This is a genomic window from Sphingorhabdus sp. EL138 (assembly GCF_945882965.1).
Taxonomy (GTDB): Bacteria; Pseudomonadota; Alphaproteobacteria; order Sphingomonadales; family Sphingomonadaceae; genus Sphingorhabdus_B.
The window spans coordinates 1-47,840 of record NZ_CAMCWY010000020.1; the positions used below are offsets into that span (position 1 = coordinate 1).

50 protein-coding genes, 1 tRNA gene and 1 pseudogene are annotated in these 47,840 nt (G+C 55.0%); 29 read left to right on the forward strand and 23 right to left on the reverse strand.

Annotated features, from left to right (window positions below):
- The 9 genes and pseudogenes from Q0N43_RS09270 to Q0N43_RS09310 all read right to left on the reverse strand — a co-directional run.
- Positions 1 to 135 (reverse strand): annotated as a pseudogene (locus Q0N43_RS09270) (S-(hydroxymethyl)glutathione dehydrogenase); the annotation flags it as partial.
- Between the two features lie 58 nt (positions 136 to 193).
- Positions 194 to 967, reverse strand: coding sequence for a molybdopterin-dependent oxidoreductase (locus Q0N43_RS09275; RefSeq protein ID WP_295445672.1), 774 nt, complete (start codon positions 965 to 967; stop codon positions 194 to 196).
- A complete protein-coding gene (locus Q0N43_RS09280; protein ID WP_295445674.1) occupies positions 964 to 1,785 on the reverse strand; it encodes a cytochrome b/b6 domain-containing protein in 822 nt (273 codons plus the stop codon). The genes Q0N43_RS09275 and Q0N43_RS09280 overlap by 4 nt, the downstream gene beginning before the upstream one ends.
- A gap of 57 nt (positions 1,786 to 1,842) precedes the next feature.
- The gene (locus tag Q0N43_RS09285; protein ID WP_295445676.1) at positions 1,843 to 2,775 is read right to left on the reverse strand and encodes a ParB/RepB/Spo0J family partition protein; all 933 of its coding nucleotides are present in this window, start codon (positions 2,773 to 2,775) and stop codon (positions 1,843 to 1,845) included.
- Complete coding sequence (locus Q0N43_RS09290; RefSeq protein ID WP_295445678.1) at positions 2,772 to 3,551, reverse strand: AAA family ATPase; 780 nt, start codon at positions 3,549 to 3,551, stop codon at positions 2,772 to 2,774. The genes Q0N43_RS09285 and Q0N43_RS09290 overlap by 4 nt, the downstream gene beginning before the upstream one ends.
- Positions 3,548 to 4,216, reverse strand: a complete 669-nt coding sequence (gene rsmG, locus Q0N43_RS09295) for a 16S rRNA (guanine(527)-N(7))-methyltransferase RsmG (RefSeq protein ID WP_295445680.1) — start codon at positions 4,214 to 4,216, stop codon at positions 3,548 to 3,550. The genes Q0N43_RS09290 and rsmG overlap by 4 nt, the downstream gene beginning before the upstream one ends.
- Positions 4,213 to 6,084 carry a tRNA uridine-5-carboxymethylaminomethyl(34) synthesis enzyme MnmG gene (mnmG, locus tag Q0N43_RS09300; protein WP_295445682.1) on the reverse strand — a complete coding sequence of 624 codons (1,872 nt, stop codon included), beginning with the start codon at positions 6,082 to 6,084 and terminating at the stop codon, positions 4,213 to 4,215. The genes rsmG and mnmG overlap by 4 nt, the downstream gene beginning before the upstream one ends.
- A 67-nt stretch (positions 6,085 to 6,151) precedes the next feature.
- A complete protein-coding gene (gene mnmE, locus Q0N43_RS09305; RefSeq protein WP_295445684.1) occupies positions 6,152 to 7,447 on the reverse strand; it encodes a tRNA uridine-5-carboxymethylaminomethyl(34) synthesis GTPase MnmE in 1,296 nt (431 codons plus the stop codon).
- Between the two features lie 7 nt (positions 7,448 to 7,454).
- Positions 7,455 to 7,715 carry a DUF6489 family protein gene (locus Q0N43_RS09310; RefSeq protein WP_295445686.1) on the reverse strand — a complete coding sequence of 87 codons (261 nt, stop codon included), beginning with the start codon at positions 7,713 to 7,715 and terminating at the stop codon, positions 7,455 to 7,457.
- A gap of 89 nt (positions 7,716 to 7,804) precedes the next feature.
- Between Q0N43_RS09310 and Q0N43_RS09315 the strand changes: the two genes are divergently transcribed.
- On the forward strand, positions 7,805 to 8,515 hold the full coding sequence (locus tag Q0N43_RS09315) for a dienelactone hydrolase family protein (protein WP_295445688.1): 711 nt from the start codon (positions 7,805 to 7,807) through the stop codon (positions 8,513 to 8,515).
- A 37-nt stretch (positions 8,516 to 8,552) separates the two neighbouring features.
- Here Q0N43_RS09315 and Q0N43_RS09320 read toward each other — a convergent pair whose 3' ends face one another.
- The 4 genes from Q0N43_RS09320 to hemE form a co-directional block, all read right to left on the reverse strand.
- Positions 8,553 to 9,278 (reverse strand): YjbE family putative metal transport protein, encoded by a 726-nt coding sequence (locus Q0N43_RS09320; protein ID WP_295445689.1) that lies wholly within the window; start codon positions 9,276 to 9,278, stop codon positions 8,553 to 8,555.
- 23 nt (positions 9,279 to 9,301) lie between these two features.
- Entirely contained in the window at positions 9,302 to 10,558 is a 1,257-nt protein-coding gene (rho, locus tag Q0N43_RS09325; RefSeq protein ID WP_125231264.1) for a transcription termination factor Rho, read from the reverse strand.
- A 217-nt stretch (positions 10,559 to 10,775) separates the two neighbouring features.
- Positions 10,776 to 11,219 (reverse strand): CopD family protein, encoded by a 444-nt coding sequence (locus tag Q0N43_RS09330; protein ID WP_295445693.1) that lies wholly within the window; start codon positions 11,217 to 11,219, stop codon positions 10,776 to 10,778.
- A gap of 31 nt (positions 11,220 to 11,250) precedes the next feature.
- On the reverse strand, positions 11,251 to 12,282 hold the full coding sequence (gene hemE / locus Q0N43_RS09335; RefSeq protein WP_295445695.1) for a uroporphyrinogen decarboxylase: 1,032 nt from the start codon (positions 12,280 to 12,282) through the stop codon (positions 11,251 to 11,253).
- 302 nt (positions 12,283 to 12,584) lie between these two features.
- On the opposite strand from hemE, the gene Q0N43_RS09340 reads away from it, so the two are divergent.
- The 10 genes from Q0N43_RS09340 (at position 12,585) to Q0N43_RS09385 (ending at position 19,086) form a co-directional block, all read left to right on the forward strand.
- A complete protein-coding gene (locus Q0N43_RS09340) occupies positions 12,585 to 13,418 on the forward strand; it encodes a pyruvate, water dikinase regulatory protein (protein ID WP_295445697.1) in 834 nt (277 codons plus the stop codon).
- Positions 13,419 to 13,456: 38 nt separating this feature from the next.
- Positions 13,457 to 14,011, forward strand: a complete 555-nt coding sequence (locus Q0N43_RS09345) for a Maf family protein (protein ID WP_295445769.1) — start codon at positions 13,457 to 13,459, stop codon at positions 14,009 to 14,011.
- Positions 14,008 to 14,817, forward strand: a complete 810-nt coding sequence (gene aroE / locus Q0N43_RS09350) for a shikimate dehydrogenase (protein ID WP_295445699.1) — start codon at positions 14,008 to 14,010, stop codon at positions 14,815 to 14,817. The genes Q0N43_RS09345 and aroE overlap by 4 nt, the downstream gene beginning before the upstream one ends.
- The gene (coaE, locus tag Q0N43_RS09355; RefSeq protein ID WP_295445701.1) at positions 14,814 to 15,413 is read left to right on the forward strand and encodes a dephospho-CoA kinase; all 600 of its coding nucleotides are present in this window, start codon (positions 14,814 to 14,816) and stop codon (positions 15,411 to 15,413) included. Before aroE ends, coaE begins: the two co-directional genes overlap by 4 nt.
- 31 nt (positions 15,414 to 15,444) lie before the next feature.
- Positions 15,445 to 16,152, forward strand: coding sequence for a DNA polymerase III subunit epsilon (gene dnaQ / locus Q0N43_RS09360; RefSeq protein ID WP_295445703.1), 708 nt, complete (start codon positions 15,445 to 15,447; stop codon positions 16,150 to 16,152).
- 17 nt (positions 16,153 to 16,169) lie between these two features.
- Complete coding sequence (gene raiA / locus Q0N43_RS09365; protein WP_295445705.1) at positions 16,170 to 16,745, forward strand: ribosome-associated translation inhibitor RaiA; 576 nt, start codon at positions 16,170 to 16,172, stop codon at positions 16,743 to 16,745.
- A gap of 88 nt (positions 16,746 to 16,833) precedes the next feature.
- Positions 16,834 to 17,301: a PTS sugar transporter subunit IIA gene (locus Q0N43_RS09370; protein ID WP_295445707.1), complete on the forward strand. Its 468-nt coding sequence runs from the start codon at positions 16,834 to 16,836 to the stop codon at positions 17,299 to 17,301.
- The gene (locus tag Q0N43_RS09375) at positions 17,298 to 17,639 is read left to right on the forward strand and encodes a DUF1491 family protein (protein WP_295445709.1); all 342 of its coding nucleotides are present in this window, start codon (positions 17,298 to 17,300) and stop codon (positions 17,637 to 17,639) included. Before Q0N43_RS09370 ends, Q0N43_RS09375 begins: the two co-directional genes overlap by 4 nt.
- A gap of 167 nt (positions 17,640 to 17,806) precedes the next feature.
- Positions 17,807 to 18,520 (forward strand): cell wall hydrolase, encoded by a 714-nt coding sequence (locus Q0N43_RS09380; protein ID WP_295445711.1) that lies wholly within the window; start codon positions 17,807 to 17,809, stop codon positions 18,518 to 18,520.
- Between the two features lie 77 nt (positions 18,521 to 18,597).
- Positions 18,598 to 19,086, forward strand: coding sequence for an MmcB family DNA repair protein (locus Q0N43_RS09385; RefSeq protein WP_295445713.1), 489 nt, complete (start codon positions 18,598 to 18,600; stop codon positions 19,084 to 19,086).
- A gap of 3 nt (positions 19,087 to 19,089) precedes the next feature.
- Here Q0N43_RS09385 and Q0N43_RS09390 read toward each other — a convergent pair whose 3' ends face one another.
- From Q0N43_RS09390 to Q0N43_RS09400, 3 genes are all read right to left on the reverse strand, one after another.
- Complete coding sequence (locus Q0N43_RS09390; RefSeq protein ID WP_295445715.1) at positions 19,090 to 21,027, reverse strand: DUF3604 domain-containing protein; 1,938 nt, start codon at positions 21,025 to 21,027, stop codon at positions 19,090 to 19,092.
- A gap of 65 nt (positions 21,028 to 21,092) precedes the next feature.
- A complete protein-coding gene (locus tag Q0N43_RS09395; protein WP_295445717.1) occupies positions 21,093 to 21,884 on the reverse strand; it encodes a sterol desaturase family protein in 792 nt (263 codons plus the stop codon).
- A gap of 5 nt (positions 21,885 to 21,889) precedes the next feature.
- Positions 21,890 to 22,984 (reverse strand): alkene reductase, encoded by a 1,095-nt coding sequence (locus Q0N43_RS09400; RefSeq protein WP_295445719.1) that lies wholly within the window; start codon positions 22,982 to 22,984, stop codon positions 21,890 to 21,892.
- 73 nt (positions 22,985 to 23,057) lie between these two features.
- Between Q0N43_RS09400 and Q0N43_RS09405 the strand changes: the two genes are divergently transcribed.
- The 7 genes from Q0N43_RS09405 to Q0N43_RS09435 are packed head-to-tail and all read left to right on the forward strand — an operon-like array spanning position 23,058 to position 29,499.
- Positions 23,058 to 23,930, forward strand: a complete 873-nt coding sequence (locus Q0N43_RS09405; protein ID WP_295445721.1) for a DMT family transporter — start codon at positions 23,058 to 23,060, stop codon at positions 23,928 to 23,930.
- 38 nt (positions 23,931 to 23,968) lie between these two features.
- Complete coding sequence (locus tag Q0N43_RS09410) at positions 23,969 to 24,637, forward strand: COQ9 family protein (protein WP_295445723.1); 669 nt, start codon at positions 23,969 to 23,971, stop codon at positions 24,635 to 24,637.
- Positions 24,638 to 24,685: 48 nt separating this feature from the next.
- Positions 24,686 to 24,928, forward strand: a complete 243-nt coding sequence (locus Q0N43_RS09415) for a FeoA family protein (protein ID WP_295445725.1) — start codon at positions 24,686 to 24,688, stop codon at positions 24,926 to 24,928.
- A complete protein-coding gene (locus tag Q0N43_RS09420; protein WP_295445727.1) occupies positions 24,925 to 26,778 on the forward strand; it encodes a ferrous iron transporter B in 1,854 nt (617 codons plus the stop codon). Before Q0N43_RS09415 ends, Q0N43_RS09420 begins: the two co-directional genes overlap by 4 nt.
- A gap of 35 nt (positions 26,779 to 26,813) precedes the next feature.
- Positions 26,814 to 27,338 carry a single-stranded DNA-binding protein gene (ssb, locus tag Q0N43_RS09425; protein ID WP_295445729.1) on the forward strand — a complete coding sequence of 175 codons (525 nt, stop codon included), beginning with the start codon at positions 26,814 to 26,816 and terminating at the stop codon, positions 27,336 to 27,338.
- A gap of 30 nt (positions 27,339 to 27,368) precedes the next feature.
- Entirely contained in the window at positions 27,369 to 28,046 is a 678-nt protein-coding gene (locus Q0N43_RS09430) for a TVP38/TMEM64 family protein (RefSeq protein ID WP_295445731.1), read from the forward strand.
- The gene (locus Q0N43_RS09435; RefSeq protein WP_295445733.1) at positions 28,039 to 29,499 is read left to right on the forward strand and encodes an FAD-dependent oxidoreductase; all 1,461 of its coding nucleotides are present in this window, start codon (positions 28,039 to 28,041) and stop codon (positions 29,497 to 29,499) included. The genes Q0N43_RS09430 and Q0N43_RS09435 overlap by 8 nt, the downstream gene beginning before the upstream one ends.
- On the opposite strand, the gene Q0N43_RS09440 is transcribed toward Q0N43_RS09435, so the two are convergent.
- From Q0N43_RS09440 to Q0N43_RS09450, 3 genes are read right to left on the reverse strand one after another with little or no spacing between them, the layout of a single operon-like run.
- Positions 29,496 to 30,098 (reverse strand): CDP-alcohol phosphatidyltransferase family protein, encoded by a 603-nt coding sequence (locus tag Q0N43_RS09440; protein WP_295445735.1) that lies wholly within the window; start codon positions 30,096 to 30,098, stop codon positions 29,496 to 29,498. The two genes, Q0N43_RS09435 and Q0N43_RS09440, sit on opposite strands and share 4 nt — an antisense overlap.
- A 12-nt stretch (positions 30,099 to 30,110) precedes the next feature.
- Positions 30,111 to 30,641, reverse strand: a complete 531-nt coding sequence (locus Q0N43_RS09445) for a DUF177 domain-containing protein (protein WP_295445737.1) — start codon at positions 30,639 to 30,641, stop codon at positions 30,111 to 30,113.
- Positions 30,635 to 31,183, reverse strand: coding sequence for a ubiquinol-cytochrome C chaperone family protein (locus tag Q0N43_RS09450; protein ID WP_295445739.1), 549 nt, complete (start codon positions 31,181 to 31,183; stop codon positions 30,635 to 30,637). The genes Q0N43_RS09445 and Q0N43_RS09450 overlap by 7 nt, the downstream gene beginning before the upstream one ends.
- Before the next feature lie 88 nt (positions 31,184 to 31,271).
- On the opposite strand from Q0N43_RS09450, the gene bamE reads away from it, so the two are divergent.
- Positions 31,272 to 31,745, forward strand: coding sequence for an outer membrane protein assembly factor BamE (gene bamE, locus Q0N43_RS09455; protein ID WP_295445741.1), 474 nt, complete (start codon positions 31,272 to 31,274; stop codon positions 31,743 to 31,745).
- Between the two features lie 263 nt (positions 31,746 to 32,008).
- Here bamE and Q0N43_RS09460 read toward each other — a convergent pair whose 3' ends face one another.
- Positions 32,009 to 34,270, reverse strand: coding sequence for an NADP-dependent malic enzyme (locus Q0N43_RS09460; protein WP_295445743.1), 2,262 nt, complete (start codon positions 34,268 to 34,270; stop codon positions 32,009 to 32,011).
- Between the two features lie 101 nt (positions 34,271 to 34,371).
- Here Q0N43_RS09460 and mutS point away from each other — a divergent pair, with 101 nt between their 5' ends.
- Complete coding sequence (mutS, locus tag Q0N43_RS09465) at positions 34,372 to 36,975, forward strand: DNA mismatch repair protein MutS (protein ID WP_295445745.1); 2,604 nt, start codon at positions 34,372 to 34,374, stop codon at positions 36,973 to 36,975.
- A gap of 10 nt (positions 36,976 to 36,985) precedes the next feature.
- On the opposite strand, the gene Q0N43_RS09470 is transcribed toward mutS, so the two are convergent.
- Complete coding sequence (locus Q0N43_RS09470; RefSeq protein ID WP_295445747.1) at positions 36,986 to 38,251, reverse strand: NupC/NupG family nucleoside CNT transporter; 1,266 nt, start codon at positions 38,249 to 38,251, stop codon at positions 36,986 to 36,988.
- A 172-nt stretch (positions 38,252 to 38,423) separates the two neighbouring features.
- Here Q0N43_RS09470 and Q0N43_RS09475 point away from each other — a divergent pair, with 172 nt between their 5' ends.
- The 6 genes from Q0N43_RS09475 (at position 38,424) to Q0N43_RS09500 (ending at position 42,572) form a co-directional block, all read left to right on the forward strand.
- On the forward strand, positions 38,424 to 39,107 hold the full coding sequence (locus Q0N43_RS09475) for a queuosine precursor transporter (protein ID WP_295445749.1): 684 nt from the start codon (positions 38,424 to 38,426) through the stop codon (positions 39,105 to 39,107).
- Positions 39,097 to 39,987 carry an acetylglutamate kinase gene (gene argB / locus Q0N43_RS09480; protein ID WP_295445751.1) on the forward strand — a complete coding sequence of 297 codons (891 nt, stop codon included), beginning with the start codon at positions 39,097 to 39,099 and terminating at the stop codon, positions 39,985 to 39,987. Before Q0N43_RS09475 ends, argB begins: the two co-directional genes overlap by 11 nt.
- Before the next feature lie 114 nt (positions 39,988 to 40,101).
- Positions 40,102 to 40,368 carry a YggT family protein gene (locus Q0N43_RS09485; RefSeq protein ID WP_295445753.1) on the forward strand — a complete coding sequence of 89 codons (267 nt, stop codon included), beginning with the start codon at positions 40,102 to 40,104 and terminating at the stop codon, positions 40,366 to 40,368.
- Positions 40,365 to 41,261, forward strand: a complete 897-nt coding sequence (gene folD / locus Q0N43_RS09490; protein ID WP_295445755.1) for a bifunctional methylenetetrahydrofolate dehydrogenase/methenyltetrahydrofolate cyclohydrolase FolD — start codon at positions 40,365 to 40,367, stop codon at positions 41,259 to 41,261. The genes Q0N43_RS09485 and folD overlap by 4 nt, the downstream gene beginning before the upstream one ends.
- Before the next feature lie 4 nt (positions 41,262 to 41,265).
- The gene (locus Q0N43_RS09495; protein WP_295445757.1) at positions 41,266 to 41,949 is read left to right on the forward strand and encodes a hypothetical protein; all 684 of its coding nucleotides are present in this window, start codon (positions 41,266 to 41,268) and stop codon (positions 41,947 to 41,949) included.
- On the forward strand, positions 41,949 to 42,572 hold the full coding sequence (locus Q0N43_RS09500) for a MarC family protein (protein ID WP_295445759.1): 624 nt from the start codon (positions 41,949 to 41,951) through the stop codon (positions 42,570 to 42,572). The genes Q0N43_RS09495 and Q0N43_RS09500 overlap by 1 nt, the downstream gene beginning before the upstream one ends.
- Here the strand turns inward: Q0N43_RS09500 and Q0N43_RS09505 are convergent, their stop codons facing one another.
- On the reverse strand, positions 42,573 to 43,190 hold the full coding sequence (locus Q0N43_RS09505; RefSeq protein WP_295445771.1) for an LON peptidase substrate-binding domain-containing protein: 618 nt from the start codon (positions 43,188 to 43,190) through the stop codon (positions 42,573 to 42,575). It lies immediately after the preceding gene.
- Positions 43,187 to 44,110 (reverse strand): tetratricopeptide repeat protein, encoded by a 924-nt coding sequence (locus Q0N43_RS09510; RefSeq protein ID WP_295445762.1) that lies wholly within the window; start codon positions 44,108 to 44,110, stop codon positions 43,187 to 43,189. Before Q0N43_RS09510 ends, Q0N43_RS09505 begins: the two co-directional genes overlap by 4 nt.
- A 170-nt stretch (positions 44,111 to 44,280) precedes the next feature.
- Between Q0N43_RS09510 and Q0N43_RS09515 the strand changes: the two genes are divergently transcribed.
- From Q0N43_RS09515 to Q0N43_RS09525, 3 genes are all read left to right on the forward strand, one after another.
- Positions 44,281 to 44,355: transfer RNA gene (locus tag Q0N43_RS09515), tRNA-Gly, on the forward strand.
- Positions 44,356 to 44,461: 106 nt separating this feature from the next.
- The gene (locus Q0N43_RS09520) at positions 44,462 to 45,799 is read left to right on the forward strand and encodes a tyrosine-type recombinase/integrase (protein WP_295445764.1); all 1,338 of its coding nucleotides are present in this window, start codon (positions 44,462 to 44,464) and stop codon (positions 45,797 to 45,799) included.
- 460 nt (positions 45,800 to 46,259) lie between these two features.
- Positions 46,260 to 47,678: a hypothetical protein gene (locus tag Q0N43_RS09525; RefSeq protein ID WP_295445767.1), complete on the forward strand. Its 1,419-nt coding sequence runs from the start codon at positions 46,260 to 46,262 to the stop codon at positions 47,676 to 47,678.
- The last annotated feature ends 162 nt before the right edge of the window (positions 47,679 to 47,840 follow it).

Below are 47,840 nucleotides of genomic sequence, written 5' to 3' on the forward strand. Positions count from 1 at the left end.
ATAGGCATCAGTATGGCAAATGCCAGTCGCCATGATCTCGACCAACACTTCGCCAGCCTTTGGACCTTCCAAATCAAGCTCGACAATCTCCAATGGCTTCTTCGCTTCAAATGCAACGGCTGCGCGGGTCTTCATGGCAGGGATCCTTATTATCTGCGAAAGGCTTTTCCATTAACAGCGCCGCCGCGCAAGCCTAGATTCCGGCATAATATTCATAGTCGCCGACATCCTCCCAATATCCGCCCTTCCCCCCATGGAATTTCGACAGATCATCGGTCGCCTCAATACGCATGACATATTTGGCATGCTTATACCCCAGTTGTCGTTCGACGCGAAGCCGGACAGGTGCGCCATATTTTACCGGCAATGTTTCGCCATTCATACCCCATGCCAATATCGTTTGCGGATGGAAGGCATCAATCACGTCAATTGATTCATAATATGGGCGAGCGCCGTAATTGTCCGCACAATGAAAGACGATAAATTTAGCGCGCGGCGATAATTGGGCCTGCTGCAGCAAACGGCGCAGCGGCGTGCCTTGCCATTGCGCAATCGCGCTCCACCCCTCAACACAATCATGCCGCGTGATTTGCGTGCGCGCGGGCATCGCCCGTAGCGCTTTCAAGCCAATGTCCATGGGATTGGCTACCATGCCATCAATGCGCAACCGCCAGTCTGCGAAGTTGTTTTGAAGATGCGCGAGATAGTCCGTCGACGTCCCCGTCAGCGAACCATTGGTTTTGAACACAGGCGAAATGTCCGATATCGCAAATTCCGGTGCCAGGGTTGCGCGGTCGGTTAAGGTGCGATGCGTCGCCTGATTAAGCTTTTCCGCCACACGCAATGCTGACCGGAAAGTCGCATTTTCATTCATGGCGTCGCAACCACTCAGAATCAGCGCGCTACTGCCTAAGGTCACGCCGCGCAACAGATCACGGCGGCGGAATGATGTGTAGTCATCTGTCATGGCAATTCCCCTCCATGATCAGGTTTTGACATGGTCACATGCCGCCGGGTAATCATCGAACGGATGCCGTTAATCGGGCCAGAGAGCAGGACCATGATCAGGTGCGCCACCACAAACAGCACCAGCAAAAAGGCCGCGATGAAATGCAGCGACCGTGCCGACTGCCGCCCACCGAATAGATCAAGCAACCACGGCCAAGCTGCGTTCATGGCGGGGGACATGGTGATACCTGTCAGGATTAACAGCGGCAGCAATAGGAATATCACGCCGATATAACTAAATTTTTGTATGATATTATAATTACTTAATCTATACCCTGGACTTAAACTCAACCGCGCATGATTTTTGATATCCGTCCAAATAGCAGCAGCGCTCCATTCCGCGCGGCGAACGTGCAAGTCCTTACGGATATGTCCGTTGAACAGCGCAGCAAGCATGAACACCGTCAAGCCCAGCGCGAAAACCCAAGCAAAGGCAAAATGCCAGCGCCGCGCGGCAGCCAGATCGTAACCTGTGGGTATGGTCGCCCAGCGGGGAAAGGCCACCCGCCGGACATTGTCATTGGAGCCTAAGGAAAGCCCGAACACCCCTGTTGTTTCGACCCGCGCGCTTCCGATTCGGACAAAGCCCGTGGTGCGCGTATCGTCAATTTGCAGCCATGCATAATCTTCGCGTGAACCAAAATCGCCCCAATATAGCTGCGGATGAGCGTTGAAAATCATAAGGCCGCTCATCAGCAAAATCGTCGCGACAAACGCATTCAACCAATGCCAAATTCGCGTGGATAGACGGTGTCGCTTCGCCACATCTTGAGTCATGTTCTGCGCTGCATCCATTAATCGCTCCCACGCAAAGCCCAGACGACGATCGGCGAGCTAAAATTTCTCGCCCGTGAGCCGCTGACACAGCATGTCCAACTGGTCCAAGCTGCCATATTCAAACGTCACTTCGCCTGCGCCCATGTCATTCTTTTGAGCGATCCGCACCTTTAGCCCCAGAAGATCACCAAGATGCGACTCCACGGCCCGTATATCTGCATTTTCCGGCGGGCTCGTGCCCGTTTGCTTGCGATGTTTCGCCTTTGGCGCGCGCTCTTGCTGCACCAGTGCTTCAGTGGCGCGCACCGAAAGGCCATTTTTAATAACCAGCATTGCCAACTGCACCGCATTGTCACTGCCGAGCAACGCGCGCGCATGCCCCATGCTTAGTCTTTCTTCTATGACCAGATCACGAAGCGTTTGCGGCAAATCTAGCAAGCGCATCATATTTGCGACATGGCTGCGCGACTTGTGCACCAGCTCCGCCAATTCGGCAGCACTGTGGCCAAAAAGTTCAGTCAGCTTTTTATAAGCTTCCGCCTCTTCCATAGGGTTCAGGTCTTGGCGCTGGATATTTTCAAGCAGCGCAATCTCAACGGTTTCCGTGTCGTCAAAATTCCGAACAATCGCGGGCAGATTGTGCAACTGCGCGCGCTGGGCTGCGCGCCAACGGCGCTCGCCTGCTACAATTTGATATCCGCCTTGAAAAGGCCGTACGACGATGGGTTGGATAACCCCGTGCCGGGCAATACTTGCCGCCAATTCATCCAGCTTTTCTTCGGAAAAATGCCGCCGTGGCTGATCGGGATTGGGACGAATGTCGATGACCGACAAGGTTGTCACGCCCTGGTTTTCGGCGTCTCGATCTGCGGAGAAATTCCCAGAATAACTGTCGCCCCGCAACGCTTCGCCTAACAAGGCGTCCAAGCCCCGGCCAAGGCCCATTTTCTTCTTCAAAGGTGACTTTTCGGACGGATTATCATTACTCACGCTGCTAACTCCCGGACCGGCAAGCGGCCAATTAATTCTCGTGCAAGTTTCATATAGGCTTCGGACCCTGAGCAGCGTTGGTCATAAATCAACGCAGGAAGCCCATGGCTGGGCGCTTCTGACAAGCGGACATTGCGCGGAATCACAGCATCAAACACAAGGTCGCCCAAGCAACTGCGCACATCATCCGCCACTTGTTCAGTCAACCGGTTGCGCTTGTCATACATGGTGAGCGCCACGCCCAAGATCGACAGCGCCGGATTAAATCGACCTTGGATACGCTCCACCGTCTGTAACAGCTGGCTCAAGCCCTCAAGCGCGAAAAATTCGCACTGTAGCGGGACGAGAAGCGATTCGACCGCGACCAGCGCATTGACGGTGACCAGCCCAAGCGAGGGTGGGCAATCGATGAGGCAAATGTCCCAATGCGCATCAGATTTGTCAAACGCCGCCTTCAGTCGCCCGGTGCGATCTTCACATTCGACAAGCTCGATTTCGGCACCGGACAGATCGACGGTTGCGGGGACTATATCGAGGTTCGGGATAATCGTGGGTATTGCGGCATCTTTTAACGATGCATCGCCGAGCAACAAGTCATAGCTGCTATGGACCCGCTGCGCTTGCTTCAGGCCAAGCCCCGTGGACGCATTTCCCTGCGGATCAAGATCAACCAAGACACAGCGCCAACCACTGGCCGCGAGTGCGGTCGCAAGGTTGATGGCGGTGGTTGTTTTTCCGACACCGCCTTTCTGATTGGCTATCGCTATTCGGATCATTCCTCTTGCCCCTGTGTTTCCAAGATGGCGCGCGCTTTGCGTTTCCCCGACAATGTGCCGACGAGAATGCCAGCCTCTTGGTCTGTTACACTGTCCATGATGCGGAAATTTCCGCCCCACTGCGCCTGCGCGCCCTCCCACTCGGCTTTGGCTTTACGCCCCTTTGGCAATAGCCACAAAGTGTTATTTGTGGCGAAGCGCGCGGCAAGATCAAATAATTTAGGCAAGGGCGCAAAGGCACGGGCGCTGATGACCGCATATGGCGCGGTTTCAAGGCGCCCCAACGTCACCCCCGCCACGCGCACGCGACCTGTTAGATCAAGCATTTCGACCGCTCTTTGCAGATACTCAATTCGGCGGGCACGCGATTCGACTAATGTCACATGATAATGGGTCAACAATGCAATGACCAATCCCGGGAAGCCGGCACCGGACCCGAGATCCAGCCAATTATTCTGTTGCGCAGATGTATCGGTAAACAGCAACAATTGCGCACTATCGACGATATGGCGGGACCATATATGGTCTAATGTCGAGGCCGATATCAGATTCTGGCTTTCGGCTTCCCGCTTTAGAAATTCCACAAATGTTTCGAGAGCGTCGAATGTTTCACGTGAAACATGTAGGTGGGCCTTAAGCCAAGCAATGGCTTCGGTCTCTGTCATGCGGCTTGCGCGATAGCAATTTTGGCGCGCTTGGCGTGGACGAGAATGGCTGCAAGCGCAGCGGGCGTAATGCCCCTGATCCGTGACGCGGCGGCCAGGTTTTCAGGCATCGACGCCTCAAGCCGCTCAACCATCTCATGCGACAGTCCAGATATGGCCCTATAGTCCATCAACGCCGACAGCCGAATTTGTTCGTTGGCAGCCATGTCGTTTATCTCTGCCTCTTGCCTTGCCAGATAGGGTGCATATCGACCGTCTTGTTCCAACTCCATGATCAGGTCCTGCGGCCAGGCAGCTGCATCCAATTCCAACAACTGGGCAATCGATAGCTGGGGAAAGCGCAACCAGTCAAACAACGACATTTTGCCCGCGTCTTGCTTTACCTGGATACCTTGTTTGATCAGGACATCAGCGCTCACTGTTTCCTGAAGCCTGCTTTGAAGTTCGCTCTGCCGCAAAAGCCGCTCCGCAAACGCATCCGCGCGTTCGTTGCCCACAGCGCCCACCGATATGGCCAGCGGTGTGAGCCTTGACGCCGCATTGTCGGAGCGCAGGCGCAGGCGATACTCCGCGCGCGCCGTTAACATGCGATAAGGCTCCGTCACACCTTGCAGCGTCAGGTCATCTATCATCACCGCGATGTAGCTATTGGTCCGGTCGATAGGCGGCATAGGCTGCGCTAATATCTTCGATGCCGCGCCCATGCCAGCGACCAAGCCTTGCGCTGCTGCTTCCTCATAACCCGTGGTGCCGTTAATCTGTCCAGCGCAATATAGACCTTCAAATCCACGCACCGCGAGACTGGAATCCAGACAACGTGGGTCGATATAGTCATACTCAACGGCATAGCCGGGGACGACAATCTCGCATTGTTCAAGACCCACCATAGACCGGACCATCGCCGCTTGAATATCCGTTGGCAGCGACGTTGAAATGCCGTTGGGATAAATCACATGGCTGTCGATGCCTTCTGGCTCCAGAAATACCTGATGCCCTTCACGATCTCCAAACCGGAAAATCTTGTCTTCAATCGACGGACAATAACGCGGTCCCCTCCCCTCAATATCGCCGCCAGATAGAGGCGAGCGATGGAGGCCTGCCCGGATGATATCGTGCGTTTGGGCATTGGTGCGTGACATCGCACAGAATAACTGCGGCACAGATCGGCGCGACCGCATCGGTGACATTGTCCAATCATCATCATCGGAGGGCTGCATGTCCAAACGCGCCCAATCAATCGTGCGTCCATCAAGCCGTGGCGGCGTTCCCGTTTTCAACCGTGCGATTGGCAAGTCTGCACCGCGCAGTTGCTGCGCCAACAGCATGGCGGATGCTTCGCCCACGCGGCCGCCATCAAGCCTTTCTTCGCCACGGAACAGCTTGCCACCTAAAAACGTTCCCGTGGCCAAGGCCACTGCAGCCGAAGTTATGACGGAACCATCACCCAAAACCAAGCCTGCAACACGTGTGGGTGCATTGGCAAGAAAATGCAGCGCCGAGGCTTCCGCTTCAATTATGCATATGTTGTCCAAACCCGCAAGCTGCGTTTGGATAGACGCCTTGAACAATTTACGATCTGCTTGAATCCGGGGCCCCTGCACTGCTGCGCCTTTTGAGGCGTTGAGCATGCGATAATGCACAGCAGCGTCGTCGGCAGCGCGGCCAATCAAGCCATCAAATGCGTCAACCTCACGCACCAAATGCCCCTTGCCCAAACCGCCTATAGCCGGGTTACACGACATCGCGCCGATCATGCCCTTGTCAAAACTAACCAAGGCCACCCGCAAACCCATGCGTGCAGCAACAGCGGCTGCCTCTGTACCAGCGTGCCCGCCACCCACAACAATGATGTCGAAATCGGTTTTCATGCGTCGCGCATATACGAACTATGCCTGCTGGTCAAAAAAGAGTGGCGACTGTTTCACGTGAAACAGACTATTTTCCCACGCAGAATTTTCCGAAAATGTTATCGAGCAAATCTTCGGTATGCGCGCGGCCCGTTAAGGCGTCGAGTGCAAGTCTTGCCTGCCGCAGATTTTCCGCGATGATCAACCAATCTGTAGAATCACTGCACGCCGAAAGCGCTATGGCGGCGTCTTCCAAATATGTCCTTTGCCGCGCGTTGATCGCAAACTGATCAGGCGGCGGCAGCAGCGTCTTGGCCCTTGCCGCCACAATATGGAGAAGCTCAGCTGTGCCCGCGCCCGTCTGAGCCGACACCTTCATGGCATCCGCAGACTTTTCGTCATTGACCATGATGTCGCATTTGGCCGCTATCTCAATCAGATTCGCGTGGCTCGGTCCTTCACCCTCCGGACCAAGCCATAACACTATGTCCGCCTGCGCCATCGCGGCGTGACTGCGATCAATGCCGATGCGTTCGATGACGTCGGCGCTATCGTCGCGAAGGCCGGCTGTGTCCGTAAACACCAGCGCAACGCCTTCGACCGCCACAGGCACTTCAATCATATCGCGCGTCGTTCCGGCGATATCAGAAACAATGGCCGCGTCGCGCCCGACCAGCGCATTTAACAAAGTGGATTTTCCGCTATTGGGCGGACCTGCCAAGACGACGCGTAACCCGTCCTTTAATTTTTCGGCAGGTGGGCTGGCCAATAACAGCGATATTTTCTGCCGTAGTTCTGCACTACCATTTATAACATCACTGTTGTTCTGGGCATCAACATCACCTTCATCCGAAAAATCTAACTCTGCCTCGGTGAACGCAGACAATCGGAGCACCTCTTGCCGATATTCATCAATCGCGGTGCTAAATGCCCCACCAAACATCTTGGCTGCAGCGCGACGCTGCCATTCGGTCTCGGCCGCCAATAGATCCGCCAAGCCTTCGGCTTCATTCAAATCCATTCGGGCACTGGCAAAGGCACGGCGGGTAAATTCTCCAGCCTCCGCGCGTCGCGCGCCGGGGAAACTGGCGATGGCATTTTCAACGGCGCGCACCACGGCGCGGCCGCCATGGAGATGGAGCTCAACAAGATCTTCGCCGGTAGCCGTATCCGGGCCGGGAAAGACGAGCACAAGCGCTTCGTCTAATATTTCCTGAGTCTCTGGCGAACGCAAGCTGCACACCGAAGCCCTTCGCGGTGTCGGGACTCGTCCGGATAGACCGAGCAATATATCAAAAGCCGCAGGCCCGCTGATACGCATGATGGCAATAGCAGCCGGCGGCGCGCCGCTGGACAGCGCGAAAATCGTGTCGTCCGATATCATTCCAAAGCTATTTTTTATCGTTCTTGTTCAGGCCAGACATTGCCGCCTTTGCACCTGTTTCCATCAGTTGCTGAAACAATTGCAGCCCCATTTGACCCATGGGCGCGATTTGCTTTCCCAATTCCTGCAGCTGGTCAACGCCACCAGCTTTGTTCATAAGGTTCGTGACCTTCTCGACATAGGCTTCATTGGCCTTAGTGACATCAGGCAGCCCAAGCAGCGCCCGAGCCTCTTCAGGGGAACAATCGATTTCAATGTTCATCTTCATGGGCTGCGCCCTCCTATTTGCCAATAACATCACTATAAAGGTTCAATCGAATCACGCAATTGCGGAGAATATCCGCCTAGGAGCATAAAATGGGTGAATATGTGAAGATTGATGCACTGGCTGAGGATGCGTTGTTTCCCGCCTATGTCGCCCTGCCATCGGACAGTGCGCGCGCCGCGATTATCGTTATTCCCGAAATATTCGGTGTGAATGCAGGCATTCGGCAGAAATGCGACCACTTCGCAAATGCTGGTTATCTCGCGGTCGCACCCGATATTTTCTGGCGGTTTGCACCGGGGGTGGAATTGAACCCTGATATTGAGGCCGAGCTTCAAGAGGCATTTGGCTATTTCGGTCAATATGATGCCGATGATGGCGTGCGGGATATTGAGGCGGTGATTCACGCCGTGCGTCGCGGCCTATCCGGCAAAGCTCCTGTCGAAAAAGTCGGCGCTGTCGGCTACTGCTTGGGCGGACGACTTGCCTATATGGCGGCAGCGCGGACGGATATCAGCGCATCGGTTGGCTATTATGGCGTGATGATCGACCAGATGTTGGACGAAAGCCATGCCATCGCCCATCCGCTGATGCTGCATATTCCGACCGCAGACCATTTGGTCGGGCCAGGAGCACAGGCCGCGATTCACGCTGGCCTTGGCAATCACCCAAAGGTGACGCTCTATGACTATGAAGGTCTTGACCATGGCTTTGCCGCAGAAATGGGCAATCGCCGGAACGTGGAGGGCGCAGAGCTGGCCGACGCACGAACCGCCGCGTTTTTTGCCGCGCATCTAAGCTAAAGAAACTAGGGCTCCCGCATTTGGGAGCCCTAATTCATTACATGCCAGCAAAAGTCATGGCGTAAGGTTGTACTTCGCTCCAGCCTTCGACGATCATCTTACCCGCAACATATACGATCACAACCAAGCCAACCCACGCAATCCAGCGATAACGCTCAATATATTGCGCAATGATATTAGCCGCGATCCCCATGAGGGCGACCGCGAAAATCAGGCCGACGATAAGGATACCTGGATGTTCGCGCGCCGCGCCTGCGACCGCCAGAACATTGTCGAGGCTCATCGATACGTCAGCAACTGCAACGCCCCATGCCGCACCCGCAAAAGTCTTGGTCGACTTCAGACCCGAATGTTCGTCACCCACGATTTCAGGTGAGCCCGCTGATTCACCAGCATGGCCCTTAATGTCGCGGTACATGCGCCAGGCGACCCACAGCAGCAACAAGCCACCTGCGAGCACCAGACCAACGATACCCAGCAACCATGTCACCATAAGCGCAAAGATGATGCGCAGTACTAAGGCCGCGAGCACACCGATGAGGATGACTTTCTTGCGCTGTTCAGCCGGCAATCCTGCCGCCAAAGCGCCCACAACAATCGCATTGTCGCCGGCAAGCACGAGATCGATCAACAATACCTGCATGAAGGCCGCAAAGGCCGCAGGCTCGGTAATGTTCGAGAAATCCTTAACGATAGCTGCCCAAATATCACCGGGCCCGCCCAGATTATTAACGGTCGACGCGACCAAGAGAAAATCAATCACAACATGCCCCCCAAATATTTGGCTTACTGATTCATCGAGTCAAAAAAGTCTTCGTTGGTCTTCGAATCCTTCATTTTGTCGAGCAGGAACTCCATCGCGTCGATGGTGCCCATTTGCATGAGGATACGGCGAAGCACCCACATTTTCTTGAGCTTGCTTTCCTCGACCAGCAATTCTTCCTTACGCGTTCCGGATTTTCCGACATCAAGTGCAGGGAAGATGCGCTTATCCGCAACCTTGCGATCCAACACGATTTCGGAGTTGCCAGTGCCCTTAAACTCTTCAAAAATAACTTCGTCCATGCGGCTACCTGTGTCGATCAAAGCCGTCGCGATGATGGACAATGATCCACCTTCTTCGATGTTCCGTGCCGCGCCGAAGAAGCGCTTTGGACGTTGCAGAGCGTTGGCGTCGACACCGCCGGTAAGCACCTTGCCCGATGACGGAACGACGGTGTTATACGCGCGGCCAAGACGGGTGATGGAATCAAGCAAGATAACAACATCATGCTTATGTTCCACCAAACGTTTTGCTTTTTCGATAACCATTTCAGCGACTTGAACGTGACGAGTCGCGGGTTCATCAAAGGTAGAGGATACAACCTCACCCTTTACCGACCGCTGCATATCGGTCACTTCCTCGGGCCGTTCGTCGATCAAAAGAACGATCAAGAACACCTCAGGATGGTTTTCGGTAATTGCGCGCGCGATATTTTGCAGCAGCACCGTTTTACCCGTGCGCGGCGGCGCAACGATCAATGCGCGCTGTCCCTTGCCCTGCGGGCTGACGATGTCGATGACGCGCGCAGACTTGTCCTTAACCGTCGGGTCAAGCGAATCCAGGGTCAGCTTTGAATCCGGATATAAAGGCGTGAGGTTATCGAAATTGACGCGGTGACGGACAGCATCGGGATCATCAAAATTGATCTTCAATACTTTAGTCAGGGCAAAATACCGCTCGCCGTCCTTTGGCGCACGAATTTCGCCTTCGACGGTATCACCTGTGCGCAACCCAAATTGCCGCACCATGTTCGGCGACACATAAATATCATCTGGACCGGCCAAATAATTGGCCTCTGGCGAACGCAGGAAACCGAAACTGTCCGGCAAAACCTCAATCGTGCCAAGACCCATGATCTGCTCGCCATCTTCGGCCAGCTCTTTCAGGATCGCGAACATCAAATCCTGCTTACGCAAGGTCGATGCGCCTTCAACCCCCAGCTCTTCAGCCATTGATACAAGGTCAGCGGGGTTTTTGCTTTTCAGCTCTTTCAAATGCATAGATAATTCCGTTGGATGGACCATAAGTCCGCATTGTGGATGAGCAGAACGCCCGATGGTATGACCGGTTTGTAAATGGCCAACCGGTTGAATTAAGAAAAGTTGATGGCGCGGTTATTGTGAAGGTCGCGCCGCATGCCCAGGACGGGCTAACGAGATAAATACGCGTCCACGGGCGCAACGTCAACTCTTCTCAAAAAAAGCCCATAAAAAGCCGTTAAAACGGCTTGGCAACGACCAATATCACGATGATCGCCGACGCAATGCCTGGCACTTCGTTAAACAGCCGCAATTGCTTGCCGGTAAGCCGCCGTTCGCCGCGCGCCAGTTTTTTCGCGTAGCCGACGGCCCAGCCATGATATGCGGACAAGCCCAACACAAACAGCAATTTGGCATGGAACCAACCTTGCGCCATTGCACCAATGTTCCACGCCAAAACGAGCCCCAACACCCAGACCACGATGATAGAGGGATTGAGGATGATTTTGATCAGCTTGGCTTCACGGTCCACCCACTTTGAGGCCTCTTCTGATCCTTCAGCGCTTTCCTGATGATAGACAAAGAAGCGCGGGATCATGAATAATCCCGCCATCCAGAAAATAACAAAAATAATGTGCGCGGATTTGAGCCAGATATACAACACAGATAGAGTTTCCGTCATAAAAACGGCCTTTATGGACTAGGTCCTGACCCTAAGCCTTGCGGACCAGATTAAGAAGCAGTTCAACATTATCGATTGGGGTATCCGGTAGGATACCATGCCCAAGATTGAAGATATGTGGTCGGTCTTCAAAGGCGCTGAGGATATTCTTCACGGCGTCTTTTAACACATTGCCACCTGCAATCAACGCCAGCGGGTCAAGATTGCCTTGTACAGGAAGGCCCTTGCGCAATTCACGGTTGGCCCAATGCGGATCAACGGTTTCATCCAGTCCTAAGGCGTCGACGCCAGTGCCTTCGGCATAAGCCGCAAGCTTACCGCCCGCACCCTTGGGAAAGCCGATAATGACGGCATTGCGATTGCGTGCCTTTAATCGGCGGACGATTTCGGCATTTGGGGCAATAACCCACTTTTCGAATTGCGCGGGCGACAATGACCCTGCCCAACTGTCGAATAATTGCACCGCATCAACGCCGGCATCAATCTGATCACTCAAATAATCCACAGTTGCGGTAATGATTGCCTCGATTAACGCGCCAAAGCGTTCAGGCTCCGCATGCGCCATTCTACGGGTCTCAGCTTGGTCTTTGCTACCCTGACCATGGACCATGTAGGTAGCGACCGTCCACGGGCTTCCAGCGAAGCCCAAGAAGGTTGTTTCAGGTGGCAGCGCTGCCGACACCTTGCGCACCGTATCAATGACTGGGGCAAGCCGTTCAGGTGCTGGCACAAAATCTTCAAGTCGCGATTCCGCTAAGCGCGGTGCGAGCCTGGGACCTTCGCCCGTTTCAAACCAAAGGTCTTGGCCCATGGCATGCGGGATAACTAGAATGTCGGAAAACAGGATCGCGCCATCAAAACCAAAACGCCGGATCGGCTGCAAAGTGATTTCGCAGGCCGCATTGCTGTCATAAGCCAGCGCCAGAAACCCACCCTTTTCGGCACGTAACGCGCGGTATTCAGGTAGATAGCGACCTGCTTGACGCATGAGCCACATAGGCGAGATAGCTTCTTGGTTGCCCTGTAGGACGTTAAGCAATTTTTTTGGGCTTTGCGCAGACATAGAAACAAGAGAACCAATCAAAATATATATTTATATAAAGGATGATGAAAGATGATGCGCTGTTGATAGCTCAGGCCTTAAAAGCTTTTGCGGATATTGCCAACATCTTGACGCGTGCGAACGCACGAGATGATCGGGATTCGCAAATTTGGTCCCCATTATCCACAGCCTGTGCATATTAGATTTCCGTTGTGGACAGCCTGTGTCCGAATCGAGCGGTAAAATCGCGGTAATGGGCAAGAATTCGTCATGCAAAACTTGACCCTTGATTTATCCCCAGCCTGCCAACAAGACTGTGCATTATGAGCCAGCGCTTTCATTTACATCTGTTATCGGACTCCACGGGCGAAACCTTGGAAAACATCGCTAAAGCTGCATTGGCGCAGTTTGACGGCGCAGAAAATGTGTTCAAGCATTTCTGGCCGATGGTGCGATCGGAAAGCCATTTGGACCGGATATTGTCCGATATAGCCGCTAATCCCGGACTTGTGCTGTTCACTTTGGTCAATCGGGACACACGGCGCAAACTGGAAACGCGATGCAGGGTTTTGGGCTTGCCTGCGGTTGCTGCGCTCGATGCGGTGAGTGATGCCATGTCGAATATGTTGGGCCAAGAGGCCAAGGCACGCCCGGGTCGGCAACATGTAATGGACGCTGCCTATTTCGCGCGTGTTGAGGCCATTCAGTTCACCATTGCCCATGACGACGGCATTAATGCGCAAAATTGGGAAGAGGCGGACATTGTGTTGGCTGGGGTATCGCGAACCTCAAAAACGCCCACAAGCATTTATCTCGCAAACCGAGGATATAAGACCGCGAATATCCCCATCGTGCCCGAATCGCCGCCACCAATGATATTGTTTCAACTCAAGCATCCGATGGTCATTGGCCTAGTCACGAGCGCAGAGCGTTTGATTCAGGTGCGGCGCAACCGTTTGCTGTCCCTCAACCAGTCGCCAGACACCGATTATGTAGACGAAGAAAAAGTGCGTGCTGAAGTCACCCATGCGCGGCGTATGTTTGCGGACAATGGCTGGCCAGTATTGGACGTGACGCGCCGGTCGATCGAGGAAAGTGCCGCGGCGATTATCAATTTGTTCAATGAGCGCGAATTGGCGCAGGTGACCGATTCGTGACTCTTACCCTTGCCTCACAAAGCGCTGCGCGAATCGCGATGTTGAACGCCGCAGGGGTATCGATAGAAGCGGTCCCTGCCTTGGTTGATGAACAGAGCATCAAAGCATCATTGGTTCAGGCTGGCGCAAAGCCGCGCGATATTGCCGATGCCTTGGCAGAGGCAAAGGCACGCAAACTGTCGCGCAAAATGCCAACGGCTATGGTGTTGGGGTGCGACCAGATTTGCGTTGGTCCAGACGAATATATCTTTGACAAACCCGAAACGCCTGATGGCGCGCGCGCGCAATTGGCGCAGCTTTCGGGCAAGGTACATCGCCTGATCAGCGCGGCAGTTATCTGCGAGCAGGGCGAACCTGTCTGGCGCATTGTCGACACCGCGCAGTTGACGATGCGCAGCCTAAGTCCCCAGTTTATCGATAATTATGTGGATACATATTGGGATGAAATCCGCCACTGCGTTGGCTGCTACCGCATTGAAGCCGAAGGCGCGCAATTGTTCGCCAGCGTCAGCGGTAACCAGTTTACAGTTATCGGAATGCCCTTGCTTCCACTGCTTGATTATCTGCGCTTAAGAGGCCTTTTAACAACATGACACATTATGCTGAAGTGATCGGACACCCGATATCCCATTCCAAATCACCCTTGATTCACAATTTTTGGCTTCAACAATTGGGGTTGGTCGGTGATTATCGCGCGCATGCCGTGCTGCCAGATGATCTGGAGTATTATTTTACCGAGCGTGCCGCCGATGCAGCGTGGCGCGGGTGCAACATCACGATACCGCACAAGATTGCGGCGCTGGATTTTGTGGCCGACCCCGGCGATGTGCGCCACTCGATTGGCGCGATTAATACGGTGTTTCGCAGTGAGGCCGGCGCGCTTGTCGCGACCAATACGGACGTTGGCGGCTTTTATGGCCCAATCGCGGATATCCCCATTGCGCGTGAGGTCGCTGTCGTCATTGGTGCAGGCGGCGCGGCGCGGGCAGTGCTTTTCGCCTTGGCACAAGCCGATATCGGCGAAGTCGTTTTGGTTGCCCGCAACGGTTTGAAGGCGGCAGGCTTGCTCGCGCATTTCGGATTGAAGGGCACAGTGATTGGTTTTGACGCGCACTTGCCGGATGCAGCGTTGCTGGTGAACGCGAGCCCGTTGGGCATGGTCGGGCAGGAATCGCTTGAGATTGACCTTTCCCCTTTGCCCGAACATGCCATAGTCTATGACCTCGTTTACGCGCCGATAGAAACGCCATTGTTAAAAGCGGCGCGCGACCGCGATCTGGAAACGGTCGATGGCCTTGAAATGCTGGTGGGGCAGGCGGCAATCGCGTTTGAATTATTCTTCGGCGTTGCCCCGCCCGAAGATAATGAGGATGCGTTGCGGGCATTGCTGTTGAAATGAAAAAGCCGATGATCATTGGCCTGACAGGCTCAATTGGCATGGGCAAATCGGCGGTTGCGGCGATGTTTGCCGACGAAGGCGTCCCAGTTTTTGACGCCGATGCTGCGGTGCATGACCTGCAAAAAGCCGGTGGTGCGCTTGTGCCCGCAATTGAATCGGCCTTTCCCGGAACAACCGGGCCGCAGGGCGTCGACCGTCAAGCGCTCGGCGCTGCTGTATTTGGCGACCGCGACCGTTTGGCACTGCTGGAATCGATTATCCATCCCGCCGTAGCCGAGCGCCGCAGGGCGTTTCTGGAATCGCATCAGGGCGCGGATATGATATTGTTTGACATCCCCTTGTTATTTGAAAAGGGCGGGCAAGCTGGCGTTGATATAGTCGTTGTTGTCAGCGCACCTGCACAGGTTCAACGCGAACGTGTGCTCGCCCGTGTTAATATGACGCCAGACAAATTCGAACATATTTTGGGCCTGCAAATGGCCGACGCCGAAAAGCGTGCACGGGCCGACCATGTGATCGATACGGGCAAGGATCTAGCGGAAACGTGCGCTGATGTGCATGCTCTTGTGAAAAAGCTGCGGGCGGGACTTGCATAAGCGTTTAAACAGGCTCACATCTAATAACAGAATGCGTGAAATTATATTCGATACGGAAACGACTGGCTTTGATCCTGCAACCGGGGATCGGATGGTCGAAATTGGCTGCATTGAAATGGTCAGCCGGGTAATGACGGGTAAACATTACCATGCCTATTTCAACCCGCAGCGCCCGATGCCAGCCGCCGCTGAACAAGTGCACGGCCTTTCGGACCGTTTCCTGTCTGACAAACCGGCCTTTGGCGAAAAGGCGGATGAGTTGCTGGCATTTTTGGGTGACAGCCCGCTCGTTGCGCATAATGCCAGCTTTGACTTCGGCTTTCTCAATCACGAATTGCAGCACTGCGGTCGTCCGCCAGTGTCAATGGACCGTATGGTTGACACAGTGGCGCTGGCGCGAGTCAAAAACCCCGGAGCAAAGCTGTCTTTAGATGCTTTGTGCACCCGCTATGGCATCGACCGTAGCCACCGGGTCAAGCATGGCGCGTTGTTGGATGCTGAACTGCTTGCGCAGTTATATATTGAACTAACTGGCGGCCGCCAAATCGGCCTTGGCCTCGCGGACGACAAAAGCTCTAATAAAAACATGAGCCAAATGGACGGCAACAGCGTTCAGACAACGAAAACATTTCGACCCGCGCGCGCGCATTCTGCTTCAACGGAGGAATTGGCGCGCCATGCCGAATTTGTTGCAAAGATCAAGGATGCGCTTTGGCTCCAGCCGGGGTCAGCGCTTTAACACAAAGGAGACAGGCATTGGACATCAGGGTTTCAGGACATCAAGTCGACACCGGTGCAGCGCTCCAGGCCCATGTGGAAAAACGGCTCAGATCTATTTCCGAAAAACATTTCACCAAGGCCTTGTCATCGCATGCAACCTTTGGCCGTGCGCCACATGACGGGTTTACCAGCGATATTGTCATGCATGTGATGCAGGGCCTGGTACTTAAAGGCCGCGGCGAAGCGCAGGATGCGCATGTTGCCTTTGACCGTGCCGCCGAACGTATTGAGAAACAATTGCGCCGTTACATGCGCCGACTGCAGGATCGCCATATACAAACCGCTTATGCAATAGCGCAAGAAGAAGCGGCCTATACCGTGTTTGATGCAGGTTATGGTGCGGATGAAACGCCATTACCCGATGCACCAGTAATTGTTGCCGAAATGCGCGTAGATATTCCTGAATCGACGGTTTCCGATGCAGTTATGTTAATGGATTTACGCAATACGCCTGCCTTGTTATTCAAAAACACTGGAACTGGGCGACATAATATGGTTTACCGCCGCGAAGATGGCACGATTGGGTGGGTTGAACCAAAATCTGCACCTTAGACCTCGGCTGACGTGAATTAATATTCTATATCATTCCAAATATTTAAGGGTTGCGTCGCCGGTGGCACCGGGCGCTTTTGAACAAAATATGATTCGACTTTCTACTAGGCTCGTTGAAGGGGCCGTTGCTGCTGACATGCTCTGTTCGGGGAAATCGGACCTGCTGGCGCAGCTATCGGTTATCGCTGCTGAAAATTATTTTGTAGACGCTGACGCCGTGCTGGACGGCATGATTGAGCGCGAGCGACTTGGTCCAACGGGTTTTGGCGGTGGAACAGCTATTCCGCATTGCAAGGTCTCGGGTATCGACATGCCCGTGGCCGTATTTGTTCGGCTTTTGAAGCCAGTGCCTTATGATGCAGTTGACGACGAGCCAGTAGATCTGGTCTGCGGGCTTGTTTCCCCGGCGCAGGACGGGGCATCGCATTTGCGGGCCTTGGCAGAGGTCTCACGCCTGTTTCGCGATGAGAAATTCCGCGCGCAATTGCGCGGTGCCGCAGATTCTTCGGCGATGTTTGCGGTGTTAACCTTCTCTGAAGAGCGTGACGCCGCTTGATTGAACCACGGCTAGCCAGCGGTGTTCTTATCTCCGCAATCAAGCGCATATTGGAATCCGAAGGTGACTTTGCTACCGTTCTGAAAAAAGGCGATGCGGTATCGGGTGCCATATTGCTTATCGGCCAGGTTCGCGGCGCAGACCCCAAATTATACGAACGCTATCCGGCATTAGACGGCCAGCCCGTCTGGCAAAGGATGGATTTGAAAGAGTCTGGGGAGGCCGCGGTGCAAGATTATTGGAAAAAACGATGCGCTGGTGATCCGGATTTGTGGGTTTTTGAACTGGATGTCGCGTCCAGTGCACGGTTGGACGGACTTCTGACCATGTTTATTTGACTTTGCTGCGCCGCGGCATAGATCCAAAAAGAACGAGTAGCGAAGGTTGTTAAATAGGGCACAAATGGGGTGGCCAGACAAACACGCGAGTCGGATACAACAAAAGACGAAGCATGGTAAAGTAATAGAGTTTCGTCTGCTGGTGTCGCCGCTTTAATGTATGCTTCATGTTGAAATTTTTTCGGGCTGCTTCTTTCGTAGCCGTATCTTGTACCCTGATTTCCGCAGCTATTGCTGCAGATGCAGGTCTTGCTTTTGGTAATGACCAAAGCACACCGTTAAGCGCCAATGATATCATCATTAACCCCCAGCAGACCGCAGCCGAACAAGCGCAGTTGGATGTGGCGAAAAGCGGTAAGGTGACCGCGACGCGTGCTGACAATGGCGACATTATCTATGTCCCAAGCAACGGCTTAATGCCGAAACTGCTCCTAAACCCCAATGCTGTTGATGCAGATGTAACAACCGCATCCTCACTCACTGACCTCGTGCGCATACAAGATGTCGATGACAGCTTAAGCGAGGAAGAGCGGTGCCTTGCCAGCGCGGTCTATTTCGAAGCCAAGGGTGAATCGCTCGCCGGCCAATTGGCTGTGGCCCGTGTGGTGCTTGCCCGCGCCTCTTCGGGTCGATTTGCCAGCACATTATGCGGCGTTGTCTTCCAAAAAGGTCAGTTTTCTTTCGTGCGCGGCGCAAGCTTGCCGCCGGTTCGAACGGACAGCATGCATTGGCGCAACGCCGTCGCGATCAGCAATATTGCGTTGGACAATACATGGAAAAGTCCAGTTGAAGGCGCATTGTTCTTTCATGCCCGTCATGTTTCGCCAGGATGGCGTCTGACGCGGATCGGCAGCGTGGACAATCATATCTTCTACCGCTGATCATGGCGACCGGACTGAATGATAAGGGCCCCTCAAGGGGCGTTTATTTTGTTCTACTTTCGTTCTAAGGGTGGAACATGGATCAGGCGCTTACACCTTCATCAATTTTCGGCGCGCCTGCGGTCGCGCGCGGCGTTTCGCGGTTGTTCTTACGCAACCAGATTGTGGTGCAACCCGAGGTCAGCCTACGCAACAATCGCCGCGCGGATCTCATGGGCCTCAGTAACAAGGGCGAGATTCTTATCGTCGAAATCAAATGTTCGCGCGCCGATCTTTTAGGGGATCAGAAATGGCCGGAATATCTCGAATATTGTGACCGCTTTTTCTGGGCTGTCCCGGCTGGGTTCGACATTAGCCCGTTGCAAAACCTTGCGTTCATGCCCGAACGCGCCGGTTTGATCATCGCCGACGCATATGATGCCGAAATCGCGCAGCCGGCAGCATTGGTGCCACTCGCCCCTGCGCGCCGAAAAACCGAAACGCAGCGGCTCGCGCGGCTCGCCATGCGCCGCTTGATGGGGATATCTGACCCTGACTCCGCGCTATCCGGGTTTGAATTCGAATAAAAGCTAGCTGGCTTTTTTTGGGTTATACCAGATGGGTGACGAATACGCCCGCTCCTGCGCCTTTAACTCCGTCCCCGGAAGCAATTTTGCGCCATAACGCATGGCGTCAAACAACACCCAGCGCGGTGTCGGAATTTCCAGCACCCGGACATAATAAAAAGCACGGATATTGGGGTTAAATTCCGGATCGGTCCACACCGTCCGCAATTCTGGATCACCAATGCTGTTGGTATAGCTCGCCTTTGCGATGTTTACGGTGTCGCCTACCTTAGCAACTTTGCCGTTCGCGCCCTTGCGCCTTTTGTCGGCATCGCCCCAGACAACGTCAAAAATCTTTTCCTGCAATGTGCCGGAAGAATCTACCCAGCCTTTGACGATTTGAACGCGATCGAGATTTGCCCCTGTCGGGTCTTTCAACGCCGAAATCATGAACTTTGGCGCGCCGTTGCCGGGCTTAAGGTCTGCGCCCATGGGCACACCTTTGGCATATCCGGCCTTTACCCAGTCGCGTGCGAAATCCGTTTCATTGAAATCCCAACCGCCAAAGAAACGCAATGTCATGCGCGGGCCAGTTGTGGCGTACACCTCGCGCCGCATCATGGCGTCAAATATCGCGGCCCGTGTATTGGCTGTGGCCCATATGGCGGCATAGCCACCGGCCAGATAGTGCCAACCAATGCGTCCTTTGCGCGTGCCAAGATTTTGGGCCTGCGAAGCACGGTCGGCGTTAGGCTCGCCGCCCGAATGCTTGCCAAAAAAATTATCTTCGTCACCAGTGGCCAGCGCAGTGTGGCTGTCGGTTGAACCGATAACGCCGAATTTATAGGGGTTCACGCCCGTGCGCGCCTCAATCGCCAGTCCGCGCTTCAACGCCTCACGAATATATTCGCCCGCATAATCCTGCGGCTTCTTCGCGGCCTGCATGGTCAAATTGCCAAGGTCCCAGCCCGCAGTGCCGAAACCGGAGAATTCGTCGTTGGGCGATAAAAACGGGTGCGATTCACTATCGCCCTTGATTTGCGTGATTTCGCTCACTGGCTCGCGCGCGGCGCGCCGCCGTGCATATGCGGCGGTCATGGGGCCACCATCCGGGCCAACCAATTCGTACATCAGGCCATTGGACAGGTTGCTGTTATGCGGGATCGCCAGCACCTTGCCGCCAGTCACCTTCTCATAATTGTCCATATAGTCCCACAATTGGCTGACCGGCGTTTCGCCTTGGCCAGGGTCGTAGGGCAGGACCTTGTCAGTACGGCTTTTGCCGTCACGGAACATGACGACGCGGTGTAAATTATTGCCGCCGGGCATCAACGTATATTCAAAACCCATGAAGGCGGTGAACTTTCCAGGCTCATTATAGCGTTCGACCAGCGTGCTATGACCTGTCCAGATATTAGTTGCCGTCTTGCGTTGTCTTTCGGGATTGGTCAGCGCAGCGGGAAGCGTGTTGCGGCCCGCGCGGTCGATGAGTTCGCCGGTCACGCGCTGCATGCCCTCAGGCCCCTTATGCATTTCGGTGTGCCACCGTTTCAGCGTGGGGTCGCGGACAAGAAATCCAGGCGCGTCATACAAAGCCTTTGTTGCCCCAAGACCGCCCGAGTGGTCCGCGATCACAAGAAAATCAAGTGGACGGTCCAACTTGGCTTTCATCCCGCCAGTAGATGTCACTTCTTCCCCGCGCGCAAAACGCAGCGCCTCTTCCGGTCCAAGCTTTACGCCAAAGCCAAAGGCATCGATGGAATTGGAGGTATGGAGATGGGTGTCGCCCCAAAGCAAGCTATTGGCGGGGCCAGACGTGACTTCAGCGTCCGATGATGCCTGTGCCACGCGCGACTCATCCATGATGCTTTTGTCGCGATATTGCTGCCACCCGTAGGTTAGCCCTGCACCAACAGCGATGACGGCAACGCTGCCTAATATTACCTTGCGTATTCTGGCCATTTTCAGCTCCCCTCAGTTGAAAATGCTACGGAAAACTATCTGGGTCAAGACGGCCTTAAATTCCGTTACGTCATGGGTTGCTTCATGCTCCAAATGAAGCCTGAGGGGCGGCTATCGTTAATTTCCGCCAGACCTATTTTCTGGTTTTCGGCACCTACTATCGACTCTGCGCTATAGGTGCCGAAGCAGCGATCCCAAACCGTCAGCGCGAACCCGAAATTATGTTTTTGTTCTTCAGCGCGGGTGCTGTGATGAACCAGATGCATGTCGGGCGTCACCAAAAATAGCCGCAATATGCGGTCAAGCTTGCGTGGCAGGCGGATATTGCTGTGGTTGAACAGCGCATTGGCGTTGAGCCATACTTCAAACGCGAGTGCGACCAGCAGAGGCACGCCAAGCAAAGCAACGATGACGGATTTATAGAATGTCGACACTATCAGTTCAAACGGGTGGAACCGCAATGCTGTGGTAACGTCCAGATCACGGTCGCTGTGGTGGACCGCATGCATGCGCCAGAGCAATGGGCTGCGATGCATGTAAAAATGTTGCAGCCAGACCGCGAAATCAAGGACGATAAAGGCAATGGCGGCCTCAACCCAAAAGGGCAAGGCGACCAAATTCAGCACGCCAAACTTGTGCGTATCGGCCCAATTTGCCGCCACGCCGACCACCACCAAAAAAGAGAGCAGTCGGCCCATTACTGCGTTGCTGATGAAGAACAATGCGTGTGTCCGCCATCGTGGGCTTCGGCCCAACACCAATGCGCGGCGCGGCCAGATCGCTTCGGCGCTTGCGAGCAGCACAAGCAGCAAGGCGGGGATAGCTATCGCATAAGCGCCAAGCCCCGCCTGTATCATGTCCGTTATGCGTCTGCCTGTTCAAGGAAAGGATAATCCGTATATCCTTCCGCTGCGGGCGTATACCAGGTCTTGAAATTATCCGGCGTCAGTTCCGCGCCAGTGCGCAACCGCTCTACAAGGTCTGGGTTGCTGATATAAGGACGACCAAAGCTGATCGCGTCGGCAAGGCCCAAGGCAAGATCGGCATCCGCCAATTCCTTAGTATATTCTTGGTTAAGCACCAGCGGGCCTTTGAATATCTTACGGATTTCGGGCGAGATGCGCGGCACGTCGGTTTGTCCAAAATTGCCATAAGGTTTGATTTCGCGCAGCTCAAGAAAGGCGATGCCGATATCCTGCAACGCGGCGGCCGCAGCCGTGAACAATGCAACAGGGTTGCTGTCGTCCGCGCCTTGTGTTTCGCCATTGGGGGACAGGCGAACCGATGTTCGATCCGCGCCCACAGCGTCAACCACGGCTTGTGTCACTTCGCGCAGCAAGCGGATGCGATTTTCAATCGCGCCACCATAATCGTCAGTGCGCAAATTGGTGTTGTCGCGCAGGAACTGGTCAATCAGATAGCCATTTGCCGCGTGAATCTGCACGCCGTCAAAACCTGCGGCCATCGCGTTTTTCGCGGCATGGACATAGTCCGACACAATACGCGGAATTTCCGAAATATCGAGCGCGCGGGCTTCGGTATAATCTTTCTTGCCCTCTGCCGTATGTGCATAACCGGGCGCTGTGGTGGCCGAAGACGAAACACAGGGCGCGCCGCCCAAGAAATCTGGGTGCACAAGACGGCCCATGTGCCACAATTGCAGAATGATCCGCCCGCCCGCATCATGCACAGCCTGAGTCACGGGTTGCCACGCCGTGATTTGCGCGTCGGACCAGATGCCAGGCGCCGATGGCCAGCCAAGGCCTTCTTGGCTAATGCCGGTCGCTTCTGCGATGATCAGGCCTGCGGTGCTACGCTGGCTGTAATATTCTGCCTTCAGGTCTGACAGCGGCACATGTTCGCCTTCGCTCCGTCCGCGCGTCAACGGCGCCATCAATATGCGATTAGGCGCGGAGATGGCACCAAGTGTAATAGGGTCGAACAAAGTTGCAGTCATGGGATTTCCTGTCATTAAGGCGTTTCTTTGCCGCCTAAATGCGGATGAAAGTTGCAAATTGCAACGGGGGTTTATGCAGCAGAAGATTTTTCATCAGCAATCGCCAACTCTGCTTGCCTTTGCCGCGCTGCTTGCGGGCAATGTTGCGATTGCCTTTGGTCCTTTGCTGGTGCGCTATGCAGATAGCGGTCCAATAGCGACGGGATTTTGGCGGCTGGCGCTGGCCACGCCGTTTTTGTTGTTCGTGGGCTATCGTTTTGGTTTTCGCCTCTCGGCGGTCAGCCGTCCGACCTATTGGCTTGCCATTGTTGCGGGCCTGTTTTTCGGGGTCGATATCATCTTGTGGCATGTTGGCATTTTTCAGACAAAAATGGCCAATGCAACGCTGTTCGCTAATTGCGCCAGCCTGTTGCTGGTAATTTATGGCATCACCATAGCACGCAAAATGCCGTCAAAGTGGGAGAGCGTGGCCGTATTGTTCGCTTTTGTCGGGGCCGCTCTTTTAATGGGACAAAGCCTTGAATTGTCCCCGCGCCACTTTTCCGGCGACCTTTTATCGCTTGGCGCAGGGCTGACCTATACTGTCTATTTGGTGATGATGATGAAGATGCGGCAAAACACCGAAAGCTGGGGCGCGCTTGGCATGGCGAGTGCCATTGCGGCGGTAGTCCTGTTTGCCGCCGCTGTCTTTGCAGGCGAACAGATCATTCCCACGGCATGGTGGCCAGTTGTCCTGCTCGCCTTCACCTCGCAATTTTTCGGTCAGGGTTGCCTCACTTATGCATTACTACATTTCAGCCCGCTGGTGATCGGCCTTGCCTTGTTGTTGCAACCCGCTTTATCTGCGACGGCTGGTTGGCTCGCCTTTGGCGAAATGCTGACGGCGATGGATTTTGCGGGCAGCGCGCTCATTATGATCGCGTTGGTTCTTGTGCGTAAGCAATAGACCTTTTCTTGAACGCAGCGAACGTCTACATATCATGCATGTCCCAAAACGCCCTTCCTGCTGACCCGACGATTGATGAAATTCGCGGCGCCCTCGCCCCAGTCATTGGCCGCCATGCCGGCTTTGACGGATGGTCCGAAACGGCCGTCCATGCCGCCGCGGATGACATGGGCGTTGACCGCGACGTTGCTATGCTGGCGTTCAAGGGCAAGGCCATCGACATGATTGACGCATGGGTCGAAGGCGTTGACCTGGAGCTTGCCCGCCGCCTGCCACCGGAAACGCTGAACGCGATGAAGATCCGAGACCGGATTACGGCATTGGTTGCGACTCGGCTGGAGATCATGGCCCCGGACCGGGAGTCCTTGCGCCGTGCGCTTGCCATCATGGCGATGCCGCTAAATCTCGCGCGGGCCGCAAAAATGGGCTGGCGTTCGGCGGATCGCATGTGGCGACTGGCAGGCGATACCGCCACTGACCTCAACCATTATACTAAGCGTATGACGCTATCGGCCGTATATGGCAGCACCTTGAGCGTTTTTGTCAATGATGACAGCGAAAACTTCGCCGACACGCGCGCCTTTCTGGACCGTCGGATCGACAATGTGATGCAGATTGAAAAGGTGAAATATCAGGCGAAACAGCGCAAGGCGTATACGCCAAGCCTGTCACGCTTCGTCGGTCGGCTGCGTTACCCCGCACGTTAATGTAAATCGCTATTGATGTTATTGCGAATCGGTTGCAAATAGCGCTGGGTGCAACTTGATCATCTTCCGTTGAACCAAATCGCCGTCATCCGGGCCATTGATTGGGAATCCTTGCCCGATCAAGAGGGGCATCGTTTGCGCTCTTTGGGTTTCGAACCCGGGGTGACAATAGAGGCGTTGCACAAGGGCATATTGATGTGGCGTGACCCATTGGCGGTCCGCGTTGGCCGCATGACGGTGGCTTTGCGCAGCAATGTCGCCGCTGCGATTGATTGCACGTTGGCCGCATGACGCAAATGCCGCCTCTGGTCGCATTGGTCGGTAACCCCAATGCCGGCAAAAGTGCGCTGTTCAATGCATTGACTGGCGCACGGCAGAAAATTGCCAATTATCCCGGCGTGACGGTGGAGCGTAAATCTGGTCGCGCCGCCTTTGCCGATGGGTGTCCGGTCGAAATGATCGACTTACCCGGCGCGTATAGCCTTGATCCCGACAGCCTCGACGAAGCCGTCACGCGCGACGTTGTCTTAGGCAAGTTGGAGGGGCATCGCCGCCCTGACGCATTGGTGATCGTGCTGGACGCGGGCAATCTCGACAATCATTTGCGCTTTGCGCTTGAACTGATTGCGCAAGGCCTGCCGACGGTGGTCGCGCTGAACATGATCGATCTTGCCGAACGCGATGGCCTTCGACTGGATGTGCAGATACTGGCCCGCGCGCTTGGTGTGCCGGTGATCGAAACCGTTGCGGTGCGCCGTCGCGGGCTGGAACCACTGATGACGGCGCTGGATGAAGCGCTCACAAATGCGAACCCCGTGACGGAACCCGTTGCTGCATCCTTTGGCGCGCAGAATCAGCTTGCGCGCGACATTGCCCGCTCGGCCATCATCAGCGAAACCGCTGGCCGCCAATGGACACGCAGGCTGGACGCAGTTCTGCTGCATCCGGTGGGCGGCGTTGTCATATTGCTGGCGCTATTGTTCCTGATGTTTCAGGCGGTTTATGCTGGGTCCGAAGCCCCGATTGGCTGGATTGAAAGCGGCTTTGCCTTGCTCAGCGATGGCATCAAACATGTCCTACCCCACGGATTGCTGCGCTCGTTCCTCACCGATGGCGTCATTGCCGGTGTCGGTTCCGTCATCGTATTCTTGCCACAAATTCTGATCCTGTTCCTCTTCATCTTGGTGCTTGAGGCATCGGGCTATATGACCCGGGCTGCCTTTGTGATGGACCGCCTGATGGCGGCAGTCGGCCTGTCGGGGCACAGTTTTATACCCTTATTGTCCTCCTTCGCATGTGCGATTCCGGGCATCATGGCGACGCGCACGATCATGGATCAAAAGGAACGGTTGGCGACGATCCTGATTGCGCCGCTGATGACCTGTTCGGCGCGTTTGCCGGTCTATACCGTCATCATTGGCGCGTTTATTCCGGCGTCCAGCGTTCGCCCCGGCATAGGCTTACAGGGCCTTGTTCTGTTCGGTCTATATATCGCAGGTGTATTGGGTGCCATGCTGGCAGCGGCGGTCATCCAGCGCTTTGTGACGCAAAGCCGGGCGAGCAGCTTCCTCATCGAAATGCCACGCTACCAATGGCCTCGCCCCGGCGACATTGCGATCAATCTGTGGCAGCGTGCATGGGTGTTTTTGCGCCGCGCAGGGACGATTATCTTTGCCGCCACGATTATCTTATGGGCGCTGTTAAGCTTTCCCAAAGCGCCCGAGGGCAGCAACGTCTCGCAAGTTGAATATTCGGTCGCAGGCCGCATAGCCGACGGGCTTGAACCAATTGTGCGCCCCATTGGGTTCAACCATGATATTGCGCTAGCGCTCATCCCGGCGATGGCGGCGCGCGAAGTTGCGGTATCGGCGCTTGCAACCGTCTATGCCATTGACGCCGCGGATGACGATGCCGCGGCAACCAGCCTTGGGCCAAAGCTTGCGGCGGATTGGTCGTTGGCGACGGCCTTGGCTTTCCTCGCTTGGTTTGTTTTTGCGCCGCAATGCATCTCGACCATTGCGGTGACACGGCGTGAAACCAATGGCTGGAAATGGCCCATCTTCATGGTCAGCTATCTTTTTGCGCTGGCATATGTGGCTGCCGGGATTACATATTGGACAGCGCGTTCCTTCGGCTTATAGCGGCTTAATATAAAATTTATTCAAAGGACCGGAACATGGCGGGAAGCGTCAATAAAGTCATCATCGTTGGCAATTTGGGCGCGGATCCTGAGGTCAAATCATTCCAGAACGGCGGACGCATCTGCAATTTGCGCATCGCAACGTCGGAAGATTGGAAAGACCGCACCACGGGCGAGAAAAAGGAACGCACCGAATGGCACAGTGTTGTGCTCAATTCGGACGGCCTTGTCGGCGTGGCTGAGCGCTTCTTGAAAAAAGGCAGCAAGGTGTACATCGAAGGCCAGTTGCGTACGCGTAAATGGCAGGATGCCTCAGGCAATGACCGTTACACCACCGAAGTTTCGGTTGCCGGTTTTGATGGCAAGCTGGTGATGCTTGATGGTCCCAAGGGCGGTTCAGGCGGCGGCGAAGGCTGGAGCGGCGGTGGCGCATCATCTGGTGGCGCGTCAGGCGGCAACAACTGGGGTGCAGGCGGCGGCAGCGGCGGCGGAAGTGGAAGTTCGGGCGGCTTTGGCGGTGGCGACTTTGACAATGACCTTGACGACGACGTACCTTTTTGATCGCACGTGCGGGGGCATTTAGCAGGGGCTATGGTTAAAAAAGCAATCTTAGTGCTTGTTCTGCTTGGCGCGATTGTCGCCTATTTCGTTTTCGATCTTGGCCAGATTTTGAGCCTTGAAAGCTTCAAGGCCAGCCAAGCAGATATCGTCGCCGCGAAGGACGCGAAGCCTGTTCTATACATAGCTGGGTTCTTTACCCTGTATGTCGCAGTGACGGGCCTTTCGATTCCCGGTGCGGCGATTATGACCCTTGTTGCGGGCGCGTTGTTCGGTGTGGTGGTTGGCACGATCATCGTTTCCTTTGCCTCCACCATGGGGGCGACATTGGCATTTCTGAGCGCGCGCTTTGTCTTACGCGAATGGGTGCAGGGCAAATTTGGCGAACGCCTGCGCGCGATTGACGATGGCTTGGAAAAGGATGGCGCTTTCTATCTCTTCACGCTGCGCCTGATCCCTGTATTTCCGTTTTTCGTGATCAATCTTTTAATGGGCCTGACGCGTATAAAAACGCGGACATTTTTCTGGGTCAGCCAATTGGGCATGTTGCCTGCGACCATTGTGTTCGTAAACGCAGGCACGCAGATTAGCCGTATCGAGAGCACCTCTGGTCTATTGTCGCCAACGCTGATCGCGTCTTTTGTCGCGCTCGCATTATTCCCCTGGGCGGCAAAGGCCATTGTCGCCTTGGTTACGCGCAGCCGTGGCTAAGCGCTGGCAAAAACCCCGGCGGTTCGACCGCAATCTTATCGTCATTGGCGCAGGCTCTGCTGGCCTCGTGTCGGCCTATATCGCGGCAATGGTGAAGGCCAAGGTGACGTTGATCGAAGCGCATGAGATGGGCGGGGATTGCCTGAACACCGGATGCGTGCCGTCAAAAGCGCTGATTAAAAGCGCAAAGGTCGCGCACCAGATTGCCGATGCCGCGCGCTTTGGTATTGACGTTGGCGCGCCTGTTGTCGACTTTCCTGCGGTCATGCGCCGCGTGCGGGACGTCATCACCGCCATTGAACCACATGATAGCGTTGAACGCTTTACGGGCCTTGGGGTTGACTGTGTGAAGGGTTACGCGCGCTTCATCGACCCATGGACCGTCGAGATTGACGGCGCACGGCGGATGACGGCGAAGGCGTTCATCATCGCCACAGGCGCAGCGCCGCTTATTCCCCCGCTACCCGGTGTTGAGGATAGCGGATATCTGACCAGCGAAACTTTGTGGGACGCCATGGCCACGCGGTCCGCCGCGCCGGGCAGGCTTGTGATCTTGGGCGGCGGGCCGATCGGCTGTGAACTGGCGCAGGCATTTCAGCGGCTTGGATCGAATGTCACCATAATCGAAATGGCCGAACGTTTGCTGTTAAAGGAAGACGCAGACGCCGCAGCATTGGTCACAGCAGCTCTTAAAGGCGAGGGCGTGTCGATTCTTAACAACCATCGCGCCGTGCGTTTTGAAGCGGATAAGGCGCTATGTGTGGCGGGGCCGGACGGCGCGGTAGAAATTGCGTATGACGACATCATCATTGCGGTTGGCCGCAAGCCCCGCGTCGCGGGCTTTGGTTTGGAAGAACTTGGGCTGATCGTCGATGGGCGGATGGAAAACGACGCATTTTTGCGCACCAACATGCCGCATATCTTATGCGCGGGCGATGTGGCGGGGCGTCAGCAGCTTACCCATGGCGGCAGTCATGAGGCCTGGTATGCCAGCGTGAATGCGCTTGCGCGGCCTTTCAAAAAATACCGCACCGATTACCGCGTGCTGCCGCGCGTGACCTATACCGTGCCTGAGTTGGCGGCCGTGGGCCTAACGCAAGCTGAGGCCGAAGCGCAGGGCCTTGCCTTTGATAGCACGCGCTACGATCTGGATGACCTTGACCGCGCAATTGCCGACGGCGAGGCGCATGGTTTTGTGAAAATCCTGACGGCAAAGGGCAGCGACCGGATATTGGGCGCGACGATCATAGGTCAGAATGCAGGCGAAATTCTCGCTGAGGTCACCTTTGCCATGAAGCACAAAATGGGCTTGCGCAGCATCCTCCAGACCATTCACCCATATCCCACATGGGCGGAAGCGAACAAATATGCGGCGGGGCAATTTGGCCTTGCACGCAAGCCTGACGGCTTGTTGAAATGGGCCGAACGCTGGTTCCGTTGGCAGCGCGGTTAATGTAAGCTTTTTGCGGCGCGCAAAATACGCTGCAAAACGGTCAGCAGGCACAATGCAGCGAACACAATCGCCAGCGTCGGGAAAAAGTCTGGGAACAGGCAAAACAGCGCAAAAAAAGCGATGGTCTCCGCGCCCTCCATCAATCCGGTGGAATAGATAAATGCCTTTGGCCCATGCGCGCCGTCGTCGGATGTCTGGCGCGCGGCAATGGCAGCAAATGCCAGAAAGCTAACAGCTGTAAGAGTGAAGCTGGCGATCAGCAGCAAAGCGGGTATTTGGTTGGCAGCGTTCATCAACCCGAACGCCACCGGAATAGACAGATAGAAAACATAATCGCAGATGGTGTCGAGATAGCCCCCGAACTCTGTCGGTCCGTTGATACGGGCCATTGCGCCGTCCAACCCGTCGAAAATCCGGTTCAGCAGGATAAAGCCCAAGGCCGCCGCGAAATGTGACTGAGTGACAAAAAAAGCAGCGGCAAGCGCAAGCCCTGCGCCGCTGATCGTCATCATATTTGCCGAAATGCGTGTCTCCGTGATCCAACCCGCCATGCGGATAAGCACAGGGTTGACCAACCGGCGCAGTTGCACATCAAACATGGCGTGCGCTTATCATTTTTTCGCCAATAAGTCCTTAAGGCCAGCCATCGCGCCAGTCGGGGCCACATCTTCCTCGCTCTTTACACCTGCGGCCTTGAGCATTTTCTCCGCCTCCGGACTGCGCGGATAAGGGTTAAGCGCAAGGCCAAGCGATTGGGCCACTGCCTCGCCCAGATCAAAAGTTTGGCCATCGTGGAACATCGTGTCGCAATCGTCCGCTTCCAACTCCAGCTCAACTTCGCCGCTCATAACGGGTTCGGTGATGAAACGGATATGCACCACCTCATCCATTTTCGCTAGGACAGGATCATGCGATGCAATGCAAAATTGCGCTAGTTCAGCGGTGAAACGGCCAGTTGCCACCACGCCTTTGGCATCATGCGCCAGCGAAATCTCCGCCTTTAGCGAATCCAGCGCAGCCAGATCAAAGCGCGCCATCAGGCCGGCGCGTGCTGCCGCATCCGCCGACAGTTGGATATTGCGGCTATGGCTGCCTACTTCAGAAAGCTTGATGACATGGCTGAACTCATTTGCGGTCACCATCTGGCGTCGCCCTCCACCAAGTTATCCGGCAATTGTGCGCCAAGTGCCCGTTTGATATCAAGCACGCCCTGACGTGTATGCGCAAGCGCCTCTGGCGATGGTGTAACGCTGCGATAGATGTTGCGGACCAGGGCATCGTCAAGGACGCTGTGATCGTCCATCGCATTGCGCAGCGCGCCGACCCTACCGCCAAGGGCGCTCATGATCTGACCGATATGCTTTCCGACAATCATGTCGCCAATGCCGACTTCGCGCAGCTGACCGTCCATGTCGTCGATAAAAACCTCCGTCATCCGCGCCATATCAAGGGCATAGGCCTTGCTCTCTTCAAGCCGCAAAAGCACGAGAGACAGAATCGTTGCCACCATGTCGAACCTGCCATCAAGGCTGTCGGGAACTTGGCCTTCGACATACCAATGCGGTTCGCGTGCCTTAGCAACAATTTGGTTATATAAAGGGACAAGCTTTATTTTCGGGTCAGGTTGCCCGTTGCCGAAAAGTCGTTTCAATAATGTCATAACGGCGCTTATATCCTTACTCATCGGACGTTCATCTGGGATTGCATATTGATATTGCGCCTTAAGGATGCAATGGCAAAGGCCCAAGTTTAGTGGATTAGCGGAGAAGTTTATGCGTGCGTCGCAAATAGCCGGTCTTGCAACATTGATTGCCGCATTGACCCTGTCCACTGGATGCACGCGGTTGCGCTCGCATCAGGGGTATATTGGTGATCAAACTTTGCTGAATTCGGTTCAGCCGGGCGTCGATAACAAGGAATCGGTTCAGGCATCGCTTGGCCGCCCAACCTTTGTTGGCCAATTTGATCAGAATGACTGGTATTATTATTCGCGTGACGCACGGCAACTGGCGTTTGCGCAGCCAAAGGCCGATAAGCAATATGTGCTAAAGGTCCGTTTTGACTCCGCCGGCAATGTCGCGTCGATTTCCCAAACAGGAACGGAATTGATTTCGAACATCAGCCCGATTGGTGACAAAACGCCAACATTGGGTCGGGACACGAGCTTCTTCGAAGAAATTTTCGGTAATATTGGTGCCGTTGGCGCTGGTGGCGGTCAAGGCGCGTCGCCGAACGGTCCGAATTAAAAGTAAACTAGGTAAGGGGCAGCGCCATCCAATTGATGTCCCGGAATGACCTCGTCTTATAAAATCTTCGTCACCCTGAACTTGTTTCAGGGTCTATCGACCCGTCGAGATTTTCGGTTTGTTAGGCGACATGGATACTGAACCAAGTTCAGCATGACGATGTTGGATAGCTTTGTGCGAACATTCAAAGCGTTTTGGTTCGCACAAAGCCACGACCACCCCATAATGGCAACTTGCAAGCCGCCTGAACCGACGTCACATACCTAATCCGCAATCCCCGCAGCCGCCAGCACCGCGAGCGTTACCAAATCACTCGTGCTTGATGCCATGGTTGCCACTTGCACTTGGCGCTCAATGCCTAGCAACATGGGGCCAATGACCTGATCCCCACCCAATTCGCGCAGCAACTTGGCCGAAAGGTTCGCGGACTGAAGCCCGGGCATGATTAGAACATTTGCGGGGCCGGACAGGCGACAGAACGGATAGTTTTTCATCAGCGCCGGGTTCAACGCCACATCGGGCGGCATGTCGCCTTCATATTCGAAATCGGGCCGACGTGCGTCAAGTATGGCAACCGCATCGCGGATATTGTTGAGCCAATTGCCCGCGGGATTACCAAATGTTGAAAAGGACAGAAACGCAACGCGCGGCACATGACCCATGCGGCGGGCGACGACGGCGGTTTTCTCGGCGATATGCGCGAGTTCCTCGGCGCTTGGGCGCTCGTTAACGGTGGTATCGGCAATAAACACCGTATGCGTTTTGCCGACCATGACGTGAATACCAAAGGGGACCGCATCCTTTTTCGCGTCAAGCACGCGGCGCAGCTCGCGCAGCGTCTGGCCAAAGGTGCGGGTGACGCCCGTGATCATGGCATCGGCCTGATCCATTTGCAGCAGCAACGCGCCAAAGATATTGCGATCACGGTTGACCATCCGCTGAATATCGCGGCGCAGATAACCGCGTCGTTGCAAGCGGTTATACAGCCGGTCGACCATTTTATCGACAAGTGGGCTTGTGGCGCTGTTGTGGATTTCATAATCATCGGGGTTCGCACCCAGCTCAATCAGCTTCTCCGTCACGCGGGCATCGCGGCCAATCAAAACCGGAATGCCATAGCCATCCTGTTTGAACTGGACGGCGGCGCGGACGACGACATCTTCTTCGGCCTCGGCAAAAATCACGCGCTTGGGTTTCGCGCGTGCCGCCGCATAAACCTGCGTGAGCGCAGATGTCGTCGGATTTTGCCGCGCGCGTAGGCTGGCGCGATAGGCCTGCATATCGGCAATCGGCCTTTGCGCAACGCCCGAATCCATCGCGGCCTTGGCCACAGCAGAGGCGACAATTTCCATCAGCCGCGGGTCGAACGGCGATGGAATGATATAATCCCGGCCAAATTTGTGCATCAGGCCACCATAAGCCGCCGCGACCTCTTCGGGCACAGTCTCGCGCGCCAATTGCGCCAGCGCGTGTGAGGCGGCAATCTTCATCGGCTCATTAATGGTGGTCGCCCGCACATCCAGCGCCCCGCGGAACAGGAACGGGAAGCATAGCACATTGTTGACCTGATTGGGGAAATCTGACCGACCCGTTGCAATAATCGCATCGGGCCGCGCCGCACGCGCCACAGGCGGAGAGATTTCCGGATCGGGGTTCGCCATAGCAAAAATGATTGGTTGATCCGCCATGGATTTCACCATATCGGCGCTCAAGGCGTTTGCCGCCGAAAGCCCCAGAAACACATCCGCGCCAACAATCGCTTCTGCAAGGGTGCGCGCGCTGGTCTTTGCGGCATGTGCGGATTTCCACTGATCCATGCCTTCTGTCCGGCCCTGATAGATGACACCTTTCCGGTCGCACATGATGACATTGTTATGCGGCACGCCCATGCCCTTGATCAGTTCCGTGCAGGCAATTGCCGCAGCGCCAGCGCCGTTGCAAACAACCTTAATGTCTCGCAGCGATTTTCCGGTAAGCTCGCACGCGTTGATTAACCCGGCGGCGGCAATGATCGCGGTGCCATGTTGATCATCATGAAACACGGGGATGTTCATCCGCTCTTTCAATGTTTGTTCAATGATGAAGCAATCAGGCGCGGCTATATCTTCCAAATTGATGCCGCCAAAGGTCGGTTCCAACAATTCAACCGCGTCAATGAAGCGCTGCGCATCTTCGGTGTTCACTTCAATGTCGATGGAGTCGACATCGGCGAAGCGTTTGAACAAGACTGCCTTGCCTTCCATCACTGGCTTTGATGCCAAGGCCCCCAAATTACCCATTCCAAGAATAGCGGTGCCATTTGAGATGACCGCGACCAGATTGCCTTTGGCGGTGTAATCATAAGCCGTGGCGGGATCATCATAAATGGCCTGCACCGGCACAGCGACGCCGGGCGAATAGGCAAGACTAAGGTCCCGCTGTGTCGCCATGGGCTTGGTCGCCACGATTTCAATTTTGCCGGGGCGTCCCTGCGAATGGAAATCGAGCGCTTCCTGCGGGGTGATTTGGACGTCGCTATCGTTCATTCTTGGCCCTCACCATTTATCATCAATTTTTAAGCCCTAACGCGCTGCTGACGCAAGGGCAAGCATTGCCCCGCCCGACGGGCTTCGCTAACGCATTGTGCATGGCGGGGGATAACACACCGACACCCATGATGGTGCAATATCTTGGCTTGAAGGCAAAGGCGGGCGATTGCCTGCTGTTCTATCGCATGGGTGATTTTTTTGAACTCTTCTTTGATGATGCACGCGCGGCAGCAGCGACGCTGGACATCGCTTTGACGTCGCGCGGGGAACATGATGGCAAGCCAATCCCGATGTGCGGTGTGCCTGTCCATGCCGCCGAAGGGTATTTGGCGCGGTTGATTAAGGCGGGGCATCGTGTCGCGATTGCCGAACAGACGGAAAGCCCTGACCAAGCCAAGGCGCGTGGTGGAAAGACATTGGTCACGCGCGACATTGTGCGGTTTGTCACCGCAGGGACGCTGACTGAGGATAGTCTGCTGGATAGCTGGGCGTCCAACATGCTCGTGGCAGTTGCGCAGGTTGGAGAGTTTTTTGGGATAGCCGCCGCTGATATTTCGACAGGCTATTTTGAACTGGTCACGGTGACGGGTGGCGCGCTTGAAGCAGAGTTGGCGCGGCTTTCTGCCAGCGAGTTGGTGGTGCCCGACGGGTTCGCAGACCTGCAAGGTGCCATCATACGGCCACGGGCAGATTTTGACAGCATTGTTGGTAGCGATCTGTTGCGGCAGCATTTTGCGCTCGCTACGCTTGATAGCATTGGCCCTGTCACACGGGCCGAACAAGCGGCGGCTGGTGGCCTGATTTCCTATCTCGCGCATGCCGGACAGGGCAAAATGCCGTTCCTAAAGCTCCCGGTCCGCCGCGAGGTGCATGAACATCTTTTGATTGATCAGGCCACGCGCGACAGTCTGGAGATAAACAGTGCGAGCAAAGGTGGGCGCACGGGATCTTTGCTGGCTGAGGTTGACCGCACGATCACAGGGGCAGGTGCGCGGCAATTGGCCAATGATCTTGCTGCACCCCTCATGGACAAAGCGAAAATCGATGCGCGTTTGTCATTGGTGCAATGGTTCCATGATGCGCCGCTGACCCGCGAAGCTGTGCGCACGGCATTGCGGCAACTGCCCGATATTGCGCGCGCACTTGGCCGTGTTGTGGCGGGGCGGGGCAGCCCAAGGGACTTAGGCCAGATTCGCGACGGGTTGGATGCGGCGCGGGCTTTGCGCGAGCGTTTGGGCGCAATGGCCGACCGTCCGGAGCTGCTCGATCAACTTCTGCCCGCATTGGATGGCCATGGCCATATGGTGGATTTGCTAGCGCGCGCTTTGGTGCCTTCACCGCCCACCGACACCACGCAAGGCGGCTATATCGCCGAAGGCTATGACGCCGCTTTGGATATGCTGCGGGTGGCGGGGCGCGATGGACGCCAAGCGATCGCGCAGTTGGAAGCGCGTTATCGCGATGCGACGGGTATATCCGCGCTGAAAATCCGGCACAACGCCGTCCTTGGCTATTTTGTTGAGGTGCCTGCCAAGCACGGCGATGCGTTGATGGCCGCCGGTACAGGCTTCACCCATCGGCAAACAATGGCGGGGGCGGTGCGGTTCAATTCGCCAGAATTGCATGAAGAAGCGGTCCGCATCACGCAAGCCGGCGGCCATGCTTTGGTCGCTGAAGCGGCGCATCTGGAAGAGCTGGTGACGCTGATATTGTCCCGCCGCGATCCCATTGCCACAAGCGCGGACGCCTTGGCGCGTATCGACGTGTCCGCCGCGCTTGCCGAGCGCGCTGCGCAGAGCAATTGGTGCCGCCCAAATTTTGTCGCGCATCCCTGCCTTGAGATCGAAGGCGGACGTCATCCCGTTGTCGAAAGCGCGCTGGCAAAGTCAGGCAATCGGTTCATCGCCAATGACTGCAAGCTGTCGCCGGAAAAGCGGTTATGGCTGGTCAGCGGCCCGAACATGGGCGGTAAGTCTACCTTTTTGCGACAAAATGCGTTGATTATTTTGTTGGCGCAGGCCGGCAGCTATGTGCCCGCAACCTCTGCGCGGCTTGGCCTGGTCGACCGATTGTTCAGCCGCGTTGGCGCGTCGGACAATTTGGCGCGCGGCCGGTCAACCTTCATGGTTGAAATGGTCGAAACCGCCGCCATTCTTGCCCAAGCGACGGAACGCAGCTTTGTTGTATTGGATGAGGTTGGGCGCGGCACCTCGACTTATGATGGCCTTGCCATTGCCTGGGCCGTGGTGGAGGGCATTCATGAAACCAATCGTTGCCGATGCCTGTTCGCGACGCATTATCACGAATTGACGCGGTTGGCGGACAGCCTTGATGCGTTGTCGCTGCACCATGTGCGCGCAAAGGAGTATAAGGGCGACCTGGTGCTGTTGCACGAGCTTGCCGATGGACCCGCAGACCGAAGCTATGGCATTGCCGTGGCAAAGCTTGCCGGTCTTCCGCCACAGGTGGTGGCGCGCGCAAGTTCCGTTCTGGGTAAGCTGGAAAAAGGGCGCGCCGAAACTGGTGGCCTTGCGGCAGGGCTGGGTGATTTGCCATTGTTCAGCGCCGCTATCGACGCCGCTGAGGCGAAGGTTGATGCCTTGCGTGAGAAACTTACCGATCTCGACATCGACGCACTTAGCCCGAGGGCCGCGCTCGATTTGCTGTATGAACTCAAGCGCGCGGCTGGCGAAAACGGATGAGGTCCTGATCCTACGTGAGCGACAGGAACAGCCCCGCCAGCGCAGCACTCATCAGGTTCGACAGCGACCCTGCGGCAAGAGCCTTGAGCCCAAGCTTCGCAATCATGGGACGTTGATTCGGCGCTAGGCTGCCTGTGACCGCCATCTGAATCGCGATGGAACTGAAATTGGCAAATCCGCACAAGGCGAAGGTGACGATGCCGACGGTTGGTGCGGACAATTGCTTGAGTGCGCCCAAATCAATGAAAGCCACAAATTCGTTCAGGACAATCTTGGTGCCGAATAATCCACCCGCTTGAATAGCCTCACTCCATGGCACACCAAGCAGGAACATGATCGGCGCAAATACATAGCCGACAATCTGCTGAAAACTTAAACCTGGCAGGCCGAACCATCCGCCAATGCCGCCCAAAATGCCGTTGGCCAATGCAACCAAGGCGACAAAGGCAAGGACCATGGCACCCACGGCTACTGCCAGCTTAACGCCGGTTTGCGCACCTTGCGCAGCGGCCATGATGATGTTCGCAGGTTTTTCATCCGCATCGTCATGCGCCATTTCGGGTTCATCATCGGGATGCGGGTTGGCCAATGTGGGGTCGCCCTCTGCCACTGCGACTGGCGGAACATCGGGCATCATGATTTTCGCCATCAATATGCCGCCCGGCGCCGACATGAATGCGGCGGCAAGCAGATAATCAATGCGGATGCCCATTGAGGCATAAGCCGCCAATATCGTCCCTGCCACGCCCGCCATGCCAACGGTCATGACGCAAAATAATTGTTCAGGCTTCAGGGCGGCCAGATATGGCCGAATGACCAAGGGCGATTCCGATTGACCAACAAAGATATTCGCGGCGGCACACAGGCTTTCCACTTTTGAAATGCCCGTCATTTTCTGCAAACCGCCGCCTATCCAGCGGATCACATATTGCATGATGCCGAGATAATAAAGGATGGAAATCAGCGACGCGAAAAAGATGATCACTGGCAAAGCAGCGATGGCAAAGCTGTTGCCGCCAATTTCAGGGGACGCTAACGGGCCAAAGATGAACTGCGTGCCTTTGGCCGAGTAACCGAGCAAATTCGATACGCCAGTCGACGCAGCATTCAATGCAACCTTGCCCCACGAGGTGTACAACACCAAAGCTGCCAAACTTGCCTGCAGGGCAAAAGCCGCACCAACGACACGGAACTTGATCGCGCGGCGGTTGGACGACAACAAAACTGCAATCGCCAGTATGACGACCATGCCCGCGATGCTCATTAAAATCTGCATGTATAACTTCCCCGAAAACCGTCACTCTCAACTTGTTGCAGGGTCTTACTCCGATACGTTGAAAGTAAGATGCTGAAACACGTTCAGCATCACAGCCATTTATGGTTCTCAAGTTCGACCTAGCGCCATCGTTAGCCTTGCGCCAATAAAATTAGACGCTAGTCAGTTTTGGATGACTGATCAGACCACATTGCACGCGACCGGCGGAGGCATCCCGAAATCGCTTTTCATGTTTTCAATCATTTACGGCGGCATGGTGTGCATTGCCGGTGTGCTTGGAAATAAACAGGTTTCTTTAGGGCCGCTGGCTGTGGAGGCGGGCATTTTTCCGTTTCTTTTGCTGGTCATCCTTTCCAGCTCGGTAGCAGCCTTGCATGGTAAGGCCATTGCGGATCGATTGGTAAACTATGGCTTCATTCCTCTTATTGCGTCGATATTGCTCGCGTTGTTGGTGCTTTCATTGCCTCCGTCACCGAAAATGGACGAAAAATATCTGGATGCGTTCAACACCATGATGGGGCAGACGCCGCGCATATGGCTTGCAGGTATAATCGCTTATGGCGTATCCCAAATGCTTAACGTCTATCTGTTCGATCGCCTGAAAAAAATAGTGGGAAAATATGTCGCATTGCGGGGTGCCATCGCTGCGGTGCTGTCACAGATTATCGACACTTTGTTGTTCGTAAGCATCGCCTTTTACGGCGTGTTCCCCATCACAGAATTGCTGTTCGGCCAAATGCTAGCGAAGGTGGTGTTGAGCATGATTATGGTGCCGTTACTCATCACGTTCTTTGTCAGCTACGGCCATAAGCTGGATGGCACAGACCCCAAAGCAGTTGGTGCACATGACCATTGATCCAATCAATCTCGCCAAGGCCGAAACACTTACCGAGGCGCTGCCCTATTTGCAGCGTTATGCAGGTAAGACCTTTGTCGTCAAATATGGCGGCCATGCGATGGGCGATGCAAGCCTCGCGCGGGACTTTGCCGACGATGTGGTGTTGTTAAAGGCTGTCGGCATCAACCCCGTTGTCGTCCATGGCGGCGGACCGCAAATTGGCGCAATGCTGAAGAAATTGGGCGTCGAGAGCAAATTTGTCGATGGCCTTCGCGTGACCGACGCCGAAACCGCAAAGATTGCCGAAATGGTGCTGTCGGGCGCGATTAACAAGGAACTGGTCGGCTGGATCAATGCGGCTGGTGGTAAGGCGCTTGGCATATCGGGCAAGGATGGCGGGTTCGTTACCGCCACCAAGGTTGAACGCACGCAAAAAGACCCCGATAGCCATATCGAACGGATTATCGATCTTGGCTTTGTCGGCGAACCAACCACCGTTGACCGCAGCATTATCGATACGATTAGCGCGGCAGGTATGATTCCTGTGATCGCGCCGATCGGTGTTGGCGCAGATGGCCATACGTATAATATCAACGCCGATACCATGGCTGGCGCGGTGGCGAGCGCGCTGGGGGCCTCGCGGCTTTTCCTTTTGACCGATGTCGCCGGGGTACTGAACAAGTCGGGCGAATTGCTAACGGACCTTGACCCTGCGGCGATTGCCGCGTTGCAAAATGACGGCACGATTAGCGGCGGGATGATCCCCAAAATCCAGACATGTGTTGATGCGGTTCAATCCGGCGTTGATGCGGCGGTAATCCTGGATGGCCGCACCAGCCATGCCATGCTCATCGAAATGTTCACTGTAAAGGGCGCAGGAACCCTGATTCACAAGTAAACTATGTCCTGACCTTAACCAGTTGATGCAGCGCGCTGCCTCGGCTAATCGGTTCGACAAACTTTTTCGGAGAATTTCATGCTTCTCGCGCTTATTTCTATAATCGGATATTTGATGACGATATTATCCACCGTCGTCATCATTCAATTTATCCTGAGCTTGCTGATTTCGTTTAATGTCGTCAGCATGTCGAACAACATCGTCGCCTCCATCTGGCAGGCGCTTTCGGTCATTCTTGACCCGTTTTTAAAGCCTATCCGCAAGATCATGCCGGACACAGGCATGATCGATTTTTCGCCGATGGTGTTATTGATCGGTCTGCGCATATTGCAGATGCTGTTGATGGGTGTGGCCAATGATATTTCTGCAGCGGGCCTGTGAGCAACGCCGTTATCATAGATGGTAAGGCATTTGCCGCCCAATTGCGGCAACGCGTGGCCGCTGCCGTTGACAGCTTTATAGCGTTAACGGCCCGTAAGCCGGGCCTTGCCGTTGTGCTGGTGGGTGAAGACCCGGCCAGTCAAGTTTATGTGGGTTCCAAAAAGAAAGCGACGGTCGAGGCGGGCATGAACAGCTTCGAACATCGCCTACCCGCATCGGTTTTGCAAGACGCACTCATCGCGCTGGTCGAAACGCTCAACGCCGATGCCGCCGTCGATGGCATATTGGTGCAATTGCCCTTGCCGCCGCATATCGATGATAAGGCTGTGATCGCCGCGATTGATCCGGGCAAGGATGTCGATGGCTTTCATGTCGTCAATGCGGGGCGTCTCGCGGTGGGTGAGGAGGCATTTGTGCCTTGTACCCCGCTTGGCTGCCTGATGCTGCTGAAGGACCATATGGGCGATCTGTCCGGCAAGAACGCCGTCGTCATCGGGCGGTCGAACATTGTCGGTAAGCCCATGGCGCAATTGCTGTTGGCAGAAAATTGCACTGTGACCATCGCACATAGTCGAACGCAGGATTTGCCAGACGTTGTGCGCCGAGCAGACATTGTTGTGGCTGCGGTTGGCCGGGCCGAGATGGTGACTGGCAATTGGTTGAAGCCCGGCGCAGTCGTGATTGATGTTGGCATCAACCGCTTGTTGCCCGAGGTGGGCCAAAGCAAAGGACGCTTGGTCGGCGACGTTGCCTTTGACGACGCGTTACGCCATGCTGGTGCTATAACCCCCGTCCCGGGCGGGGTCGGGCCCATGACCATCGCGTGCCTGTTGCGCAATACGTTGGTTGCCGCACACCGCCGTGCAGGAGTTGCCGCACCAGAAGGAATATGACGCGATGAAAGCATTTCCTGTCCTTCTTGTTACAGCGGCGCTTTCGGCCTGCGCGGCGTCGCCAAGCCGGCAATATTATGATTTTCAGCCCAAAATCGCGAACCCAAGCGCGATTATTGCGGCAGACATTGGCTTTAATCAACTTGCCCAACAAAAGGGGCAATGGACCGCTTTTCGTGAAACCGCCGCCAAGGACGCCGTCATGTTCGTGCCGCAACCCACGCTTGCGCTCGAATGGCTGAAGGGCAAGGCAGACCCGGCCGCGCCGATAAAATGGCAACCGTATAAGGCGGTCATGTCTTGCGATGGCAAAACCGGCGTAACGACTGGCGCGTGGGAGAGACCGGATGGCGCGGTCGGCTATTTCACCACCGTCTGGCAATTTATTGAGAAAAATGCGCGCGGTGACGGGGAATGGAAATGGGTGCTACACCATTTGGACAAGCTGACCGTGCCCCGTGCGCCGAAAGAGATGATTGAAACGACGGTCGCCAGTTGCAAAGGCCAAGCGTTTGCAACGCGCACTGCCGGGCCTGAGGCCGCAACAATAAAAACCGGCTACGCGCGTGATCAATCCTTGAGCTACAGCTATGTCGTCCAACCCAATAATGCGCGCAGTATCGAGGTTACATATTGGAACGGGGAGGCAAACGAAACTGCCGTCAGTGATCAGGTTGCGCCGCAATGATGATTGAACTGTTTCTTTCGGCCTTCATCACTTTTTTCGTCGTGATCGACCCGCCGGGTTGTGCGCCGATTTATGCCAGCCTGACCAAGGGCGCCAATGCGGCGCAGCGCCGCAATATGGCGTTGCGTGCGGTGATGGTTGCATCGGGCATATTGCTGGTTTTTGCGTTGTTCGGCGAACGATTGCTGGGCGCGTTGCATATTGAATTGAACAGTTTCCGGATTGCAGGCGGTATAATGCTGTTCCTGATTGCCATCGACATGGTTTTTGAAAAGCGCACGTCACGCCGCGAGGAACGCGCGCAGAAAATCATCGACACGCCCGAGATTGAGGATGTTTCTGTTTTCCCTATGGCCATGCCAATGATCGCAGGGCCAGGGTCGATTGCCTCGGTCATGCTGCTTATGTCGCAAAATAGCGGGATTGACCGCGCTAGCGTCGTTTTGGCGGCACTGGGAGCCGTGCTGGTCCTGACGCTTTTGGCGCTGCTCGCTGCTGGCCCCATCATGCGCGTTCTGGGTGCCAATGCCGAAGCCGTGATCACACGGCTGTTGGGTGTACTGCTCGCCGCATTGGCCGCGCAATTCGTCATCGACGGCCTGCGGTCGAGCTTTCTGGGCTGATTATTGAAGCGTGACGCGGTCGTCGGACCCGTCATGGCGTCCGAAAAACTGCATTAACTGCACAATAATGTCTGCACGGTCGGATAGCCCACGCGCTTCCAACAAGGCCTGCTTGGCCGCAAAATCGAACGGCGCGATTTGGGCAATGGCATTCACCAGAGAATAATCGTCCAGCTGCGACACCGCCGCCCAATCGACGCTGTACCCTTGCGAATCGGCAAAGCGGCGCGATTCAATTTCAATGGAAGCGCGTTCGGCCAATGACAGCGTTTCGCCCATTTCATCTTCGTCCCACAATTCGGCCTCAACTTGGCGAAAGCTGGTGGTCACATTCAATTCATTAATCACCGAAAAGCGTTGCACACCTTCAAGGATGATATTGTATCGACCGTCGTCCAACGCCTCCACATCGTGAATCCGTGCAAGGCAGCCAATGTTGAACAAGGGGGGTTGATTGCCCTGCCCCTTGGGCTGGATGATACCGATCTTGCGGTCACGGGCCAGCGAATCGCTCACCAGATCGCGATAGCGCGGTTCAAATATATGCAGCGGCAGTTGCATGCTCGGGAAAATAATCGCGCCGGTGAGCGGGAAAATCGAAATGCGCTGCGTGGTCATCCGAACAGGATCGCTGACAATTTTCGGCGTGTCGCTGCTACCCATGAGTCTTCCAATCCAATTAAAGCAAATATTTCGAGGAGCCGCGCCTTGGCTGCGCCGTCATTCCATTCTCGGTCCGCCGCGATGCTATGTAACAACGCCTCGGCGGCACCATCGCGGTCGCCCGCTGCCATCAGGGCATTGGCAAGTTCCATGCGCAGGGCAAGGTCATCGGGTGACGCCGCAACGGCGGCTTTCAATCCGGCCAGTTCTTCAGGGGGAACAGCCGCAGCTGCTATGCTCAATACCGATCCCGCCTTTTCCAGCGCTGGGTCGGTACGCAGTTCCGCGCTTAGGCTGTCAAAAATAGCCTGCGCCTCCTCTTGACGCCCCAAAGCGGTCAGTGCCCGGATAAGCCCAGACAAAGCGGCAGGATGTTCGGGCAATACCGAAAGCACTTCGGCAAACAGGGCGTAAGCCTGTTCCGCGCCGTCTTGCACCAAAAGGGCCTCGGCCTCTGCCACAAGCGGTGCCAATGTTGCGGCTGGGTCGATAATGGCATCGCCAGCGGTGATCGGCAGCTTCTCCAACAATTGGTCAAGCATTTGGCGCAATAGCGGCTCCGTGCGTGCCGGCGACAGGTCGGCAACGGGCTGCCCTTGGAATATGGCATAAACCGTTGGAATGGACCGCACCTGAAATTGCGCGGCGATAAACTTGTTCTCGTCGACATTGACCTTAACCAGTATCACGCCGCGGTCTGCATATTCCGCCGCGATCTTTTCCAAAATCGGCGTCAGTTGCTTGCACGGTCCGCACCATTCGGCCCAGAAATCAAGGATCACCAACTGCTCCATCGACGGCGCGACAACGTCGGTCCGGAATTGCTCAACGGCTTTTTGTTCGTCGGTGGTCAGGCCCATCGTCGCCAAGGTCATTCTCCAATCTTTAGGATTCGATTCGTCCCCTATGTGGGCAAAGCGATAGCTTTCACAAGACAGGCTTTACCCCGTTTTCGTAAAAAGGCGGCATTTGGAGCTTGCGGGGGGATATACCCCATGCTAACGGCGCGCCTCACCCGTCAGGATTTCAATGCCTGACCGCCAGAGCGGGCGTAGCTCAGGGGTAGAGCACAACCTTGCCAAGGTTGGGGTCGAGGGTTCGAATCCCTTCGCCCGCTCCAGTTTTCCTAGGAAAATCAAGGACTTACAAAATAGTCCTTTCGGGACTAACCCCAAAAAACCTATAAACGGATCATAAACGGATTTAGTCGTTTTTGAGGGGCGTTTATGGACGTGGATGACACACCGCCGAGCACGAAGCGTCGAGCAGCACCCAAGGTTCTCGACAGCAAGACGTTCAAGGATGGAGCAATCTATCTTTACCGCCGAGCGGAATACAAAAAACCGACGTGGTTCATCCGCCTCAAGATCCCAGGTGCTAAGGGCTATGTATGGCAATCCAGCAAGACCACGGACGAGTACGAAGCCTATAAAGCGGCGGAAGATCTCTACAATCAGTCGCTGGTCAGGGTTTTGGGTGGCGGCAAGCTCCACTCCAAACGAATCAGCGACGGATTGAAGGCTTACGTCGCCCAGCTTGAGCCCGACCGCGAGCGGCTATCGATCCACTATAAGATCCTTTTGGCTGAGCGGTTGATCCCTGTCTTTCATGGCAAAACGTTTGACGAGCTTGATACTGCACTGATCTCAAGGATGGTCAGCAAACTCACTGAGGGCTCCAAAAAGGTTCGGCTGTCACCCAACACGGTGAAGCGCATCTTTGCCGACCTTCGCACCTTCCTGAATTGGGCAGTCGAGCAAGGCTACGCAGACAAGATACCGACGTTCCCCAAGGTCGTTGGCGAGCAAGGACGCCGACCTCACTTCAATTCAGAAGACTGGGCGAAGCTCACCGCCTTCATGCGCAACCGCCGTAAGGGCTGTCACGGTTCGGTTCTGCGTGATCGAGAAATGTTGAGGAACTACGTTCTGATTCTCGCCAACACGGGGATACGGGTCGGTGAAGCCAGAACTCTGAAGTGGCGCGACCTTCACAAGATTCACATCAAGGGTGACGAGAGGCAGGTAGCCGATGTTGAAGGCCAGGAAGCTGCCAAGCCCGTCACCAACCTCGCCCTCACCGTTAGCGGCAAGACGGGCAAGCGTGAGGTGGTCGCGCGAACCTCGGAAACAAAGAAGCATTTTGAGCGCATTCTGACCCTACGCAAAGCCGACCTGACCGACGAACGATCCGACATTTGCGGTCTGAAAGAGGTTCCGCTGGACAGCTATGTGTTTTGCGGGATCGATGGGGTTCCAATCGGCTCGTTCAAGAAGTCCTTCGCAACCCTGATCCAAGAGGCTGGGGTCGAGACCGACAGCTTCGGTCAGCGGCGGTCGCTTTACTCCCTACGTCACACCTACGCGACGTTCCGCCTTCACGAGGGCGTCAACCAGTACATTCTTGCAAAGAATATGGGGACGTCGGTCGCGATGCTTGAAGCGTTTTACGGTCACACGTCCAACATTCTGGCGACCGATGAGCTGACCAAAAGCCGTGAGCGGAAGACGACCCATCAGAAAACCAAAAAGGTCTCCGCGCTAGACTGGCTGAGCGACGCCTAAAGCCCGAATAAGCCCCAGAGAGCCTCGAAGTCGGCTGTAGGCGGCCTGCCTATAGGAAATGTTGGATCGACGCTCGACGAGGCTCTCTCGGCTCTCGGCAGGGTTCAATCTGGTGCGCAGAAAATTTCCCATAGGAAATCTCAAACCTTTTGTAGCGCTCCAAGCAGCCTCACAATTCACAAGTCCCGCCTAAACCCCGCTTGTGGGCGGCGAAAGGGGACCCGTTATTGATGTTAGGGCTTTGCCCTCTAACTTATCGGGCACTGTCACAAGAGAAGGACGAGTTTGAGGAGTGGGCAAAACCTTTAGTAGCTTTGTCAGCAGAAGCTGAGCGTATCTTGGGTGTGACTAATTCGCAGCTTGAATGCTGTCGTTCAACGGATAAGGTGATGCAAAGTTTAATAGCGTTTGCAGAGATCTGACTCTGCTTTAAATAATCTGAGGCGGCTGAGAGGGTAACATGGAGATTGGCGCTGTAATTTTCATGATCGTGGCTCTTATATGCTACGCTATAATTGCGAACTCTCAGGGCGATGCAGAGATAAAAGGCGCCGCATCTAATATTGATAACTTACTTAATGACGCACAGCTCGCAGGGGCTAGTCTCTGGACAATTACCATCTTTCGGAAGTCTGGATATCTTCATGATGTCCGAGAATTTAGGGGGGATGCTAATGCAGCGATTGCAAAGGCACTAACCTCTTGCCGTAAGTCTGGAATTTACAACGTCATCATCACAAAAAACGAACCAGCCATCCTAGAGTTTTATAGCACTAATCAGGACGGACGAGGCAAGGCAATCGGTGGGTTTCGCATATCCACTGAACAAGACGTTGAAGTTCCAAATTTCAGCGAAAAAACGCAAACGGCAGCCAATGACCTTGATGTTCTATATGACGAAGTACAGCGGAATCTTGCCAAATTGCTTCTGGATAGCATCAAACCTAACATGAACGAAAAACAAGCAGAGATTTTGGGTTCGCTGCCAGAAGATAAACTCATAGAAGTCATGGTCTCACAGATGGAGGGCGTAGAGCGATTATCGGGCGAGCCATATAAGTTTGTTATCCCGCTCAATTATACGTGCAAAGACGGCATACGATATGATGATGTGCCATTGACAATATCTGTTGGTGACAATGCGCCTTCTGATGCGCTCACCAAATCCGCCCCAACCAATCAAACTGAAAAGCCATCTAGTTCAAGTGATTCGTTTGGATTTCCAGATCAGGACGCTTGGGAGGGCTCGGTTTACAATCTCGGAGGGAACCCATTCAGATGCGATGTTAAGCTTGGTTTCAGCTACACTGACAGTAATGGGGCAATAACAAATAGGCAGATACGCACCAAAGCTTTCGTGTCATGGCTAGATAATGATCATCTCGTTCTAGGCTTTTGCAACTATCGGAAAGCAAATCGCTCTTTCGTTACAAGTCGCATGGAGGGCGTGGTGGATTTAGAGACTGGGGAGTGCATTGACGACATAGATCACTATCTGACGGAAGCCTATGCAGCCTCTGATTACAAGAAGGTGGATGAATTCATTAATCGCCACATGTCAGTAGTGGATTGCTTGCTGTATTTGGCAAAATTAGATGGCAACATAACACCGACGCAAAAGTCGCTCGTTGTTGGCTACATCCAAGAAATGTGCGGGGTCGCAATGGTAACGGACCTCGTAGCTAAAAAACTTATCAAAGATTTTGCTGAAGACCTTACACCTCAAAAATTCCGTAAATTGATCAATCAAATGCGAAAAGAGCAGCCTGAGAACATTGCCACATTACTTCAGTTGGGTCGGGATGTTGTTGACTTAAGACGAGGTAACACTGCTGGTGGGCAAGCTGCACTGGCATCAATTTTAAATGAAAAAAAGTGACCGCGATGAGGCATAAAGCACTGATGCTAGCTGTATCTGCAGCAGTTCTTGCTAACGGAGCGACAAGCTAATTCAAAGCCAGAAGCAGCTCCACGACAGTCTTTTTGAACTCTACATGCAGGGCGGGTTAGAACTCTTTCAGGCTGGCACTCGTGGCTTAAA

What these genes read in the sequence shown, in the direction of transcription:
- argB (WP_295445751.1), top strand. Translation starts at nt 39,097, where the DNA reads ATGACCATTGATCCAATCAATCTCGCCAAGGCCGAAACACTTACCGAG.
- Q0N43_RS09500 (WP_295445759.1), top strand. Translation starts at nt 41,949, where the DNA reads ATGATTGAACTGTTTCTTTCGGCCTTCATCACTTTTTTCGTCGTGATC.
- mutS (WP_295445745.1), top strand. Translation starts at nt 34,372, where the DNA reads ATGGCGGGGGATAACACACCGACACCCATGATGGTGCAATATCTTGGC.
- rsmG (WP_295445680.1), bottom strand. Translation starts at nt 4,216, where the DNA reads ATGACAGAGACCGAAGCCATTGCTTGGCTTAAGGCCCACCTACATGTT.
- Q0N43_RS09520 (WP_295445764.1), top strand. Translation starts at nt 44,462, where the DNA reads ATGGACGTGGATGACACACCGCCGAGCACGAAGCGTCGAGCAGCACCC.
- Q0N43_RS09450 (WP_295445739.1), bottom strand. Translation starts at nt 31,183, where the DNA reads ATGAGTAAGGATATAAGCGCCGTTATGACATTATTGAAACGACTTTTC.
- Q0N43_RS09475 (WP_295445749.1), top strand. Translation starts at nt 38,424, where the DNA reads ATGACTGATCAGACCACATTGCACGCGACCGGCGGAGGCATCCCGAAA.
- hemE (WP_295445695.1), bottom strand. Translation starts at nt 12,282, where the DNA reads ATGTCTGCGCAAAGCCCAAAAAAATTGCTTAACGTCCTACAGGGCAAC.
- Q0N43_RS09385 (WP_295445713.1), top strand. Translation starts at nt 18,598, where the DNA reads ATGGATCAGGCGCTTACACCTTCATCAATTTTCGGCGCGCCTGCGGTC.
- Q0N43_RS09340 (WP_295445697.1), top strand. Translation starts at nt 12,585, where the DNA reads ATGAGCCAGCGCTTTCATTTACATCTGTTATCGGACTCCACGGGCGAA.
- Q0N43_RS09390 (WP_295445715.1), bottom strand. Translation starts at nt 21,027, where the DNA reads ATGGCCAGAATACGCAAGGTAATATTAGGCAGCGTTGCCGTCATCGCT.
- Q0N43_RS09370 (WP_295445707.1), top strand. Translation starts at nt 16,834, where the DNA reads ATGATTCGACTTTCTACTAGGCTCGTTGAAGGGGCCGTTGCTGCTGAC.
- Q0N43_RS09315 (WP_295445688.1), top strand. Translation starts at nt 7,805, where the DNA reads ATGGGTGAATATGTGAAGATTGATGCACTGGCTGAGGATGCGTTGTTT.
- bamE (WP_295445741.1), top strand. Translation starts at nt 31,272, where the DNA reads ATGCGTGCGTCGCAAATAGCCGGTCTTGCAACATTGATTGCCGCATTG.
- Q0N43_RS09280 (WP_295445674.1), bottom strand. Translation starts at nt 1,785, where the DNA reads ATGACTCAAGATGTGGCGAAGCGACACCGTCTATCCACGCGAATTTGG.
- mnmE (WP_295445684.1), bottom strand. Translation starts at nt 7,447, where the DNA reads ATGATATCGGACGACACGATTTTCGCGCTGTCCAGCGGCGCGCCGCCG.
- Q0N43_RS09275 (WP_295445672.1), bottom strand. Translation starts at nt 967, where the DNA reads ATGACAGATGACTACACATCATTCCGCCGCCGTGATCTGTTGCGCGGC.
- Q0N43_RS09345 (WP_295445769.1), top strand. Translation starts at nt 13,457, where the DNA reads ATGTTGAACGCCGCAGGGGTATCGATAGAAGCGGTCCCTGCCTTGGTT.
- Q0N43_RS09495 (WP_295445757.1), top strand. Translation starts at nt 41,266, where the DNA reads ATGAAAGCATTTCCTGTCCTTCTTGTTACAGCGGCGCTTTCGGCCTGC.
- Q0N43_RS09310 (WP_295445686.1), bottom strand. Translation starts at nt 7,715, where the DNA reads ATGAAGATGAACATTGAAATCGATTGTTCCCCTGAAGAGGCTCGGGCG.
- Q0N43_RS09380 (WP_295445711.1), top strand. Translation starts at nt 17,807, where the DNA reads ATGTTGAAATTTTTTCGGGCTGCTTCTTTCGTAGCCGTATCTTGTACC.
- aroE (WP_295445699.1), top strand. Translation starts at nt 14,008, where the DNA reads ATGACACATTATGCTGAAGTGATCGGACACCCGATATCCCATTCCAAA.
- Q0N43_RS09400 (WP_295445719.1), bottom strand. Translation starts at nt 22,984, where the DNA reads ATGACTGCAACTTTGTTCGACCCTATTACACTTGGTGCCATCTCCGCG.
- Q0N43_RS09470 (WP_295445747.1), bottom strand. Translation starts at nt 38,251, where the DNA reads ATGCAGATTTTAATGAGCATCGCGGGCATGGTCGTCATACTGGCGATT.
- ssb (WP_295445729.1), top strand. Translation starts at nt 26,814, where the DNA reads ATGGCGGGAAGCGTCAATAAAGTCATCATCGTTGGCAATTTGGGCGCG.
- Q0N43_RS09395 (WP_295445717.1), bottom strand. Translation starts at nt 21,884, where the DNA reads ATGATACAGGCGGGGCTTGGCGCTTATGCGATAGCTATCCCCGCCTTG.
- Q0N43_RS09505 (WP_295445771.1), bottom strand. Translation starts at nt 43,190, where the DNA reads ATGACCACGCAGCGCATTTCGATTTTCCCGCTCACCGGCGCGATTATT.
- Q0N43_RS09430 (WP_295445731.1), top strand. Translation starts at nt 27,369, where the DNA reads ATGGTTAAAAAAGCAATCTTAGTGCTTGTTCTGCTTGGCGCGATTGTC.
- Q0N43_RS09405 (WP_295445721.1), top strand. Translation starts at nt 23,058, where the DNA reads ATGCAGCAGAAGATTTTTCATCAGCAATCGCCAACTCTGCTTGCCTTT.
- dnaQ (WP_295445703.1), top strand. Translation starts at nt 15,445, where the DNA reads ATGCGTGAAATTATATTCGATACGGAAACGACTGGCTTTGATCCTGCA.
- Q0N43_RS09410 (WP_295445723.1), top strand. Translation starts at nt 23,969, where the DNA reads ATGTCCCAAAACGCCCTTCCTGCTGACCCGACGATTGATGAAATTCGC.
- Q0N43_RS09330 (WP_295445693.1), bottom strand. Translation starts at nt 11,219, where the DNA reads ATGACGGAAACTCTATCTGTGTTGTATATCTGGCTCAAATCCGCGCAC.
- Q0N43_RS09525 (WP_295445767.1), top strand. Translation starts at nt 46,260, where the DNA reads ATGGAGATTGGCGCTGTAATTTTCATGATCGTGGCTCTTATATGCTAC.
- Q0N43_RS09445 (WP_295445737.1), bottom strand. Translation starts at nt 30,641, where the DNA reads ATGGTGACCGCAAATGAGTTCAGCCATGTCATCAAGCTTTCTGAAGTA.
- Q0N43_RS09420 (WP_295445727.1), top strand. Translation starts at nt 24,925, where the DNA reads ATGACGCAAATGCCGCCTCTGGTCGCATTGGTCGGTAACCCCAATGCC.
- Q0N43_RS09510 (WP_295445762.1), bottom strand. Translation starts at nt 44,110, where the DNA reads ATGACCTTGGCGACGATGGGCCTGACCACCGACGAACAAAAAGCCGTT.
- Q0N43_RS09440 (WP_295445735.1), bottom strand. Translation starts at nt 30,098, where the DNA reads ATGTTTGATGTGCAACTGCGCCGGTTGGTCAACCCTGTGCTTATCCGC.
- Q0N43_RS09290 (WP_295445678.1), bottom strand. Translation starts at nt 3,551, where the DNA reads ATGATCCGAATAGCGATAGCCAATCAGAAAGGCGGTGTCGGAAAAACA.
- Q0N43_RS09485 (WP_295445753.1), top strand. Translation starts at nt 40,102, where the DNA reads ATGACGATATTATCCACCGTCGTCATCATTCAATTTATCCTGAGCTTG.
- mnmG (WP_295445682.1), bottom strand. Translation starts at nt 6,084, where the DNA reads ATGAAAACCGATTTCGACATCATTGTTGTGGGTGGCGGGCACGCTGGT.
- Q0N43_RS09460 (WP_295445743.1), bottom strand. Translation starts at nt 34,270, where the DNA reads ATGAACGATAGCGACGTCCAAATCACCCCGCAGGAAGCGCTCGATTTC.
- rho (WP_125231264.1), bottom strand. Translation starts at nt 10,558, where the DNA reads ATGCATTTGAAAGAGCTGAAAAGCAAAAACCCCGCTGACCTTGTATCA.
- coaE (WP_295445701.1), top strand. Translation starts at nt 14,814, where the DNA reads ATGAAAAAGCCGATGATCATTGGCCTGACAGGCTCAATTGGCATGGGC.